At 73.3% G+C, this 57,671-nt stretch carries 31 protein-coding genes and 1 pseudogene (1 of these 32 running past the window's edge); 20 read left to right on the top strand and 12 right to left on the bottom strand.

Annotation, left to right across the window (positions count from 1 at the left end; all coding sequences use genetic code 11):
* The 9 genes and pseudogenes from ACP4J0_RS30760 to ACP4J0_RS30720 form a co-directional block, all read left to right on the top strand.
* On the top strand, positions 1 to 10,650 hold the 3' portion of the coding sequence (locus ACP4J0_RS30760; protein WP_426602000.1) for a lonely Cys domain-containing protein. Its footprint begins 7,380 nt before the window's first position; 10,650 of the gene's 18,030 nt are visible here — the last part of the coding sequence; its start codon lies beyond the left edge, outside the window; its stop codon occupies positions 10,648 to 10,650.
* A 29-nt stretch (positions 10,651 to 10,679) separates the two neighbouring features.
* Positions 10,680 to 11,198, top strand: a pseudogene (locus tag ACP4J0_RS30755) (type VII secretion system-associated protein); the annotation flags it as partial.
* 218 nt (positions 11,199 to 11,416) lie between these two features.
* The gene (locus ACP4J0_RS30750; RefSeq protein WP_426601999.1) at positions 11,417 to 14,224 is read left to right on the top strand and encodes a SpoIIE family protein phosphatase; all 2,808 of its coding nucleotides are present in this window, start codon (positions 11,417 to 11,419) and stop codon (positions 14,222 to 14,224) included.
* A 306-nt stretch (positions 14,225 to 14,530) separates the two neighbouring features.
* Complete coding sequence (locus tag ACP4J0_RS30745) at positions 14,531 to 14,680, top strand: hypothetical protein (protein WP_426601998.1); 150 nt, start codon at positions 14,531 to 14,533, stop codon at positions 14,678 to 14,680.
* Positions 14,681 to 14,691: 11 nt separating this feature from the next.
* On the top strand, positions 14,692 to 15,624 hold the full coding sequence (locus ACP4J0_RS30740; RefSeq protein WP_426601997.1) for a short-chain dehydrogenase/reductase: 933 nt from the start codon (positions 14,692 to 14,694) through the stop codon (positions 15,622 to 15,624).
* Positions 15,625 to 15,776: 152 nt separating this feature from the next.
* Entirely contained in the window at positions 15,777 to 18,137 is a 2,361-nt protein-coding gene (locus ACP4J0_RS30735; RefSeq protein ID WP_426601996.1) for an MMPL family transporter, read from the top strand.
* A gap of 100 nt (positions 18,138 to 18,237) precedes the next feature.
* On the top strand, positions 18,238 to 25,623 hold the full coding sequence (locus ACP4J0_RS30730) for an SDR family NAD(P)-dependent oxidoreductase (RefSeq protein ID WP_426601995.1): 7,386 nt from the start codon (positions 18,238 to 18,240) through the stop codon (positions 25,621 to 25,623).
* The gene (locus ACP4J0_RS30725) at positions 25,620 to 26,993 is read left to right on the top strand and encodes a hypothetical protein (protein ID WP_426601994.1); all 1,374 of its coding nucleotides are present in this window, start codon (positions 25,620 to 25,622) and stop codon (positions 26,991 to 26,993) included. The genes ACP4J0_RS30730 and ACP4J0_RS30725 overlap by 4 nt, the downstream gene beginning before the upstream one ends.
* Positions 26,994 to 27,015: 22 nt before the next feature.
* A complete protein-coding gene (locus tag ACP4J0_RS30720) occupies positions 27,016 to 28,122 on the top strand; it encodes a diiron oxygenase (protein ID WP_426601993.1) in 1,107 nt (368 codons plus the stop codon).
* Positions 28,123 to 28,421: 299 nt separating this feature from the next.
* On the opposite strand, the gene ACP4J0_RS30715 is transcribed toward ACP4J0_RS30720, so the two are convergent.
* From ACP4J0_RS30715 to ACP4J0_RS30695, 5 genes are all read right to left on the bottom strand, one after another.
* Complete coding sequence (locus ACP4J0_RS30715; protein ID WP_426601992.1) at positions 28,422 to 28,640, bottom strand: EF-hand domain-containing protein; 219 nt, start codon at positions 28,638 to 28,640, stop codon at positions 28,422 to 28,424.
* Between the two features lie 169 nt (positions 28,641 to 28,809).
* Complete coding sequence (locus ACP4J0_RS30710) at positions 28,810 to 28,974, bottom strand: hypothetical protein (protein WP_426601991.1); 165 nt, start codon at positions 28,972 to 28,974, stop codon at positions 28,810 to 28,812.
* A 70-nt stretch (positions 28,975 to 29,044) separates the two neighbouring features.
* Entirely contained in the window at positions 29,045 to 29,722 is a 678-nt protein-coding gene (locus ACP4J0_RS30705) for a response regulator (RefSeq protein WP_426601990.1), read from the bottom strand.
* Entirely contained in the window at positions 29,719 to 30,918 is a 1,200-nt protein-coding gene (locus ACP4J0_RS30700) for a sensor histidine kinase (protein ID WP_426601989.1), read from the bottom strand. The genes ACP4J0_RS30705 and ACP4J0_RS30700 overlap by 4 nt, the downstream gene beginning before the upstream one ends.
* Positions 30,919 to 31,016: 98 nt before the next feature.
* Positions 31,017 to 33,242, bottom strand: a complete 2,226-nt coding sequence (locus tag ACP4J0_RS30695) for an MMPL family transporter (RefSeq protein WP_426601988.1) — start codon at positions 33,240 to 33,242, stop codon at positions 31,017 to 31,019.
* Positions 33,243 to 33,678: 436 nt separating this feature from the next.
* Here ACP4J0_RS30695 and ACP4J0_RS30690 point away from each other — a divergent pair, with 436 nt between their 5' ends.
* Both ACP4J0_RS30690 and ACP4J0_RS30685 read left to right on the top strand, forming a co-directional pair.
* Positions 33,679 to 34,041, top strand: a complete 363-nt coding sequence (locus ACP4J0_RS30690; protein WP_426601987.1) for a DUF2809 domain-containing protein — start codon at positions 33,679 to 33,681, stop codon at positions 34,039 to 34,041.
* Positions 34,042 to 34,191: 150 nt separating this feature from the next.
* Complete coding sequence (locus tag ACP4J0_RS30685) at positions 34,192 to 34,407, top strand: hypothetical protein (protein ID WP_426601986.1); 216 nt, start codon at positions 34,192 to 34,194, stop codon at positions 34,405 to 34,407.
* An 84-nt stretch (positions 34,408 to 34,491) separates the two neighbouring features.
* Here the strand turns inward: ACP4J0_RS30685 and ACP4J0_RS30680 are convergent, their stop codons facing one another.
* Positions 34,492 to 35,550: a LacI family DNA-binding transcriptional regulator gene (locus tag ACP4J0_RS30680; RefSeq protein ID WP_426601985.1), complete on the bottom strand. Its 1,059-nt coding sequence runs from the start codon at positions 35,548 to 35,550 to the stop codon at positions 34,492 to 34,494.
* Between the two features lie 138 nt (positions 35,551 to 35,688).
* Here ACP4J0_RS30680 and ACP4J0_RS30675 point away from each other — a divergent pair, with 138 nt between their 5' ends.
* The 5 genes from ACP4J0_RS30675 (at position 35,689) to ACP4J0_RS30655 (ending at position 41,944) form a co-directional block, all read left to right on the top strand.
* Positions 35,689 to 36,993, top strand: coding sequence for an ABC transporter substrate-binding protein (locus ACP4J0_RS30675; RefSeq protein ID WP_426601984.1), 1,305 nt, complete (start codon positions 35,689 to 35,691; stop codon positions 36,991 to 36,993).
* A gap of 10 nt (positions 36,994 to 37,003) precedes the next feature.
* Entirely contained in the window at positions 37,004 to 37,960 is a 957-nt protein-coding gene (locus ACP4J0_RS30670; RefSeq protein ID WP_426601983.1) for a carbohydrate ABC transporter permease, read from the top strand.
* Positions 37,957 to 38,775, top strand: a complete 819-nt coding sequence (locus tag ACP4J0_RS30665) for a carbohydrate ABC transporter permease (RefSeq protein WP_426601982.1) — start codon at positions 37,957 to 37,959, stop codon at positions 38,773 to 38,775. Before ACP4J0_RS30670 ends, ACP4J0_RS30665 begins: the two co-directional genes overlap by 4 nt.
* A complete protein-coding gene (locus ACP4J0_RS30660) occupies positions 38,772 to 41,153 on the top strand; it encodes a beta-glucosidase (protein ID WP_426601981.1) in 2,382 nt (793 codons plus the stop codon). Before ACP4J0_RS30665 ends, ACP4J0_RS30660 begins: the two co-directional genes overlap by 4 nt.
* A 176-nt stretch (positions 41,154 to 41,329) precedes the next feature.
* Positions 41,330 to 41,944 carry a DUF6629 family protein gene (locus ACP4J0_RS30655; RefSeq protein WP_426601980.1) on the top strand — a complete coding sequence of 205 codons (615 nt, stop codon included), beginning with the start codon at positions 41,330 to 41,332 and terminating at the stop codon, positions 41,942 to 41,944.
* A 5-nt stretch (positions 41,945 to 41,949) separates the two neighbouring features.
* Here ACP4J0_RS30655 and ACP4J0_RS30650 read toward each other — a convergent pair whose 3' ends face one another.
* Complete coding sequence (locus ACP4J0_RS30650; protein WP_426602004.1) at positions 41,950 to 43,524, bottom strand: PucR family transcriptional regulator; 1,575 nt, start codon at positions 43,522 to 43,524, stop codon at positions 41,950 to 41,952.
* 362 nt (positions 43,525 to 43,886) lie between these two features.
* Between ACP4J0_RS30650 and ACP4J0_RS30645 the strand changes: the two genes are divergently transcribed.
* From ACP4J0_RS30645 to argG, 3 genes are all read left to right on the top strand, one after another.
* Positions 43,887 to 45,155, top strand: a complete 1,269-nt coding sequence (locus ACP4J0_RS30645) for an aspartate aminotransferase family protein (protein ID WP_426601979.1) — start codon at positions 43,887 to 43,889, stop codon at positions 45,153 to 45,155.
* A 62-nt stretch (positions 45,156 to 45,217) separates the two neighbouring features.
* The gene (locus ACP4J0_RS30640; protein WP_426602003.1) at positions 45,218 to 46,657 is read left to right on the top strand and encodes an NAD-dependent succinate-semialdehyde dehydrogenase; all 1,440 of its coding nucleotides are present in this window, start codon (positions 45,218 to 45,220) and stop codon (positions 46,655 to 46,657) included.
* A 56-nt stretch (positions 46,658 to 46,713) separates the two neighbouring features.
* Positions 46,714 to 48,159, top strand: a complete 1,446-nt coding sequence (gene argG / locus ACP4J0_RS30635) for an argininosuccinate synthase (RefSeq protein WP_426521924.1) — start codon at positions 46,714 to 46,716, stop codon at positions 48,157 to 48,159.
* A 197-nt stretch (positions 48,160 to 48,356) separates the two neighbouring features.
* Here argG and ACP4J0_RS30630 read toward each other — a convergent pair whose 3' ends face one another.
* From ACP4J0_RS30630 to ACP4J0_RS30610, 5 genes are all read right to left on the bottom strand, one after another.
* Entirely contained in the window at positions 48,357 to 50,633 is a 2,277-nt protein-coding gene (locus ACP4J0_RS30630; RefSeq protein WP_426601978.1) for a PI-PLC domain-containing protein, read from the bottom strand.
* Positions 50,634 to 50,733: 100 nt separating this feature from the next.
* Entirely contained in the window at positions 50,734 to 51,756 is a 1,023-nt protein-coding gene (locus tag ACP4J0_RS30625; protein WP_426601977.1) for an oligopeptide/dipeptide ABC transporter ATP-binding protein, read from the bottom strand.
* Complete coding sequence (locus ACP4J0_RS30620) at positions 51,753 to 53,738, bottom strand: dipeptide/oligopeptide/nickel ABC transporter permease/ATP-binding protein (RefSeq protein WP_426601976.1); 1,986 nt, start codon at positions 53,736 to 53,738, stop codon at positions 51,753 to 51,755. The genes ACP4J0_RS30625 and ACP4J0_RS30620 overlap by 4 nt, the downstream gene beginning before the upstream one ends.
* On the bottom strand, positions 53,738 to 54,688 hold the full coding sequence (locus ACP4J0_RS30615; protein ID WP_426601975.1) for an ABC transporter permease: 951 nt from the start codon (positions 54,686 to 54,688) through the stop codon (positions 53,738 to 53,740). The genes ACP4J0_RS30620 and ACP4J0_RS30615 overlap by 1 nt, the downstream gene beginning before the upstream one ends.
* Before the next feature lie 296 nt (positions 54,689 to 54,984).
* Positions 54,985 to 56,538 carry an ABC transporter substrate-binding protein gene (locus ACP4J0_RS30610; RefSeq protein ID WP_426601974.1) on the bottom strand — a complete coding sequence of 518 codons (1,554 nt, stop codon included), beginning with the start codon at positions 56,536 to 56,538 and terminating at the stop codon, positions 54,985 to 54,987.
* A gap of 185 nt (positions 56,539 to 56,723) precedes the next feature.
* On the opposite strand from ACP4J0_RS30610, the gene ACP4J0_RS30605 reads away from it, so the two are divergent.
* On the top strand, positions 56,724 to 57,476 hold the full coding sequence (locus ACP4J0_RS30605) for a FadR/GntR family transcriptional regulator (RefSeq protein ID WP_426601973.1): 753 nt from the start codon (positions 56,724 to 56,726) through the stop codon (positions 57,474 to 57,476).
* Positions 57,477 to 57,671: the final 195 nt, after the last annotated feature.

Genomic DNA, 57,671 nt, shown 5'->3' with positions numbered 1-57,671 from the left:
CGGAACACACTCGGGCTGACCCTGGGCGCCCGCCGGGGATGGCAGTGGGAGGCGGAGACCGCCTTCGGGTCGACGGTCACCAACGAACCGATGTCGGTGAGCAACCAGCCCACCCACCTGTACCGCTACGACCTGTCCCTCACCGCGACCATGGGCGGCTACTGGCGGCCCCGCGGCCTGATCCGCGGCCTCGGCCTCGGACTGCCGGGACTGCTGGTCCTGGACGAGCCGGTCAACGTGCTCTTCGGCCGGACGGAGCCGGGCCGGCCGCGGGGCGTGGGCGGCGGTCCCCTGACCGGACAGGTGCTCATCGGCGTCCCCGTCCAGCACACGCCCGAGGCGGACCCGTACGCGGACGGGGCGCTCAACCCGTACCTGTCCGACGAGCCCGCCCCCACGGCCATGCCCACCGAGCGGGCCCTCGCCCTGGCGAAGGGCGACCTCGTGCTGCCCGCCGGCACCGGCACGGAACAGCCGGCCGGACGGCTCGCCGACCGCGGGACCCCGCAGTTCAAGGAGTTCCAGCAACACCCGTTCGTCATCGTGAACATGGTGCTGTCACCCACGCTGACCACGGAGGTGGACCGGGTCCTGCGGACGGCGTCGGGCAGCGCCTGGCAACTGGTGAAGGAGGGCGCCCCCACCCGGGACGCGATCGTCCGCACCTTCACGCCCCAGTACCTGGCGTCGAGCTTCGACCAGAGTTCGGGGCCGCTGGGCCTGGTGGGCAGCGGCCTGCTGGGCAAGGGCCCGTACGGCGAGCTGTGGGGAACCTTCAGGTACGCGACGACGGTCGGGAACCTGCGCGCCCTCACACCGTCGATGTCCATGGACACCGAGATGACGCTCGGCGGCACCCGTCAGGCGGCCGGCAAGATCAGCAACAGCACCGGCTTCGTCTTCGGCGGCCAACTGGTCTACTCCGTCGCCCAGAATCCGGGACACGGCCTCATGGGCGCGTACGGAATCGTCGCCAACCCCCTCTCGACGTCCCACGCGCACAGCCTCAGCGTCGTCCGCACGGTCGTCGCGGACATGAACCGCAAGGGCTTCACCCACCAGGTGCTGGTCGCCGGCGACGTGCGGCACTGGTTCGCGCTGCTCTCCAGCCGGCTGGGCACCGGCCGCATCGGAACGGCCGCGGCGGCCGGCGCCCTCGTGCCGAGCTCCCTCGCCGGAGCGGCGGGCACGGCACTGACCAGCCCGGGCGGTCTGCTGGGGCACCTGCCGGAGAAGAGCGCCCACCGGATGGGGCTGATCGACGACGGCATGGGCGACGTCCCCCGCTACACCGGTCAGGTCTGGACGCCGCAGCCCTGGATGCGCGGCGCCGCCTTCGGCACGTACGCGGTGAACGCGCTGGACCCCACGGACGTACTGCTCGCCTTCGACAAGCGGATCCGGGAACTGGGGCTCGACGACGAGAGCCGGGAACGGGTCCGGCAGCTGGTCACGGGCCGCGCCACACGGGCGCTCAAGGGGGAGATGACGACCACCGGTCCGTCGACACCGGTCACCGCCGGAGGCTGGGGCTGGGACAGCGTCCGGATCGGCAGCCGGCGGGTGCGGGCACGGGTCGAACTGATCCCCGGGACGCCCGTGTTCGACGGACTCGACCACAGCGCGGAGCTGGAGGAGAACCGGCGGGCCATCGAGACCGCCCAGCGGAACTCGGAGTCCTCGTCCGGCGCTGACCTGGGCCTCCTGACCAGCCAGATGGTGTACACCGGCGACACCCACGTCCCGGCCGCCGGACCCACGTACACCGAGGGCGGCTCGAACCGGAAGAGCGTCGCGTCGAGTCACACGGTCACCACCGTCACGATCTACCGGGCGGCGTCCACCGAACCCCACGCGGAGATCGTCACCCCGTACCGGATGCGCATCACCCTGGAGGCCGACGACACCCCCAACACCGGCGCGCCGGCCGGCCCGGCGCCGACGGAGGCGAAGCCCACGGCCCTCGACCGCTTCCGGGGCCGGCTGCGCATCGTCGAGGAGGACGACGTCGGCGCGCTGCGCGAGCACGTGCCGCTCAGCCTGATGGAGCCGGCGCGGACGGAGACGGAGGGGACCGGCACCTCCGCGGCCGCCGCCCGGCTGCTGCCCGCGCCCGACCCGGCGGCCGACCCCGCCCTGGCCGGCCCGCCCCGGCCGGTGCCGCTTCCCGGAGCGGGTGAGGGACCGACGGTCCGGGACGGGGACGGCGTCACCCGGCCGTTCACCTTCCCCGAGAACGGCATGCACCCGCGCGGCATCATCGGCATCGAGAACATCCGCATGGCCGGCGACCTCCTCCTCGCCAAGGCGTACGACGCCGGCTTCTCCCTCCGGTCCCTGGAGGCCGAGGACGGTCCCGACGCCTCCACCCTCACCGAACTCCTGCGCAGGACCAGGGAGACCGGACTGACCCGCCTCGGCACCGGCTCGGCGCAGGCGCTGGAGGACGGCACCAGCTCCACGGCGCTCACGGCGTTCTTCCCGCGCACCACCGAACCGGACGGCTACCAGGTGGCGGGACTGACCGAGAAGTCCCTCGTGGGCACCGACACCGGACGGCTGACGCTGCGCTCGGCGCCCGACTTCAGCCGCGCGCTGCTGCTGACGGTCGCCGACGGCAAGAAGCTGGAGGTGCTCAGACGGTACGGGGAGAACGCCGGCACGTCGTCGTCCGTCGAGCACAGCCAGTCCGCGAGCCTCGGCGGCGGCTTCCTGTACGACTCTCCCCACAACGCCGGCCTCAACCAGATCGGAGCCTTCGGCCCCGGCCCCAACGACCTCGACGGCGACGGAATGCCCGTCGGGGACGACCACCTGACCTCGCGCAACCTCAAGCCCCGGACCGGCCGGTCCTTCCTGTTCGCCGTCCCGGCCACCTGGACCGGCGTCGGCGCCGTGCACCGCGGCATCGTCGACTCGAAGCTCGCGAACCACCTGCGGGGCACCTTCGGCAGGGCCAGGCCGGGCCCGCAGGCGATGGAGTCCGAGGCGTACGTCGTCACCTGGATCCGGGAGGACGTCGCCCGGGACCTGCGGATCATCACCGACGCGAACTTCCCCGAGAGCGTCTCGAACGCGTGGGACGCGGTCGACAGCGCGAGCAAGGCGTGGGTCGACGCGGACAAGGCCTACTGGAAGAAACGGCGAGCCTCCGCCGGGCTGCGCGCGGACCTCGACGCCGCGCAGGCCGCACTCGACGAGGCCGCCGGGACCGCCCGCGCGGCGGCCCGCCCGGTCGGCCTCGCCCGGACGGGGGCCGAGGACGCGGACAACGCCCTGACCCGGGCCGAGGCCGACGCGCGCCGGGACCACGGCGACGCGGACGCGGCCGTGGCCGCCGCACAGGCCGAGGTCGACGCCTTCGCCGGGGACGAGTACGCCGCACCCGAGCACGACGGCTGGGCGGAACTCCTGCGCACCGAACAGGACGCCGCTCTGGCCCGCCTCGCCGACGCGGAAGAGACCGCCGGGCACCTGCGGAAGGCGGCCGGTCTGCGGCTGGAGACCGCGCGTACCGAGAAGACGGCGGCCGACGGGCGGCTCGACGCGGCCCTGCTGTCCGCGAGAGCGCCCGGCCGGGCCCTCGACGAGGCCACCGCCCGCCGGGACACGGCACGCGACGCCTTCGACACCCGGCGCGCCGAGCTGGCCGCCCTCAGGGACACGGCGGAGAAGGCCGCGGCGGAATACCACCGGGTACGGGCCGGGGCGGACCAGCTCACCCGCTGGCACCGGCTCGCGGCCACCGCGGAGGGCCGCCAGGAGCTGGACGGTCTCGCCGAGCCGCCCGAGGTGACCTACCAGGCCCCGCCCAAGGCGCCCGAGCCCGAGCGCCCGGCCCCGCCCCGCTACACCAGGACCGGTACCGGACCGGACACCGTCCTCACGTCACCCACGAACGAGACGTACACGCTCCACGACGTGCCGAGGGACGGTGACGCCTTCTTCCGCGCGCTCGCCCTCGGCCTCGAACGCGCCGCCCCGGGACTGCCGGCCGCGGAAGGCATCGACCTCGACGACCCACGGGCGATGACCGAGCTGCGCCGGAGGATGGCCTCCTGGCTCACCGACCACGCCGACGACGACCTGCTGGCCGCCGTCACCCCCGACCACACCGACGCCTTCAGCGCGGAGGAGATCGCCGCGGCGAACCTGGACCTCGCGGCGGGCACACCCGCCCGCCGTGAGTTCGACGCCCTCGGCGGCCTCGTCCCGCACGCCGTCGACCTGACTCCCGAGGTACGGGCCGAACTGGCGATCGCCCAGCTCCTCCGCCGGGGCGACGCCGCCTCCGAGGCCGGCTGGAACCACGCCGCGGCGGACCTGCTGCCGCTGCTCGCCGCACGGACCTTCGGCATACGCGTCACGGTGGTCGGGAGTGACGGCGCCTTCCAGGACTTCGCTCCCGAGGACCCGGCGGGCGTCGGCAGCCTCCAGGGACTCGTCGGCACGTCCGCACACTCCGGCGCACACGTGGTGCTGAGCCTCGACGACCGCCACTACCAACTGGCCCTGCCGACCGCCCGGACACCGCGGAAGGGCGCGGAGCCGCTGCCGACGGGCACGCAGTCGTCGCCGACGGGCACGCAGCCGCTGCCACCGGAGGCCCCCCAGCTCCCGGAGCCGGAGGCTCCCGAGCTCCCGGCGCCGGAGGCCGCCCAGCCGCCGGCGCCGAAGGCTCCCGAGCTCCCGGCGCCGAAGGCCCCCCAGCCCCCGGAGCCCAAGGACTCGCAGCCCCCGGAGCCCAAGGCGAAGGCCGGGCAGCCGAAGGCCCAGCCGCCGAACGTTCCGCTTCAAGGGGACGGCAAGGGGGCCTCCGAGCCGGAGAACGACAGCGGCCGGGCGAGGGGCCGCCGGGTGCCGGTGCCCGGCACGGGCGAGTGCCTCCTGTACTCCTTCATGGCCGGCGACCCCGTGCACATCCGCGGTCGCCTGGGCGGCCTCGCCGCCACCGACCGCGCCGCGTACGACCTGCTCGGGGACCCCGACGCCGTACGCGCCGAACTGCGCCGTCAGACCGCGCTCCGCGCCAGGACCGGCGAGCCACCGACCGGCCCCGCGCAGGCCGCGCTCCACGCCATGCGGTCCTACGCGGAGGACTACGTCGGCCGCAGCGCGGGACGGCTGCATCCGCAGATCGTCGGCCAGTTCCGGCAGACGGTCGCCGACGCCTTCGCCGCACGCGTCCAGGGAATGAACCGGGCCGAGATGCTCGCCCTCCTCGCCCACCACGGCGTGCGGCACGTCCCCGTCCCCGAGGCCCTCGACCCCGCCGACCTGCTGAGGCGGTACGTCGACGCCCGCGTGGCCGCGCAGCCCGCCGGCCCGGGCAGCTCCCCGCAGGACGCGCGGGCCGCCGTGGAGGCGGAGGCGGAGGACCTGAGCCCGCGCCGGATGTTCGAGCACCTCGAGCGGCACGGCCTGCTGCCGACGCCCGACGACCTCCACGACAGCGCACTGGGCCGTCTGCTCAGCACCGCCTACACACAGAGCGCCGCGCCGCTGGACGACACGGAACTGCCCACGCTCCTGGACGCCGTCGTCAACTGGGAGCAGCGCTGGGGCACGCCGGCGGGGGAGGTCTTCCTGCCCCTGCTGGCGCACGCGTTCGACCTGCGGGTCGACGTGGTGCGGTCGCTCCCGTCGGGTGTCCGACGGGTCAGCGGCGCCGGGCCCGACAACGCCACGCGGCAGACGGAGGTCTACTACGACGGCAGCGGCCACTACGACGGCAGCGACGCGGGAGCCCGCGACCGGTTCGGCGACCCGGTCCTCCCGAAGCGGATCAAGGACGAGGAACGCGACCGGGACGGCGACGTACGGCTCAATCCCCTGTGGGTGCCGTTGGACGAGGTCGATCCGGACCTGCTGATCACCGGCAACCGGGACGCGGTGTGGCTGTACACGGTCACCGAGGACGGGCGGGTGATCCTCGGCACGGAGGACCTGAGCGGGGTCGTCACACCGGAGCAGTTCGACGCGCTGCTGGCGGGGATGCGGGAGAAGGACCCCGCTCTGACGGCCGAGTCGCTGCGCGGGACGCTGGACGGGCTGGGCCACACCGGCATCGCCGCAGGTTTCGCCGACGCCGGCGGGGGGACGGCCGGCCGGACGCTGCCCGGCCGCAGTCGGGTGTCCGGTGAGTTCCGCTGGAGCGCGAAGCTGCGTTCCTGGGTGGTGAACGACAAGTCGGGCCGTTACATGAGCGAGTCGGTCCGCCCGGACCTGAACGCCGCGGAGGCCGCCGACTGGCTGACCAACGTGGCGGGCCTGTTCAGCGCCAGGCTGGGCGTCGTCGTCCGGACCGACCAGGTGAAGACCGCCGCGACCGTCCCCGCACCCCCGCCTCCGCCCGAGCCCGCCCCCGAGCCGCCGAAGACACGGTCGATGGCACTGGGCCCCGAGGACCACGACCCGGTCCACCCGGTACCCCGGTCGGAGCCCGACGCCGAAGACGACCCGCTCGATGTCGGTGTCGACATCGAGAATCACGCCGACGCCGACGCCGACGCCGACGCCGACGCCGACGCCGACGCCGACGCCGACGCCGACGCCGAGACCGAGGCCGAGACCGAGGCCGAGACCGAGACCGAGACCGAGGACATGGCGGTGTCGGACGACGACGGACCCGCCGAGCCCGCCCCGACGCTGCCCCCGTCCCGGTCCCGGGTCGCCTTCGAACATCGCCACCGGGACGTCACCGATCCGGACCAGCGGCGGCAGCTCGCCGACCTGGCCGAGCAGATCGTCGTGTCCGGCCTGCGCGACCTCAGGGCCGGTCTCCGGCTCCCCGCGATCACGGTCACCGGTTACGGCAACGGCCCGCGCTTCGCCCTGTCCGGTGACGCCGTCGAGCACGCCGAGACGGTCGGCCGGCAGCGTGCGGACGCCGTGCGAGACCTCCTCCTCGACGAGATCCGGCGTCAGCTGCAGCTCAACGAGCGGGCCGTGCGCAACGTCGCGGAAGTACGCGGCGGCACGGTACGGGCCGAGGACTTCCCGATCACCACGGAGAGCGGCGGCCGGGACATCGGCGCCGTCGGCCCGGTCGACGGCGCCACCGGGCGGGCGGCACGGCGACGGGCGGTCATCACGGTCGACCGTTCCCCCTTGTCCGAGGCGGCCGCCCGGCTGGCGGAACTGAGCCCGGAGGACTTCGGCCAGGCGGACTACTTCACCGGACCGGACCGGCTCGCCACGAACCTCCTGCACCTCGACGACAACCCCGAAGACGACCCCGACTCGGACAGCGACTCGGACAGCGACGCCGACAGCGACTCGGACGGTGAGTCCACGGACTCCGCCCCCGCACCGGTGCGCTTCGACGTCGACGACCTGTCGAACCGCGTACGCGCGCTGTACGAGCTGGTGGACGAGGCGATGGCGGCCGGCCGGGCGACCGGCCGGGCGGCGCTGACCGCGTACCACCTGGGCAGACGGGGCCTGCTGTCCGACGCCACCCGCCTGACCGCCCCGGACGGCACCCCGCTGGGCCGGAACTGGACGGGCCGGCCCGCCCGGGACACGGACGTCTCCTCGTACGACGTGGTGGACGGCGACGGCCGGGACCCCCAGCCGTCGCCGTGGGCCCGACGGCCCGACGCTCCCCTCCCGTACGTGATCGGAACGAAGGACGGCGACCACACGAAGGTCAGGCTGGTCCTGCCGGACGGCAGCAGGCGGTGGCGGCTGTCGCCGGAGGAGTTCGCCGAACTGCTGGCGCTGGACGAGGAACTGGCGGGCCGGGACGACACCGCCGAGGTGGTGCTCGTCTCGCCGAACGCCGGAGCCATGGGACTGGACCTGCCGCGCAGGGCCGCGGCCCGCACGCGCAGGACGCTGTGGTCGCACAGCGGCGAGGTCGCCCTGAAGCCGCACCCCGACACCGGCCGGCACCGTATGGAGGTGACCGACGACCGTGCCCTCGACGACGAGTCGACGGGCGAGCCGACGGGCGAGCCGATGGGCGAGCCGATGGGGGAGTGGATCGCCAGCGAGCCCGACGACCTGGGACCGGACGAGGGACGGCCGGAACCCGGGGAGGACATCCTGCGCACGATCGACGGGCGGCCCCTCCGGGACGCGGACGTCAGGTCGGTCACCCTCACCGACGAGGGCCGGCCCGTCGGCCGTGCGGTGGTCAACGGCTCGGACCTGCTCCGGCGCGAACCGTGGCTCCAGGCACTGACCCGGTCGACGGAGTGGTCCGCCTACGACCCGGTCACCGGTGAGCCGGTCGGCAGTCCCCGGCCGGTGCCGTGGAAGGGCCGAAAGCCCTACTTCTTCGTGGTCCACGGCCTGCCGGGGCAGACCCTCATGGTCGAGAACATGTTCCAGAACAACGTTCCGGTGCGGGGTGCGGAAACCGGCGGCTACCTCCGACGGCGCCGCAGCGTGACCCGACTGGACCAGGACACCCCCATCGTGTTCCTGTCCTGCTGGGGCAGCGGACCGGAAGGGCACACCGCCGCCGACCTGAAGCGCAGCCGCCCGTTCGTCCCCGACCCGCTCGCCGTCTCGTCGGCCGCCCAGGACGTCTCCAACGTGACACGGCGCGACGTGTACGCCCCGAACAGGGAGCACTGGAGCCGCTACGCGAACGGGAAGCTGTACGACCACGGCATCGCCACCACCCCGGCCAACGACCCGGTGGACATGGTGAAGCTGCGCCCCGAACCGACCCCGGACGAACTCGACACCCTGGCCGCGCAGGCCGGCCTGGAGACGTCCCCGGACTTCACCCCGGCCATGGCCCGGGACACCGCACTGCGACTGGTCCGCGCCCTCCGGTCGACGTTCGGCACGGACGTGGAGCACGACAAGGACGACCCGGCCGGCACGTACCGCCGGCTGCTGCGCGGCATCGGCGCCCTGGAGGTCATGCGCCGCGGGGACGGCAACCTGCGGAAGTACGGGGAGCTGACGCTCGACCTGCTCGACCGGGTCACCCGAGCGCACCACGGCCTGACGACCGCCCCCGGCACCCGGCCCGCGCCGCCGGACCCCGACGACGTACGGACGACGCTGGAAGCCGCGTCGGCGCGCCTGGCCGCCGACCCGCGGTCCGCGCTGCCCGGCTTCGTCCCCCTGCCCTCCGTGGACCGGGCCCGCGACCTCCTTGGCCGCCACGATCCGGACCGGTGGACCCGCCAGGTGCTGGGACTGCGCACGTCGGCGCCCGTCACCGCGACCGACCGGCAGCACGCGCTGTGGGCCACGGTCCAGGCCGTGGAGAGCGTGGAGAACCACCCCGACCCCGACGCCCTGACGACGAAGGCGCTCCACCTGCCCACCGGCGACAATCCGAGGGACGAGGCCCTGCGGGCGGACCTCCTCCTGCTGGCGGCCACGACGGCGGCCCTCGGCCGCGACGCCCACGACCCCACCGTGCTCGCCGCGTACGACCTCGAACGCCACGGCGCGCTCGACGACCGCACCCTCATCACGTCCGTGAACGGCACGAGCGCCGGCCGCGGCTGGACGGGGAAGCCCGCACCCGGCCGCCTCTGGGCGGACCGCTACGTGATCTCCCCCGACGGCGGCCTGAGCGACAGCCGGGGGTCCCTGGCACCCTGGCACCGGAAGGGCGCCGGGAAGAACACCCATCCCGGGGGATACGTACTGGACATGAGCGGCACCAACCCGGGACAGGTCGACATGCCCTGGCCGGACGGCACCACCCGCCCGGTGCCCTACGAGGAGATCGCCGAACTGCTCTCCCACGATCCCGTCCTGGCACGGCTGGACCGGGACGTCACGGTCGTCCCCGTCGGGGCGCCGCCGGGGGACGCCGACCTGGCCGAGGCGATCGCCGCCCGGACAGGAGCCGCCCGGACGGTGTGGCTGCCGACGAGGCCCCTCCGGCTCCTCGACCGGCGGCCGGCGGTGAACGAGACCCTCCTCGTGATCACCGCGCCCCAGGACGACACGGGAGCCCACTGGTCGCAGACCCGTCCGCCCGCGCCCGCGTCCGCACCCACGGCCCAGCCCTCCGGACCCGCCCCCGAGGTCATCACGGCCGGCGACGGCACCCCGCCCCAGGCGCCGCCGTCCGAGGACGCCCGGCGCCAGTGGATCGCCGGCCAGGTGAGCGCGGAGGACCTGCCCGGCACCCCGCCGGGGTTCACCGGCGCCGAGATCGTCACCCTGGACGAACTGCGGGACGCCGGCATCGAGGTCACCCCCGGAATGGACGTCGAGGCGCAACTCGGTGGCGGGGTGCGGGGCAGCGGACTGGCGCCGCTCGACCAGGTGCGGCTGCTGCTGGCACGCCCCGGCCCGTGGCCGGACGCCCTCGACGCCCTAGCGGCCACCGTGTCGCGCCGGATCTGGCGCTCGGCGTTCACGGCCTTCGGAAGCGCGACCCCGGACCCGAACGCCGCCCGGGCGTGGGACACGGCACTCGGACTGGTACTGCCGGACGGCGAACCGGACTCCGTGCTCGCGGACTGGCGGTACGCCGGGGAGGCGTACCGCGACGCGGTGCGCCGGCTCGCCGTCCTCCTGGCGGCGGACGGAACGGACCCCAGGACGGCCGGGCGCCTCGCCGCCCGGCTGCGGGAGAGTCTCGGCCTGCCGCCCCTCGGGACCGGCGGTCCGGGGGACCGGTGGACGAAGCGGGCGGACGAGTGGAGAACAAGGTGGCAGTGAACGAGGCGAACGAGCGGAGCGCGGCGGCGATGCCCACGCCCCCCGCGGACATCGTCGAGGCCGCACGGCTCGCGCCGGAGCACTGGATCAGCATGATCGACCCCGGCTGGGACGGCGAGGGCCTGCCGCCCGACCGGGTCGTGGTCGGCCGCTGGCGCACGGGAACGACCGGCGAGATCGAGGAGTGGGAGGACAACGAGGCGTACCGCCCCTCCCCGGAATCGCTCGGCTGGCCCGAACCCACCGACGACGTCGACGCGGCGCTCCAGCTCGCCGTCACCGGTTACGGACCGGCCGACGACGTCCTGCGGGCTCTGGCCGCCGCCGAGGTGGCGGTGCTGACCCTGCCGGACGGTGCGCCCGTGACCGCCGCCGTGGCGGACGGCGGACTCGTGGTCCCGGTCTTCACCGCCTCCCCCCACCTCGACCGCGTCGGCGGCTTCGCCTTCGACGTCGTCACCGCCCCGGCCCTCCTGGACCGCCTGCCGCCCGGCCACGCCCTCTACGTCAACCCGGCCGGCCCAGCGGGTGGCGTGCTGGAGCCCGACCAGCTCAGGGCACGTCTCTCCCGGACACCCGATGACGCTCCCCACGAGCCCGCCCCGGGCCCGTCCCCTCGTACATGACCGGCATGCCCGCGCCGGTCTCCTCCGTCATTGCGACGACCTTGTCCAGGGACACCTGGTGCGAGCCGTCGCCGCGGGCCCTCGGCTCCGGTTGTCGCTTCCGGCACGGGCCGCGAGGTAGAAATTGAGCCATGGAAGGAATGCGGTCATTCCGCCCGAACCGACGGTCGAGAGGCCGCTCTGACCAACGCGGGACCGACGGCCCGCGTCGCGATTCGTGGCCGGGGCCGCGCTCACTGCTCAGCCTGCGCACCACGGCGGGGCAGGCGTTCCTGTTGCAGGTCGTCGCCGTGTTGTTGCTGGTCGGAGCCGCGGTGACGGCCTTGGTGATCCAGGCCGACGGCGACAGCGAGAGAGAAGCCGAGCGCATGTCGGTGACAGCGGCCGAGTCCTTCGCGAACGCTCCGGGCACGGCCGAGGCACTGAGCGCGCCGAATCCGTCATCCGTCCTCCAGCCGCGAGCCGAAGCGGCCCGTCAAAGGGCGGGCGTGGACTTCGTGGTGGTCATGGACACCGAGGGGGTCCGCCTCACCTACCCCGACCCGAAGCAGATCGGGAAGAAGTTCGTCGGCACCATCGGCCCCGCACTGGAAGGCCGCACCGTCGTCGAGCGGGCGGGCGGACCGTCGCTGCCCGCCGGCGGAGGAGAGGCCGTGCAGGCCGTGGTCCCGGTGACCGGTGCCGACGGCTCCGTGGTCGGCCTGGTGTCCGCCGGGATCACGGTGGAGAACGTGGGTGACATGGTCGAACGGCAGCTGCCGATCATCCTCGCCACCGGCGTGGCCGCGCTCGTGCTGTCCACCGCGGGGGCGGCACTGGTGTCGAGCCGGCTGTGGAGGCAGACCCACGGCATGGGCCCGGCGGAGATGACCCGGATGTACGAGCACCACGACGCGGTGCTGCACGCCGTGCGGGAGGGCGTACTGATCACCGGGGCGGAAGGGCGAGTGCTGCTGGCCAATGACGAGGCACGACGTCTGCTGGGCCTCCCGGCGGACGCGGAGCGGCGCCGGACGGCGGACCTGGGGCTGGACGACGAGATGACGCGGTTGCTGGCGTCGGACGAGCCGGTCACGGACGCGGTGCGGCTGGTCGGGGACCGGCCGCTGGCGGTGAACAAACGGTCCACGGCCCCGTACGGGGGCCGGGCGGGCAGCGTGGTGACGCTGCGGGACACCACGGAGCTGGCCACCGTGACGGGGCGGGCGGAGGTCGCGCTGGAGCGGCTGAAGCTGCTGTACGACGCGGGGGCACGGATGGGTACCACGCTGGATGTGACGCGTACCGCTCAAGAACTGGCGGAGGTGTCCGTGCCGAAGTTCGCCGACGTCGTCACCGTGGAGCTGTGGGATTCCGTCCGGCGGGGCGAGGAGCCGCCGGACGCGGGCACCCTGCTGCGTCGTATCGTCGTCCACGGCCGGAACGGCGACTACGGCCTCTCACCCGTCGGCGAGCTGATCCGCTTCCCGCCCGACGGCCCCGGCGCCGCCGCGGTGGACAGCTGCCGGGCGGCCCTGGAGGCGGATCTCAGGACGTCCGACGGCTGGCGGGCACAGAACCCCGAGCGGGGGCGGCGGGTACTGGAACGGGGAGTCCACTCCCTCGTCGTGGCGCCGATGCGGGCGCGGGAGGCCTTGCTGGGAGTAGCGCATTTCTGGCGCGCGGACGCCTCCGCGCCGTTCGAGGAGGAGGACAAGTCCTTCGCCGAGGAGCTGACCGCCCGAGCCGCGATCGCCATCGACAACGCCCGCCGCTACACACGCGAGCACGCCATGGCCGTCACCCTGCAGCGCAGCCTCCTGCCCCGCGGCACGCCCGAACAGAACGCTCTGGAGGCGGCCTACCGGTACCTCCCGGCCCGGGCGGGGGTGGGTGGCGACTGGTTCGACGTCATCCCCCTGTCCGGCGCCCGTGTGGCACTGGTGGTCGGCGACGTCGTCGGCCACGGCCTGCACGCCGCGGCCACCATGGGCCGGCTCCGGACCGCCGTGTACAACTTCTCCACCCTGGACATGCCGCCCGAGGAACTGCTGAGCCATCTGGACGAACTGGTGGCCCACATCGACGCCCACGAGGCCGCCGCCGAAGAGCAGGACGGGCAGGAGATCACCGGGGCCACGTGCCTGTACGCCGTCTACGATCCCGTCTCCGGTCAGGTGACCGCCGCCACCGCCGGCCACCCGGGGCCCGCGGTCGTCCGGCCCGACGGGACCGTGACCTTCCCCCATCTGCCGGTCTCCCCACCGCTGGGGCTGGGTGCGACCCTGCCCTTCGAGGCCGCGGAGCTGACACTGCCCGAGGGCTCGAAACTCGTGCTGTACACCGACGGACTGATCCACGACCGCAACCGCTACCGCGACCCGGACACCGGGCTGGAGGCACTGCGTGCCGCCCTGACAGGAGCCGGCCGTACCCCGGAGGCCACCTGCACGGCGGTGATCGAGGCCATGCTGCCCGCTCAGCCGAGCGACGACATCGCGTTGCTCGTGGCCCGCACGCGGCGCCTCGACCCCTCGGACTTCGCCGAGTGGGACGTGGCCCGCGATCCCGCGGCGGTGGCGCCGGTCCGGGCCGCCTGCGCCCGGCAACTGGCCGACTGGGGTCTGCGCGACACCAGCTTCACCACCGAGCTGATCCTCAGCGAGCTCATCACCAACGCCATTCGCTACGGCGGCGACCCGATCACCGTGCGACTGCTGTACGACCGGAGCCTGATCTGCGAGGTGTCCGACGGCAGCAGCACCTCACCCCGCCTGCGCCGGGCGAAGACCACCGACGAGGGCGGCCGTGGCCTGTTCCTCGTCGCCCAGTACGCCGAACGCTGGGGCACCCGCTACGTCCCCGCGGGCAAGGTCATCTGGACCGAACAATCCCTCCACGGCGGTGCGGCGGAACCCGGTGACCCCGGCGCCGTCCCGCTCGACCTGTGGAACGACGAAGCCCTCTGACGGGGACGTGCCCGGGCCGCAGCCCGGAGCCCGTGGGCGGGAAACGCCTGCCCGGTCCGGGTCGACCCGCCGGCCGCCGGGCCGGAGCCCGCGGGGGCGGCCGAATGCGCCGGTCCGCGCCGCCTCCGTGCCACCCGTGCCTCCGATTCATTCCATCGGGGCCGAAGGGGCCGATCCCGGGCGACGGACGGTTCTCCTCTTCGACGATGAGGGCGGCGACCGGCGCGCGAGCGACCACGACCCGGTGCTCCCGCGAGTCGCACGGTCCGCGGTCCGGGTGAAATGAGAAGAGGGCAGGGGGACGGCATGCGTCTGACTCCGCACGAGGGGCAGCGCCCACTGGATCACATGGCGGCGGACGCCGCACGGCGGTGGCGAGAACGCGCGGCGCTGCCGGACCACTCCGAGGCCATGGCGCCGACGGCCCTCGGCGCGGCGCACCGGCCGCGCGGATGAGGGCGTCGACCATGCCTCGCTACTCACTCGCCGGCAAGACCGTGCTCATCACCGGCGCCGCCGGCGGCATCGGCACAGCCTGTGCCCGGGCCCTGCGGGCCCGGGGCGCGAACCTCGTGCTGGCCGGCCGCACCGCTTCCTCGGTCGCGGCGCTGGCGCGCGAACTGGGGGAAGAGGGAACGCTGCCCCTGAGCGTGGACGTGACGGACCGGGCGGCACTGGACGACGTGGTGGCCCGTACCGTGGACCGCTTCGGCCGGCTCGACGTCGTCTTCGCCAACGCGGGCATCGCCCCGGCGCGTCCCGCCACGGTCGCCACCGTCGATCCCGCGACGTTCGAGCGCGTGATCGAGGTGAATCTCCTGGGTGTCTGGCGTACCGCGCGGGCGGCGCTGCCCCAGATCCGCGCGCATCGCGGTCACGTCCTGGTCAACGCGTCCGTCTACGCCTACGTCAACGGCGTCGTGAACTGCGCCTACGCGGCCTCCAAAGCCGCGGTCGAGCAGTTCGCCCGGGCTCTGCGGGTCGAGCTGAGCACGCATGGGGCCACCGCCGGTGTCCTCTACCCGGGATGGGTCGAGACCGAGATGACCCGACCGGCCTTCGGCGGCGACGATCTGGCCACGAGGATGCGCGAAGCCGGCTTCCCCCGTGCCTTCGCCGCGCCGATTCCCGCGGAAGCCGTCGCGCTCCGTGTGGTGCAGGGAATCGAACGGCGTACCGCGAGCATCACGGTGCCCCGTCGCTGGCAGCCCGTCGGGATCCTGCGCGGCGTGGTCAACCCCCTCTGCGATCGCCTCCTGATCCGCAACACCGGCTTCCGGTCGATCCTGCGAGCGCTCGAGAACGGAGCGTCCGCGACCCCTCCGCACCCACCGGCTCCGACGCCGGGACCGCCGCACGCCGGCTCCCCCACCGCGCCGGCGCCCCCCGAACCGGAGTGAGTACCCATGTCCTCCGGAACGGCCGGCACACGCGCGAGGGCATGCGAGGGCACGGCGCCCGCGGTGGCCGGCCGCACAGGGCGCGGGGCAGGCCCCGACCCGGCAGACGACGCGTAGCAAGCATCCGGCCATCCGAAGGGACGGTGCGGCCGATGTCCGACAAGGCGACCGCCGCGAGCGGGTCCGCGAACGGTGCGACGCCGCCGGCACGCCGCTCCACCGCGCGCCTCGGCGCCCGCGCCAGGGCCTCCTTCGGCTCCGCCGAGCGCCCCGCCCCTCCCCGCCCGGTGCCGCCCGCGGACGAGGACGCGGTCAAGAAGGGAGCAGCGCGGCTGGGCGCGGTGGCAAGGTGGTCGTTCCGGCACTGCTGGGTCGTGCTCGGCTCGACGGCCTGCCTGCTCACACTGTGCGCCCTCGTCGGCCTGAGCGAAGGCACCCAGTGGTCCAACGGTGGATACAGTGCTGACGGCACGGCCGCCCGGCGCGCCGAGAAGGCCGCCCGGCAGTTCGCCGCCGGCACGCCGGACCTCATCCTCTACGCCCGGTCCGACCGCTCGGTCGACGCCCCCGAGGTGGCGGAGCAGGGACGGCGGCTGACCGAACGCGCCGCCCGGTCCCCGGGGGTCGCGTCGGCACTGTCGTACTGGAGCACCGGGCTGGACCCCCTCCGCGCGTCCCACGAACGCGGCGCCCTGGTGCGTATCGACCTCGAAGGCGGCGAGTCCGGGGCCGCCCGCACCGCACGCACCCTGGTGCCGGCCCTGCGCTCCGCAGCCCCGGAACTGACCCTGTCGGTGAGCGGTCCCGCCTGGGTCAACGTCACCGCCACCGACCAGGCGGAGCGCGACCTGTTCCACTCGGAACTGTTCAACCTGCCCGTGACGTTCCTGGTCCTGGTGCTGGCCTTCGGCTCCCTGGGCGCCACGCTCGTACCCCTGGCGATCGGTGCGACCGCGATGTCGGGAGCCGTGGCCCTGCTGGCGGTCGCGACCAGACTCACACCGGTCTCGGTCTTCGCCGTCAACCTCAGCTGCGCCCTCGGCTTCGGCCTCGCCGTCGACTACGCCCTGTTCACCCTCTCGCGCTACCGCGAGGAGCGGAACCGCGGCCTGGGTCCGGAGGACGCGGTGGGGCGGGCGATGTCCACCACCGGCCGGGCCGTGATGTTCTGCGCCCTGACCATGGCCTGGTGCATGGCGGCGCTGCTCGTGTTCCCCCTGGGGCTGATCCGTTCGCTGGCGATCGCGTCGCTCGTGGTCGTCGCGTTCTGCGCGGCGGGCACCCTGTTCCTGATTCCCGCCCTGGTGGCCGCCCTGGGCGGCCGGCTCGACCGGTCGCACACGTCCCGCCGTCCGCCGTGGAGCCGTCCCTCCACCGACCCCTCGGTGAGTCCGGCGTGGCGCCGGGTCGCGCTCACGGTGACCCGACGGCCGGTGCTGTGGGCGATGGCCGGGTCCGCCCTGCTGCTCGGGCTGGCCGCGCCCGTCACCGGGCTCCGGCCCGCCCTGATGGACGAGTCCGTCCTGCCGGCCCATGCCGAGGCGCGGACCGCCGCCGGGGAGGTCCGCGCGGACTTCCCCCACCCGCCCGACCGGCAACTGTCCGTGGTGCTGCCTCGAACGGACCCGGTGGCCCGGGCGGCCGAGCTGGACGCCTACGCGCGACGTCTGGCGGCACTGCCCGGTGCCGCCCGGGTGAGCACCGCGGCGGGGGACTACACCCACGGCAGGCTCACCGGGGCACGGCACGGCGGGGCGACCCGGCAGCGCGGGACGCTGGTGGTGGTGTTCGCGGCGGAACCCGTCCAGTCGAGGAGCACCGCGGCACTCGTCGACGCGGTGCGCGGTACTCCGGCGCCGGGGCCCGCGCAGGTCGCGGGGACCGCCGCCCATCTCGCCGACACCCGGAAGGCCGTGACGGCCGCGCTGCCCTGGTGGTCGACGCTGATGCTCAGCGGTGTGTTCGGCATGCTGCTCCTCTTCACCAGAAGCCTGTTCGTCGCGCTCAAGGCCGCGCTCCTGGGCGCTCTGGCCATCGGTGCGGCGCTCGGACTGATGGTCCTGCTCTTCCAGCGGTGGCAGATCCTCGGACCGCCGGCCGGAGGGGGCGAGGGCGTACTGGAGATCACCATGCCGCTGCTCGCCGCCGCCCTGGCGTTCGGCCTCTGCGTGGACTACGAGGTCCTCCTCGTCTCCCGGATGGCGGAGGAATGGCGCCGGACCCGCCACAACACCGCCTCCATCGTGTTCGGCGTCGAACACACCGGGCGGCTGTTCACCGCCGCCGCGCTGGTCGTCGCCGTCAGCATGGGCGCCCTGATGCTGTCCCAGGTCAGCCTCCTGGTGGTCCTCGGCGCCACGATGGCCGCGATCGTCGTCCTCGACGCCACCGTCGTGCGGGGCGTCCTCGTCCCGGCGGTGATGCAGATGGCCGGCGGGGCCAACTGGTGGACGCCGACGCTGCGCCGGCGCACCGCCCCCGCGGGCCGGCCCGCCGAGGCGGAGACAGGGTGACCGCCGCCCGAATCCGGACGGCATCCCTCCTGCCTGCCTGCCGACCTACTGACTGACCTACCTACCTACCTACCTACCGACAATCATCGTGAGGAGCTCCATGACCGAGCTGGCTCAAGCCGTCGCCGTGATCGGCACCGCCTGCCGACTTCCGGGTGGCATCAGTGATCTGGCCGGACTCTGGACCGCCTTGGTCAAGGGAGACGACCTGGTCGGGGAAGTCCCACCGGACCGGTTCGACGCGGCGGACTTCCTGGACGGGGGCCGGCGCCGGCCCGGACGCTCCTACACCGTGGCCGGCGGCTTCCTGCCGGACGTCCAGGGCTTCGACTGCGAGTACTTCCGCGGCATCTCCCCGCGAGAAGCACAGCACATGGACCCACAGCAGCGGATGCTGCTGGAACTGGCGGTCGAGGCGCTGGACGACGCGGGTGTGGACCCGGCGACCTGCGCGGGGACCGACGGCGCGGTCTTCGTCGGCTGCTCCAGCCACGACTTCGGCCGTCTCGCGCAGGCCAGGCCCGGCAGGGGCGACGTCCACTCGATGACGGGCATCGCCCTGGCCAACACCGCCAACCGCATCTCGCACCTGCTGGACTGGCACGGCGAGAGCTTCGCGCTCGACACGGCCTGCTCCTCGGCGCTCACCGCGGTCCACCGGGCGTACGAGCACCTGTGCGCCGGCCGCACCCGGCTGGCCCTCGCGGGCGGCGTCAACATCCTCCTGGACCCCCGCGTGTTCGCCGGGTTCTCCGCCGCGTCGATGCTGTCGCCCACCGGCCGGTGCCGGGCCTTCTCGGCGGACGCGGACGGCTACGTCCGCTCCGAGGGCGGCGGCCTGCTGCTGCTCAAACGGCTGCCCGACGCCCTGGCCGACGGCGACCGCGTCCACGCGGTCATCCTCGGCAGCGGTGCCAACAACGACGGCCGCACCCCGGGCATCGCCCTGCCGAACGGGACGGCGCAGCAGAGCCTGCTGACGACCACCTACGCCGCGGCCTCGGTGCACCCGGACCGTCTCGTCTACGTCGAAGCCCACGGAACCGGCACCGCGATCGGCGACCCCATCGAGTGCGAGGCCATCGGCCGCGCACTCGGGACCCGGCGCACCGTCGGCCCGCTGCCCATCGGCTCGGTGAAGACCAATCTGGGGCACCTGGAACCGGCCTCCGGAGTGCCCGGCCTGCTGAAGGCCATCCTGGTGCTGCGGCACGGCCTGGTGCCGCCCACCCTGCACGCCCAGCCGCTGAACCCGCGCATCGGCTTCCAGGACCTCAACCTGAGCCCCACCGTCCGGCCGCACCGCGTGGAGGTGTCCCCCGACGCGGTGGTCGGCGTCAACTCGTTCGGCTTCGGCGGGGCCAACGCGCATGTGCTGCTGGGCCCCGCCCCGGCCGTTCCCGGCCCTCGGGCGGCGGTCGGGGGCCCACTGCCCGTCATGGTGACCGCCCGGGGCCCAGGCGCCCTCACCGAGGCGTGCGGCCGGCTGGCCGAGCGACTCGAGGAAGCCGACGCGAGCACCTTCTACGGCGTCGCCCACACCACGACGCGGCGGCGGGCCCGGCACGACCACCGCACCGTGGTGCTGGCCGAGAACGGACAGGAGGCGGCGTCCGCCCTGACGGCAGCCGCCCACGGAGAACGTCCGGCGCCGGGCTCGGCCACGGCCAGAGCGGTGGCGCACGGCCGTGTGGCGTTCGCCTTCTCCGGGAACGGGTCGCAGTGGCCCGGCATGGGAGCCGAGCTGCTGCGCACCGAGCCGGCCTTCCGGCGGGCCGTGGAGGACGTCGCCGGCGTACTCGACGGACTGCTGGGATGGTCCGTCGTCGACGCGCTGGCGGCGGGCGACGCGGGGCGGCTGAAGTCCACCGAAGTGGCCCAGCCGTTGCTGTTCGCCTACCAGCTCGGTGTCGTCGAGGCACTGCGCGCACACGGTGTGCGGCCGCGGGCCGTCGTCGGTCACAGCGTCGGCGAGATCGCCGCGGCCTGCGTGGCCGGAGCGCTCGACCTGGAGTCCGCCGCCCGCGTGGTCGCCGCGCGCAGCCGGGCCCAGGAAGCCACGGCCGGCACGGGGCGCATGGCGGCCGTCGGACTGGCCGAGGAAGAACTGGCGGCCGAACTCGCCGCGTACGACGGCCGGCTCGAACTGGCCGGGGTCAACAGCAGGACCGACACCACGGTCGCCGGACCGGGCGCCGACGTGGCACTCCTCGGCCGAACCGTGCAGGAGCGCGGCGTGTTCGCCCGCGAGCTGGACCTCGACTACGCCTTTCACAGCGCCGCCATGGACCCCATCAGGGAGCCCCTGCTCACCGGCCTCGCCGGCCTCCCGTCCACCGAACCCACGATGCCGTACGCCTCCACGGTGACCGGCCGCCTCTGGGACGCCGGCCCGCTGGACGCCGAGTACTGGTGGCGGAACGTCCGCGAGCCCGTGCGGTTCGCCCCCGCCGTCGAGGCGCTGGCCGCCGAGGGCTTCGACGTCTTCGTCGAGATCGGTCCGCACTCCGTGCTCGGCCCCTACCTGCGCCGGCTGACCCAGAGCGGCACCTCGCCCGCCGCGGTGGTGAGAACCGGCTCCCGGCGCGCCGACGGCCCGGCGGCCCTCAGAGGAACCGTCGCCCACCTGCTGGCCGCCGGAGCCGACGTCGACACCGACGTGCACTTCCCCCGGCCGGCACCACCGGTGGAACTGCCCGCCTACCCGTGGCAGCGGGAGCGGTACTGGGAGGCCGAGCCCGGCTGGTGGTCCGGCATCGCCAGCGACGGTGTACCCCTGCACCCGCTGCTCGGGCAGCGTGCCGTCACGGCCGGACCCGCCTGGCACGGCGTGCTGAGCACGGTACGCAGCCCATGGCTGTCCGAGCACCGGATCGGCCGGACCACCGTGCTGCCGGCCACCGGACACCTCGAAGCCGCACTCGCCGCCGGTCGTCACCACCTCGACACGACCGCGCTGGAAGTCACCGACCTCTCGATCACCAGCGCCTGCCTCCTGCCCGGCGAGGACAGCACCGACGACCTGCTCCTCCAGACCGCTCTGGACCCGCGGACCGGTACCGTGACCATCGCCGGCCGCACCGGACCGGACGCGCCCTGGCAGCACCACGCGCAGGGACGGGTGCGCCGCCTCCTGCGACCGGCGCCCGCCCCCCTCGACCTGGCCGCGCTGCGCGCCCGGCTCCACCCCGACCCCGTGCCCGCCGACGCGCACTACCGGGGCCTGGCCGCCAGCGGCATCACGCACGGCCCGGCCTTCCAGGTCCTCACCGAGTTCCGGCTCGGCGAGGGGGAACTGCTGGCCTCCTACCGCACCGACCAGAGCACCGACGGCTACCTCGCCCACCCGGTGATCACCGACGGTGCCCTCCAGGCCGGAGCCCCGCTGCTGGCCGCACTGACGGGCGACGCGCTCTTCCTGCCCGCCGAGCTGACGGCCGTGCGCCTGTGGCACCCGCCGGCGTCCGAGGGCCACCTGCACCTGCGGCTCGTCCGGGCGACCGGCCGGGAAGCCGTCTGGGACGTGTCGCTGACGGACCGGGACGGCCGGGTCCACATGGAACTGGAAGGCTGCCGGCTGCGTCGGTTCGACCTGCACGACGACACCCCCGCCGCGTTGCGGGAACTCGTCCTCCGCGCGGCGCCACGGGGCGGCGCCGCACCGGTGCGGCTGCCCGCTCCCGCCGAGCTGATGACCCGGACCGGCCCCGCCCGCGCGCGCCTGCGCGACAGCATCGACGACCACTACGAGCAGGTGACGGCCCGGACCGGAGAGATCGCGGCACTGTTCGCCCGCCGCGCCGTCGAGACGCTCCTCCCGGGCAGGCCCGACTTCGGCCTCGACGACCTGTGCGAAGCCGGCGCGCTGCCGGAATACCGGCCCTACCTCCGCCGGCTGGCCACGACCATGTGCGCGTTCGGCCTCGCCGAGCGGACCACCCGTGACCACTGGCGGCTGACCGGACAGGACACCGCCACCGGCCCCCTGGACCGGATCCGCCCCCTGCTCGCCGACCTGCCCGACGCGCTGACCCTGACCCTGCCGGGTCTCCGCTGCGGGCTGCGACTCGCCCGCCTGCTGCGCGGAGAGGACGACCCCCGCGAGGTCCTCTTCGGCGAGGCCGACCAGCACTTCCTCACCCAGCTCTACGGCAACGCACCCCACCTGCGCCTGCACAACGCCTACGCCGCGGAGCTGCTCGACGCGATGGTCGAGCACTGGCCCGCCGACCGGCCCCTGCGCATCCTGGAAGTGGGCGCCGGGACCGGCGGCATGACCGGCGCGCTGCTGCCCGTCCTGCCCCCCGAGCGCACCCGCTACGTGTTCACCGACCGCTCGGCCGGCTTCCTGGGGAAGGCGAAGGCCCGGTTCGCCGCCTACGACTTCGTCGAGTACACCACCTTCGACCTCGACCGCGACCCCGCCGAACAGGGCATGCGGCCGCACGAGTTCGACGTGGTGATCGCCGCCAACGCGCTGCACACCGCAAAGGACCTGGCCGCCGCCGTCGGCCGGCTCGCCGCGCTGCTCGCCGACGAAGGCATGCTGCTGGCGCTGGAGAGCCACGACAGCGACTGGGTGTCCACCTTCTTCGGCGTGCTGGACGACTACTGGGACTACACGGACACCGCCCTGCGGCAGGACTCGCCCCTCCTCACCCGTGCGCAGTGGAAGGAACTGCTCGGCGCCCACGGCTTCGACGCCGTGGCCTGCACCGGGGAGGCACCGGACGTGGAGCGCGCGAGTGACTCGGTGATCCTCGCCCGCCGCGCGACCGCCCCCGCCATCACCTGCCCGCCGCCCGCCGAGGCGCCGCCACCGGCCGGCCGGTGGCTGGTGGCGGCGGCCGCCCCCGACGCACTGGCCGGTCCCCTCGCCGACGCGCTCGGCACCCGGCCCCTGCCGCTGGACGTGACGGACTGGGCCGCGACGGTGCCGTCCGGGCCCGATGCCTCCGTGCGCGTGGCCCTGCTGCTGGACCCCGCCTACCCGGCCGGCCCCACCGCCCCGGCGTCCGACCCGGCCGCCGCGATCACCCGCGCCGCCTGCCGCATCCGGGACGTGGTGGCCGCTCTCGGTACCTGCCGGGAAACCTCGCTGTGGCTGATCCTGCCCCCGACCGGTCTCTTCCCGGCCCCGGAACGCCCCCAGGCACCCGAGGCCGCCGCCCTCTGGGCGCTCGGCCGCACCGTCGCCAGCGAGTATCCCGCGACCGAGGTGCGGATGATCTCGCTGGAACGCTCGGGAGACACCGCACGGGACTCGGCGCGGCTGCTCGCCGAACTGCACGACCCCGGGGCCGAACGGGAGATCGTCCTGACCGGGGCCGGCCGCTTCGTCCCCCGGTTCACCACGGCCGCGCCACCGGTCCGCCGGCAGACCGACGGATACCGGCTGAGCCTGCGCGACCCCGGCATGGCCCACCGCCTGGTCTGGGAACCGCAGGAGGTCCCCGCCCCCGCGGCAGGCGAGGTGCTGGTCGCCGTACGGGCCGCCGCCCTGAACTACCGCGACGTGATGCTCGCCACCGGCCTGATCCCCGACGACCGGCCGGTACCCGGTCTCCAGGGACCCGCTCTGGGGCTGGAGGGCGCCGGTGAGGTGGTCGCCGTGGGAGCCGGAGTGACCGGCCTCGCCCCCGGTGACCGCGTCTTCGGCAGCGGAGTGGGCTGGTTCGCCTCGCACGTCGCCGTCCGGGCCGAGCAGCTGGGACGGGTCCCGGAGCGGATGTCCTTCACCGAGGCGGCCACCCTCCCCGCGGTCTTCCTCACCGTCCAGTACGGGCTGGAGCGCCTGGCCCGCCTGCGCGCCGGAGAGCGGGTGCTGGTCCACGGCGCGGCCGGTGGAGTGGGCCTGGCCGCCCTGCAGTACGCGTCGTCCGTCGGCGCCGAGGTCATCGCGACCGCCGGTACGCCGGCCAAGCGCGACCTGCTGCGGATGCTCGGCGTGCGGCACGTCCTCAACTCGCGGGACCTGCGCTTCGCCGAGGACGTCCGCGAACTGACCGACGGACGCGGTGTGGACGTGGTGCTCAACTCCCTCGCGGGCGAGGCCATCGCACGCGGTCTGGAATGCCTGAGCCCCGGCGGCCGGTTCGTCGAACTCGGCAAGCGCGACCTGTACGCCAACACCCCCGTCCTCCTGGGGCCCTTCCGGCGCAACATCGCCTACTTCGGCGTCGACGTGGCGACCCTTCCCGAGCAGCTGCCGAACGTCGCGGCCGAGGAGTTCACCGAACTGTGCCGCCGGGTCACCGACGGCCGGTACCGGCCGCTGCCCCACCAGGTCCACTCCGCCGACGCGGTGCCCGAGGCGTTCCGCTCCCTGCGCCACTCCAGACACCTGGGCAAGATCGTCGTCGAACTGGGCGGGCCGGTCGCGGTGGAGCAGCCGATGCTCCCGGCGGCCCTGGACGCCACCGGCAGCTACCTGGTCACCGGAGGTCTGGGCGGACTCGGGGCGGCGCTGGCGGAGCACCTGGTGCGACGGGGAGCCCGGCACCTGATCCTGGTCGGCCGGCGGGGCGCGGACTCTCCCGAGGCGCCCGCGCTGCTGAAGCGGCTCGCGACGGCCGGGGCACGGGTGACGACGCTCGCCGGCGACGCGGCCGACCGCGAGACGATGCGGCGGGCGATCGCCGACGCCGACGACGCGGGCCGCCCGGTGCGGGGCGTCCTGCACGCGGCGATGGTCCTCGACGACGCCCCGCTCGCCCAGCTGACGGCCGAACGCTTCGACGCCGTCCTGCACCCCAAGGTGCGCGGAGCCGCCGTACTGTCCGAACTCACCCTGGACCGCGAACTGGACTTCTTCCACGTGTGCTCCTCGGTGGCCGCCCTGGCCGGCAACAAGCTCCAGAGCGCCTACGTCGCCGCCAACGCCTATCTGGAGGCCCTGGTCAGGCAACGGCGCGCCCGGGGCCTGCCGGGGTCCGCCCAGGTCCTGGGCGGTGTCGCCGAGACCGGCTTCGTCGTCCGCACCGGTTTCGAACAGACGCTGCACCGCCTGGGTTTCGGCTCGGTCACGCCGGAGGAGATCTGGCAGGCGCTCGAGAGACAACTCGGACACGGTCCCCACGTCGGGGTGTTCGGCCGGATGGACTGGGAGCGGATGGGCCAGTTGCTCGCCGGGCTGAACCCGCCCGCCTTCGCCGCGTGCCGTCAGGCCGCCGGACGCACGGGGGTCGGCCGTGCCGAGGCGCTGCGCTCCAGGCTCGCCGCGCTCGGTGACGACGAGGCGGTGGAAGCGGTCTCCGCCGAGCTGGCCGCGCTGGTGGCCGAGGTCGTGCAGACCACCCCCGAACGCGTCGACCGCACCTGCAAACTGGACCAGCTGGGACTCGACTCGCTCATGGTCGTCGAACTCTCCGTCGGCGTGGACCGCGCGCTGGGATGCAACATCCCCGCGCTGGAGTTCATGGCGGCGAGCTGCCTCGACGATCTGGCACGCCGGATCCTGCCGATGGTCGCCGGAGGCACCCGATGACCGGCCTCCCGGACCGCCCGGCGGTGAAACTCGACGAACTGCCGTGGTGGCGGCCGCTGGTGGTGCAGGTCGCCGGCCGGCCCCACCCGGACGACACCGCGCTGGGCGTCTTCGTCCGCCAGCTCACCGCGGCGTTCGAAGAACAGGGACACGCCGTCGTGGAATCGTCGCACGGCGACGTCGACCTGCTGCTGATCGTCACGCACATCCCCACCGGTCCGCAGCCCCTGCCCGACCGGGTTCCCGAGCAGAGCCCACCGCTGAGCGCCCGGACGTGCGGCGAACTCGGGCTGCGCGTCGGCTCGCGCCGGACGGTGGTGATCGCCCAGGTCCCCGAGCGGCTCGCCGGCCTGCGGCACACCGAAGCGGTCGAGATCGGGCGGACCGTCATGGCCCGGACAGCGGCCCCCCGCGTGGTCCTGGTCGGCCGCGGCGGGCGGGAAGCCACCCTGTTCACCCTGGAAGGCGGCCATCCCACCGAGACCGGGCGGCCGGCCGACCGGATCCGCGACCGGCTGGTCACCGCCGCCTGCGCCCGGGACGTCGGCGACCGCTACGACGTGGTCCGCGACGCCCTGCCCGCCACCGCCTGGGCCGCCTCCCCGGCACCGGCACACCTGGCGGAGGCCGGGCGGCGCATGGGCCGGCTCGGCCTGCTCCCCGAACCGGTCCGGATCGACCGCTACGTCTCGGACGGCCTCGCCTCGCTGTACCGCGAGTACCTCGGCTGGAAGCGCCTCAGCGAGGGCATGCTGTTCCTCTACGACCCCGGCCTCGACGCCGTCGTGGTCACCGCCTCCGGCAGCTGGGACGTCGACAAGCGGGACCTGCGCGAGGACGAGGTCACCGTGCTCCACCCCCGCAGCCACGGCGAGCGCCTGCGGGTCCTCGCCCCGGAGGGAGTCGACCCCAAGGGGCCGTCGGTGGAGGCTTGGGAGGTGTGCGCCCTGCTCTCCTCCGTTCCCACCGTCCGTCTCGGGCGGTCGGCGAGCGGGCACTGGGTCGTGGACCCCGACGGCGAACGCACGGCCCCGCTCATCCGCGGCGGCGTGCACGCCCACGTGGGAGTCGACCGGGCCGACGCGGCGGTCATCGAGTCGGTACCGCCCAACCGGGAGCTGTACCCGTACGGCTTCGGCTGCGGGACCGACCTGATGGCCGACGTGGCGGCCGACACCGCCGCCCGGTCGCAGGCCGTCAACGATGCCGCGGATCCCAGGCTGTACGTCCGCTGGCCGATGCTCTACCACGGCGAGATGGCGGTGGAACTGTGGAAGCCCGGCCTCCCCGAACGCCCGCTCCAGGGACTGCTGGACACGTACGCCCACGCCGTCCGTTACACCCCCGACCACGTCGACCAGCCGCTGTAGCACCGGAAGGAGAACGACGCTCGTGACATCACCCACCCCGCCCCCGTCCGTCGCCGGCCACTGGACCGTGCCCGCCGGCGCGGCGAGCACCTTCTCCTGGGAGTACGACGACGGCCGCGAACGACTGCTCGCGCTCTACCAGCGCGGCAAGGACCGGCAGTGGGACGCCGTACGCAGGATCGACTGGCAGCTCGACGTGGACCCCGCCGACCCCCTGGGCACCCCCGACGAGGCGCTCCCGCTGTACGGCACTCCGTACTGGGAACGTCTGGGACCCGAGCGGCGCGGCGAACTGCGGCGACACGTCGCCGCCTGGCAGTTCAGCCAGTTCCTGCACGGTGAGCAGGGCGCCATGATCTGCTCGGCCCGCATCGTGGAGACCACGCCCGGCCTCGACGCCAAGTTCTTCGCGGCGACCCAGACCATGGACGAGGCCCGCCACGTCGAGATCTTCTCCCGCTTCCTGCGGGAGAAGATCGGCCTGAGCTACCCGGTCAACGACAGTCTGCGCACGCTGCTGGACGACACGCTGCGCGACTCCCGCTGGGACATGCCGTACCTGGGGATGCAGGTCCTCGTCGAAGGGCTGGCGCTGGCGGCGTTCGGGCTGCTGCGCGACACCACCCGCCGGCCCCTTCCCCGGCACCTGCTCGCCTACGTCATGCAGGACGAGGCCCGCCACGTGGCGTTCGGCCGGATGGCCATGAGGGACCACTACCGGGGCCTGACCGCGAACGAACTGGCCGAGCGCGAGGAATTCGTCATCGAGGGCTGCCACCTGATGCGGAACCGGCTGCGCGGCACCGAGGTGCTGGAGAACTTCGGTGTGCCCCGGGCGGCGGCCGTCCGCATCACGGAGGAGAGCGACTACCTCCGCGTCTTCCGCCGGGCGTTGTTCTCCCGGATCGCGCCCTGCGTCAGGGACCTCGGGCTGTGGAGCCCCGAGGTCCGGGAGGCGTTCGCCAACCTGTGTGACGGGGACGTGCGGGGGAGCGACCTGGACCGGCTGATGCGCCAGGACGACGAACTCGCCGAGGCGCTGGACGCGGAGCGGTTCGCCGCCGAGGAGACGGCGCGCACGGCGGAGGTCACCGCGATGATCTCCCTGGGAGAGGACACGGGCCGGTGACGCCGCCACGGCGCCCGCCACGGTCCGACCACGGGAGAACACCCGACGAACCGACCGGCGTCGCCGCCGGGCACTGACCCGCACGCCCCCGCGGCCCGTGGACCGCGGGGGCGTACGGGGGCGGCGTGCGGGGGGCGTCGCGCGTTCCGGCCGTCGGCACACCGGTCCGATCCGGCACGGGACGCCCGCGGCGTCCTCGGCGTTCGCCCGCCGCGACCCGGGACCACCACCGCCTGCCGGTCCGGGGTACGAGGACCGGTCGGGACCGAGCACCGCCCGCTCCGTGCCGGCCGGCGATGTCAGCGGTTGATGCCCGCCCAGAACTCGTCGAAGGACATCCGGCGGTCACCGTCGGTGTCGAGCGACTCGATCAGTCCCCGGGCCTGGGCCTCGGTGATCTCGGTGCCCTCCAGCTCCGCCACGACCCGCCGGTACTCGTCCGCGGTGACCAAGCCGTCACCGTCCACGTCGTAGCGCTCGAAGACGCTCCGCGCCGCCTTCTCCACCATGTCCGCCATCTACCTCGTCCTTTCGTGATCTTCGATGCCGGCGCCAGCGTATCCGCCCGCGCCGGTCTCGGAGCGACCGAGGGATCAGGCTCTCGTGCCCGCCCCGGCAGACGGCCGTCAGGCACCGTCCGCCGGACATCGCCGAGCCGGCCCGCCCGGTGGCGCCGCCCCTCACCGGCTACGAGGCGCCGCGCAGGCCGTCCAGCAGTGCGCGGACCAGCCCTTCCGCCCGCACCGGTGCCTCGGCGCCCCGGCCGGTCAGCAGCAGACAGAGAGTCGAGCCGATCAGGGCGCCCACCACCGCGCCGACATCGGCGTCGGCGCGGAACCCACCGCTCCTCACGCCCGCGCGCAGCAGACCGGCGACGGTCGTGTGCCGCCCGCACCGGCGATCCGAGGGACCCGTGTGCGCGTCAACCGCCGGGGCTCGCACGGACCAGGCCGCTCTGGTAGGCGATCACGACCAGTTGGGCGCGGTCGCGGGCGTTGAGCTTGGTCATCGCGCGGGAGACGTGGCTGCGCACGGTCAGTGGGCTCAGCACCAGCTGGTCGGCGATCTCGTGGTTGGACCTGCCGAGCGCGGCCAGCGCCATGACCTCACGCTCGCGGTCGGTGAGCAGGGTGAGGTGCTCCGGCGACGTGAGGGGCCCGTCGTCGACCGGGGTGGCCAGGAAACGGGTGATCAGCGCCCGGGTGGCCGAGGGGGAGAGCAGGGAGTCACCGGCCGCCACGGTGCGGATGCCGTCCAGCAGGACGTCCGGGCCCACGTCCTTGCCGAGGAAGCCGCTCGCCCCGGCGCGCAGGGCCTTGGCGACGTTCTCGTCGTTCTCGAAGGTGGTGAGGATCAGGACCCGGGTGGCGGCCAGTTCCGGTCGGGAGCAGATGTCTGCGGTGGCGGTCAGACCGTCGGTGCCGGGCATGCGGATGTCCATGAGGACCACGTCGGGCGTGTGGAGGCGGGTGAGGTCGATCGCCTCCCGCCCGTCGGTGGCCTCCGCGACGACGGTCAGACCGGGGTCTGAGTCGATGAGGATGCGGAAGGTGGCCCGCAGCAGGGCCTGGTCGTCGGCGAGCAGGACGCGGATGGTCATGGGGCGGTGCCTTCGTCGTGGCCGTGCAGGGGAAGGGTGCAGACGACCTCGAAGCCGCCCTCCGGCCGGGACCCCGCGCGGAAGGTGCCGCCCGCGGCGAGGGCCCGTTCGCGCATGCCGAGAAGCCCGAAGCCGCGCCCGGAGGCGTGAGCGGACCCGGGCCGGGGCACGGGACCGGCGGTGTCGTTGGTGATCGTCAGGGTGAGGAAGTGAGGGGTGTGGGCGAGCCGCACCCGCGCGGTGCGGGTGCCCGCGTGCTTGGTGACGTTGGTGAGGGCCTCCTGGACGATCCGGTACGCCGTCAGGTCCAGCCCCGGTGCGAGCGGCCGTGGCCGGCCCTCCTCGATGATGGTCACGTCCAGGCCGGCCGTCGCACAGGCGGCCACCAGGCCGGGCAGCTGCGCCAGGCCGGGCGCGGGCGCCAGCTCGTCGTCGGTGTCGGTGTCCTGGCGCAGCAGTCCGACGGTGGCCTTGAGTTCACGCAGGGCCGCCGCGGTGGTCCCGGAGAGTTCACCCAGGATCTCGTACGCCTTCTCGGGATCGGCCCGTGCGAGGTGGGCGGCGGTGCCCGCCTGAGCGTTGGCCAGGGCGAGGTGGTGGGCGACGACGTCGTGGAGTTCGCGGGCGATGCGCATACGTTCCTGGACGACGCGGTGGCGGGCCTCCTCCTCGCGCTCGCGGGCGATGTGCTCGGCCCTGGCGGCGGCGTACTCGCGGCGGACCCGCACATAGCCGCCGAGCGCCGCGGACAGCGGCACCCAGGCCGCCGGATTGACCAGGCCGATGATCCACTGGTCCCGAAGCGAGCCGTGGAACAGACCGGAGACGACCATCAGAGCGGTGACCGCCAGCGCGCTGTACCAGGCCGTCCGGCGCTCGGTGCGCAGGCTGACCGAGTACTGCGCGACCATGAGCGGGCCCATGTTCATGGCCGTCACGAGGTGTCCCATGGCGGCCAGGGCCACCATGCTCAGCGCGGTCACCGCCAGCACCGGGAGGGGATGGCCGTGGCGCCGGGGCAGTGCGGCACAGGCGAGCGCGGACACGGCGACGGCGGGCCACAGCGGGGGCGGTCCCGGCATCACGGACAAAGACAGGAGACAGCCGGAGACGGCGATCGCGAACAGCGACACGAGGAGGACGGCCTCGGCCGTCCGGGGACGGCTCGCCGCCCGTTGTCGCCAAGGTGTGCTCATGGTGCGTTCTCCGGGTCGGGCCTGTGAGGACATCGTGACAGACACGGGCCGCGCGGCCGTGGGAGACGGCAGCGCGGCCCGTCGGCGAGGGATGCGGATCAGATGCGGACCGGTTCCCGGGGGCGCTGGTCGCCGCCCGCGGGAGTGGACCGCTCGGTGAGTCCGGTGCCCTCGACGTCGACACGGGGCAGTACCCTGTCGAGCCATCGAGGGAGCCACCAGGCCTTGTCCCCCAGGAGGGCGAGGACGGCGGGCACCAGGGCCATGCGGACGACGAAGGCGTCGAAGAGGACGGCGACGGCGAGGCCGAAGCCGATCGTCTTGATCATGGACTCGCCGGACCCGATGAATCCGGAGAAGACCGCGATCATGATCACCGCGGCGGCGACGACCACGCGGGCGCTGTGCCGGAAGCCCGTGACGACCGCCTGGGCGGGGCGTTCGCCGTGGACGTAGGCCTCGCGCATGCGGGCGACGAGGAAGACCTCGTAGTCCATGGCCAGGCCGAAGACGATGCCCACCAGGAAGATCGGCATGAGGCTCATGATCGGGCCGGTCTGCTCGACGCCCAGCAGTTCGGCGCCCCAGCCCCACTGGAAGACCGCGACGACCGTGCCGAGCGAGGCGAGGACGGAGAGCAGGAAGCCGAGGGCCGCCTTGACGGGCACGAGTACGGAGCGGAAGACGACCAGGAGCAGCAGCAGGGAGAGCAGCACGATGACGGTCAGGTAGGGCACCAGGGCGTCCTGCAGGGCCTGGGCGACGTCGATGTTCATCGCGGTGCTGCCGGTGACCTCGAAGGTCGCGCCGGTGTCCGCCTCCAGGCCGGGGCGCTCGGCGCGGATGGTCTGGACGATGTCCTTGGTGGCCTCGTCGTTCGGGCCGGTGGCCGGGACCGCGGAGAAGAGGGCGGTGTCCCCGGCTTCGTTGAGCTGCGGGGGCGTGACGGACACGACGCCCTCGGTGTCCTTGATCTGCTCGGCGATCGTCGTCGCGGCCGCCTTGGGGTCCGCGGCTCCCTTGACGTCGGCGACGATGGTCAGCGGGCCGTTGAAGCCGGCCCCGAAGCCGTCGGCCAGGGCGTCGTAGGCGCGTCGTTCCGTCGTCGACGTGGGCTTGGCCTCGGCGCCGGGCATGCCCATCTCCAGCTGGGTGGCGGGCAGGGCCAGGGCTCCCAGACCGGCGACGCCCAGGAGCAGCACGGCCACGGGGCGGCGCATCACGAAGCGGGCCCAGCGGGTGCCGCCGTTGTCGGCGGACTCGGAGTGGTGCCCGACGTTGCCGCCCCGCTTGCCGGCCTTGCGGACCTTGCGGGACAGAACGGCGTTCGGCCACATGCCGAGCAGCGCGGGGACCAGGGTCAGGGCGACCAGGACGCCGATGGCGACCGCTCCGGCGGCGCACAGGCCCATCTTGGTCAGCATCGGCACGCCGACCACGGACAGCCCGGCGAGCGCGATGATCACGGTCAGGCCGGCGAAGACCACGGCGGAACCGGCCGTGCCGACCGCGAGACCCGCCGCTTCCCGCGGGTCGTGCCCGTTCGCGCGTTCTTCGCGGTAGCGGGAGACCACGAAGAGGGCGTAGTCGATGCCGACCGCGAGCCCGAGCATGGAGGCGAGGGTGCCGGTGGTCATGGACAGTCCGAGGGCGCTGCCGAGGGCGAGGATCGCGCACATGCTGACGCCCACGCCGATGACGGCCGTGAGCAGCGGAAGCCCCGCCGCCGCCAGGGAACCGAAGGTGATCAGCAGGACGACGGCGGCGAGAGCGATGCCGATGGCCTCGGCCGAACCTCCGGCGGCCGGCTGCGAGGCGAGCGCGGTACCGCCCACTTCCACGGTGAGGCCCGAGGCACGGGCTTCGTCGATGGCCTTCTCCAGGCCGTCCTTGCCGGCGTCGGTCAGGTCGCCTGCCTTGACCTTGTACGTCACCGTGGCGTACGCGGTGGAGCCGTCCTCGCTGACCGCGCCGGCCTTGAAGGGGCTGACGGCGTTGTCGACCTGGGGGCCCTCGGCGGCCGTGGACACCAGCTCGTCGATGGCGGCGCGGTGGTCGTCGGCGGTCACCTTCTCCCCGTCGGGGGCGATGAACACGATGCGCGCGTCGGCGCCGTTGGCGTCCGAGCCGGGGAACCGCTCCCCGATGAGGTCGAACGCCTTCTGGGCCTCGATGCCCGGCATGAACGAGGTGCCGTCGTCACCGGCGGCGGGGGCCTTGACGGCGCCGAGGCCGACGCCGCCGAGGACCACGGCCCACAGCAGGGTCACGAGCCAGCGCCGCCGGAAGGCGGTACGGCCCAGTCGGTACAGGAAGGTAGCCACGAGAAGGGTTTCTCCAAGGTCAGGTCTCAGGTAGGTACCAAGGCTGCATTTCCGAGGCCTGTCGGGGCATCGTGCGAGTGCTGTCCTTGCGGGCTCGTGACCGGGTACCAGCCGGGACACCGGCCTGGTGCGGGACGACGAGGCCGTACTCCTACCTGAGGATGACGGCGGGGGCGGACGCGGGAGCCGTAGCCGCCTCGACGCGTGGTCCCGGAGTCCACGGAGAGGTGACCGAGTGGCGGAGGGCGTGCGCGGCTCGGCCGTGGCTTCCCGTGCTCACCCTGCCCTTCCGCGCGGCAGGGACGCCGCACCCCGCGGCGCGTCCGGGACGCGGGTGCGTCGAGGGTGCTGCCGAGGGGCGGAGCCGGTCCAGCAGAATGACGGTATGGCCGCGCCTTCCAGAACCAGTGCAGGTTTCGACAGCGGGACGAACCGAATGCGCCTGTCGGCTGCCGCGGCCGCGTCGGTGACCGTGGGCGCGGGGCTGGGGCTCAGGGCCGCCGCGGCGGGAGACGTGGCCAAGTACGGCGGGGACGCCCTGTACACCCTGCTGATCGTCGCCCTCGTCGTCCTGGTCGTCCCGCGGGTGACAGCGTGGAAAGCCGGGGCGGTCGCGCTGGCCGTCAGCTGGGGGGTGGAGCTCCTGCAGCTCAGCGAGCTGCCGGCGGAACTCTCCCGGCGCAGTACAGCTGCCCGCTTGGTCCTCGGTTCCACGTTCAACCCACCGGACCTGTTCTGGTACGCGGTCGGCGCGTTCGCCGGATGGCTCGTCCTGGCGTCTCGCAGGACGGGGCGGTGACGCAGGTCGTCGACCCGGCCGGCCCGCCGGCCGGATCCGCCGCCTCCGTCCGTCGTGCCGGGCCCCATCACCGCGAGGTCCGGCCGCGGGGCCGGCGAAGGGCGGACGGACGTCGCACCGTCTTCGTGGCGGTCGAGGGGAGGAAGTCCCGTGGCCCGCTCCAGAATCTGCCTGCCGGACCCGCGCACCGGCGGCACCGGGTACCGGCATACCGGCATGGTCACGCCCTGGACGACGGCACCCCCGGCCAGGGGTCGGCGCCCGCCGACGCTCGACGATGTGCGCGCCCTCGGCGGCGAGGCCGAGGGCGACGGCCCGTGCTTCGGCTGCACGACCGTACGACCGCACGACCGCGTGGCGGTGTGACGGCGTACGTCGCGCCGCCAGGTGACCCGCCGCCGCGTGACCCGCGGGCGGAGTCGTCCGCCGCAGGTGACCGGCAGGGCTTCGTCACGGGCCTTCGGGCACACGTCCCGGTGGCGCCGTGCCCTGCCGTACGGCGAGGGCCGTGCTCTGCCGTACGACGAGGTGGGTGGCCAGTTCGATGCGCTGGGCGGCCCGGCCGGGGGCGTCCGGGCGGAAGAGCATGCGGGTCGCTTCCTCGGCCATCTGGCGCAGCGGCTGGTGGACCGTGGTCAGCGGCGGGCTCGACCACTGGGCCAGGGGCACGTCGTCGTAGCCGACCACCGAGAGGTCCTCGGGCACGCGCAGGCCCCTGACCCGAGCCGCCTCCAGCACACCGAGGGCCTGAAGGTCACTGCCCGCGAAGACGGCCGTCGGCCGGTCGGGGCCGTCCAGCAGGTCCATCCCGTGCTCGAAACCGCCCTGCACCTGGAAGTCGCCGAAACGGACGAGGCGCCGGTCGACCGTCAGGCCCGCCATGGTCATGGCCGAGCGGTACCCGTCGAGACGGGCCAGTGAGCACAGCATGTCCTCGGGACCGGTGATGATCGCGACGCGTTCGTGCCCGTGCTCCGTGAGATGACGCGTCGCGGCGAGGCCCCCGGCCCAGTTGGCGGAGCCCACGGACGGCACGTCGGGGTCCGGGTCACCGGCCGGATCGACGATGACGAAGGGAACGTTCCGTGACCGCAGCCGGTGCTTCATCTCCGCGGGGACGGACGAGAAGACCAGGACGACACCCAGTGGCCTGCGCCGGAGCACACCCTCGATCCAGTCGGGCGCGGGTGCGTGCCGTGTGCCGCTCCTGGTGAGCACCACGGTCGCCCGGTTCGCCTGGGCGACGGTCTCCACACCCCGGACGAGCTCCATCGCCCAGACGCTGTCCAGCTCGTGGAAGACGAGTTCGATGAGCGGGGAGCGCGGCGGGTTCGAGCTCCGGCGGCGGTAGCCGTGGACCTCCAGCAGTTGCTCGACCTTGACCCGGGTGGTGCTGGAGACATCCGAACGACCGTTGAGGACCTTCGAAACTGTCGGGGGTGAGACCCCCGCTTCTTTCGCCACCTCGGCCAGGGTCACCCGGGCGCCCACCTCAACTTCATCGTGCATACGGGCAGGATAGGTCATGCGATCGATAACGTTTTGAGTCGGCATCTGCACGGCCATTGACCAGAAATCCTGTCTCACTCTACTGTCCGACCAGCATGGACTTTCGGTGATGGTGCCGAAACTTTCGAAAGGCGAACGATGAAGACACGCGCGCGCTTGCCCAGACTGGTCGCGACCGGTGCGACGCTCGCCCTGGCGCTGAGCCTGTCGGCCTGTGGTGACGGGAACGGCGGGGCGTCGTCGGACGACGGCAAGATCCATGTCCTGGTCTACGGGGACGCCAGCAACAAGGTCGAACAGCAGATCGTCGACACCTTCAACAAGACGTCCGACGTCAAGGCCGTCCTCGACACCATCCCCGGGGCCGACTACCAGAAGAAGCTTCAGACGATCATCAACACCTCCGAGGCTCCCGACATCTTCTTCAACTGGGGCGGCGGCAGCATCAAGCCGTTCGTCAAGGCGGACCTGCTGCTGCCGCTCGACGACTTCGTCAAGAAGAACCCGGACCTGGAGAAGAAGTTCCTGCCGACGGTCTTCGAGAACGCCGTCGTCGACGGCAAGCCGTACGGCATCCCGATGCGCGGCACCCAGCCGGTCCTGCTCTTCCACAACAAGGCCGTCCTCGACAAGGCGGGCGTCGAGCCGCCGAAGACCTGGGACGAACTGCTCGACGCGGTCGGGAAGCTCAAGGACGCGGGTGTCACGCCGATCGCGCTCGGTGGCGGCGACGTCTGGCCGACGCAGATGTGGTTCCAGTACCTCTACGACCGCATAGCCGGCCCGGAGCTGTTCGCGAAGGCCATCGGGGGCGACAAGAGCGCCTGGGAGAGCGCGGACAGCAAGAAGGCCCTGGACATGATCAGCGAGCTCGTCGACTCCGGCGCCTTCGGCAAGAACTACGACTCCGTCAAGTACACCAACGGCGGCTCGGTCCAGCTGGTGGCCTCGGGCAAGGCCGGCTTCGAGCTGATGGGCTCCTGGTACTACTCCCAGCAGCTGACGGACCACAAGGAGTTCGCCGAGAAGGACCTCGGCTACAGCGCCTTCCCGGCCGTCGAGGGCGGCAAGGGCGACCCGGGCAACGTCGCCGGCAACACCAACAACTACTACTCGGTGATGAAGAAGACCAAGCACCCCGAGGCCGTCGCCGAGTTCCTGAAGCTCATGTACTCCGACGACTTCGTCAAGGCGCAGCTGGACATCGGCAACCTGCCGACCACCACCGACACCGACAAGTTCATCGACAGCTCGGGCACCCCCGAGTACTCGCGCTTCCAGTACGACCTCGTCGCCGACGCCCCGTCGTTCCAGCTGTCATGGGACCAGGCGTACCCGCAGAAGGCGAGCTCGGACATGCACAAGGCCGTCCAGCAGTTCTTCAACGGACAGCTCGACACGGACGGCTTCATCAAGGCCATGCAGGCCCTCCCGACCGAGTGACGAACGGCTCATGACCACAGACCTCACGAGCGCTCGGCCCGCCGCCGGACCCCGCAAGGAGTCCCGGCGGCGGCCGCCCGCCTCGTCCGCAACGGAGGTGGGCCGCCCCGGCTTCGCCTGGGCGCTGCCCGCCGCAGTGTTCTTCGCCCTCTTCGCGATCGTCCCGCTGATCATGGTGGCGGTGCTGTCCTTCATGACCTGGGACGGCCTCAGCTCGCCCGAGTTCGTCGGCATGGACAACTGGTCGCGCCTCGTCGACGACCCGGTCATGCTCGAGAGCATCTGGCTGACCCTGCTGCTGACCGCGCTCGGCGTGGTCCTCCAGACCCCGCTGAGCATCCTGCTCGGTGTCTGGGCCGCCGGTCACCAGCGCAACCGAGCCGTCCTGTCGGTCATCTACTTCATCCCGCTGCTGCTGTCCGCGACGGCCGTCTCCGTGCTGTGGCGGGCGCTGCTCGACCCGAACTTCGGCATCCCGGCCGATGCCGCCTGGCTCTTCGGCGACGGCAACCTGTTCGGTGAGCAGTCCACCGCCATCGGGGTGCTCGCCTTCGTCAGCACCTGGCAGTTCACCCCGTTCCACACGCTGATCTACCAGGGCGCCGCCCGCGCGATCCCGCCGGTGCTGTACCAGGCGGCGGAGATCGACGGGGCGGGCCGCTACCGGCAGTTCTTCCACATCACCCTGCCGCAGCTGCGCACCTCCATGATCACCTCGATGATCCTGATGATCGTCGGCGGCCTGACCACCTTCGAGACGGTCCTCATCCTGACCCAGGGCGGCCCCGGCACCGACACCACCATCAGCGCCTACTACATGTACGACAAGGCGTTCAAGAGCTTCGACTACGGCACCGGCTCCGCGATCGCCCTGGCCCTGGTCGTGGCGGCCACGATCATCTCGCTGATCGTCGTCCGGGTCTCCGGCTACGACAAGATGCGCAGCTCCATGGAGGGTGTGTCATGAGGCGCCGACCGAACTACGTGGCCGGCGTCGGCTCGCTCGTCTGGCTCTTCCTGGTCGGCCTGCCGCTGTACGTGATGCTCGCCGCGACCCTGCGCACCCGCCAGGACTACGCCGACAACGGCCCGGTCTCGATCCCGGACAGCTTCACGCTGGACAACTTCACCGGCGCCTTCGACTCGGGCTTCGGCCAGTACTTCTTCAACACGCTCGTCGTCACCGCCAGCGTGATCGGCATCGTGCTGCTGCTGGTACCGCCGCTCGCCTACGCGATCGTCCGCAGTCGCGGCAGGGCCACGACGGCGATCTTCCGGCTGTTCCTGCTCGGCCTCGCCATCCCGGCCCAGGCCGTCATCGTGCCGATGTTCTACCTGATCAGCGAGGCCGGGCTGTACGACAACCTGCTCGGCGTCATCCTGCCCACGGCCGCGTTCTGCCTGCCGATGTCCGCGCTGATCCTCAGCGGCGCGATGCGTGACATCTCCCCGGAGCTGTACGAGGCCATGGCGATGGACGGCGCGAGCCCGCGGCGCATGTTCTTCCAGCTCGTCGTGCCGCTCTCCCGCGGCGGCCTCTCCACGATCGTGGTGTTCTCCGCGCTCCAGGCGTGGAACGGCTTCCTGTTCCCGCTCGTCCTGACCCAGTCCGAGTCCACCAAGGTGGTCACCCTGGGGCTGTACAACTTCCAGACCGCGCACGGCATCGACATCCCCGGTCTGCTGGGAGCCGTGGTGCTGTCCATGACGCCCATCCTGCTCGTCTACCTGTTCGCCCGTCGCGCCCTGGTCCAGGGCCTGATGGGCGTCGGAGGAAAGTGATCGCCGACGTGGCCGTAGAGACCACCCCCGAAGTCCCCCTCTGGAACGACCCCGCCCGGACCCTCACCGACCGGGTGTCCGCGCTGATCGAAGCGATGACCCCCGAGGAGAAGATCGCCCAGCTGTACGGCGTGTGGGTCGGCGCGTCCAACGAGGGCGGAGACGTCGCCCCCCATCAGCACGACATGGAGGAGGCCGTCGACCTCGACGCGCTCCTGCCCACCGGACTGGGCCAGCTCACGCGCCCCTTCGGCACCGCCCCCGTCGACCCGGCGCTCGGCGCGCTCTCGCTCATGCGCACGCAGGCCCGCATCGCCTCCGAGAACCGCTTCGGCATTCCCGCCCTCGCGCACGAGGAATGCCTGGCCGGGTTCGCCGCCTGGGGCGCGACCGCCTACCCCGTCCCCCTGTCCTGGGGCGCCACCTTCGACCCGGACCTGGTCCGGCGCATGGCCGCCGCCATCGGCCGCGACATGCGGGCCGTCGGGATCCACCAGGGACTCGCACCCGTCCTGGACGTGGTGCGCGACGCCCGCTGGGGCCGGGTCGAGGAGACCATCGGCGAGGACCCGTACCTCGTCGGCACCATCGGCACCGCCTACGTGCGCGGCCTGGAGGAGGCCGGCGTCGTCGCCACCCTCAAGCACTTCGTCGGCTACTCGGCCTCCCGCGCCGGACGCAACCTCGCCCCCTCCTCCGTGGGCCCGCGTGAACGCGCCGACGTCCTGCTGCCCCCCTTCGAGATGGCGGTCCGCGAGGGCGGCGCCCGCTCGGTGATGCACGCCTACACCGACATCGACGGGGTGCCCGCCGCGGCCGACGAGGACCTGCTGACCGGACTGCTCCGGGACACGTGGGGCTTCGACGGCACCGTCGTCGCCGACTACTTCGGCATCGCCTTCCTCAAGACGCTGCACGGCATCGCCGGCGACTGGGCGGGCGCCGCCGGGGCCGCGCTGCGGGCGGGCGTCGACGTCGAGCTGCCCACCGTCAAGACGTTCGGCGCGCCCCTGGCGGAGGCCGTCGCCGACGGCCGCGTACCGGAGGCGCTGATCGACCGCGCCCTGCGCCGGGTGCTCACCCAGAAGGCCGCGCTCGGGCTGCTCGACGCGGACTGGAACCCGGTGCCGTCCGCGCTCGACGGCGCCGACCTGGACGATCCGGACGCCCTGCGCGGCCGGATCGACCTGGACGGTCCCGGCAACCGCGAACTGGCCCGCACGGTCGCCGAGGAGGCGGTCGTGCTGCTCAGCAACGACGGCACCCTGCCGCTCGACCGGCCGCGCCGCATCGCCCTGGTCGGACCCAACGCCGACGAGCCCACCGCCGTACTGGGCTGCTACTCCTTCCCCCAGCACATCGGCGTCCACCACCCCGACACCCCGGTCGGCATCGCGCTGCCCACCCTGCGCGACACCCTGGCCGCCGAGTTCCCCGACACCGAGTTCACGGTCGTGCACGGCACGGGCGTCGACGACGGCGACGTCTTCGGCATCCCCGAGGCCGTCCGCGCGGCCCTGGACGCCGACGTCGTCGTCGCCGTGCTCGGCGACCGCGCCGGGCTGTTCGGCCGCGGCACCAGCGGGGAGGGCTGCGACGCCGAGTCACTGGCCCTGCCCGGCGCCCAGCAGCAGCTCCTCGACGCGCTGCTGGACACCCGCAAGCCGGTCGTGACGGTGCTGCTCGCCGGCCGGCCGTACGCGCTGGGCCGGGCCGTGGCGGAGTCCGCCGCGATCGTGCAGTCCTTCTTCCCCGGCGAGGAGGGCACCGCCGCCATCGCCGGAGTGCTCGGCGGGCGCACCAGCCCCACCGGCAGGCTGCCCGTCAGCGTGCCGCGCGGAGCCGGTACCCAGCCGACCACCTACCTCGGGGCGCGGCTCGCCCACGCCAGCGAGGTGTCGAACATCGACCCGACGCCCGCCTTCGGCTTCGGGCACGGCCTGACGTACACCACGTTCGACTGGAGCGACCTCGTGGTGCACGAGAAGGAGGCCCCCACCGACGGCGCGTTCTCGCTCGGACTCACGGTCCGCAACACCGGCGAACGGCACGGCACCGAGGTCGTCCAGCTGTACCTGCACGACCCGGTCGCCTCCGTCGTCCAGCCGGTGCAGCGCCTCATCGGCTACACGCGGGTGCCGCTGGCCCCCGGCGAGGCCCGCAGGGTGCGGGTCGAGGTCCCGGCCGACCTCGCCTCCTTCACCGGACGCGACGGCCACCGCGTGGTGGAGCCGGGTGACCTGGAACTGCGGCTCGCCGCGTCCAGCACCGCCCCGCTCCTGACGGCGACGGTGACCCTCACCGGACCGGAACGCCGTGTCGACCACACGCGGCGACTGCACGCCGTCTTCGGCCAGGAGGCCGCTGCCGACGCCTGATCCGCCGGCCGGACCACGAGCGGTGCCACCCGGCGACTCCCGGGGGGCACCGCTCGTTCGAGTGCGGAGCCGCGAAGAACACAACGGGGGCTCGGCGGTGCGGCCGTGTCGACGCGGCCGCGCCCCACCGGATCGGTGACGATGGAGGGCCCGTCGGCCGACCCGAGGACGCAAGGATGTGCTGGAGCGCGGAGGCCGACCTCGTCGCGGGAATCGGGGTCGCCGCCGTCGGCGTGGGCTGTGTGGTCCGGGCACGGCGGGGCCGTGACCTTCCGCTGGCCGCGCTGCCCTTGCTGCTCGGAGCCCATCAGATGGTCGAGGCGGCCGTCTGGGCCTCCGACGGCGGGACCGGTCCGGCCACCCTGGCCTGGACGGTCATGGCCCTCCCGCTGCTCGCCCTCTGGGTGCCGGCGGGCGTGCTGTGCGCCGCGCCGCGGTCCGCGCGGCGCCGGCTGACCGTGCCGCTCGCCGCCGGGGCCGCGACGGCGACGGTGCTCTCGTACGTACTCGCCACACGCCCCGTGCGCGCGGAGATCCGCGGCCGCACCGTCGGCTACGTGGTGGACCTGCCCCTCGCCGGGCTGCTGGTCGCGGGCTATCTGGTGGCCACGGTCGGCTCCCTGCTGCTGTCCGGGGACCGCGGCCTGCGCGTGCTGGGGTACCTGGCCGGCGCGGGCGCGCTGATCTGCTGGGCCCTGTGGCGGCTGGAGTTCGTCTCGACCTGGTGCGCGTTCGCGGCGGTGTGCTCGGTGGTCCTCTTCGGCTGGGTGACCGGACGCGGAGCGCGGTGAGCGGGTCAGCGGCCCCGCAGGGCGTCGAGTGCCTGCAACGCCACGTGGAGTTCGGTGCGCTGCTCGCCGGACCCGAGGTCGCGGCCGAGCAGCCGTTCGATCGTCCGCAGCCGTTGGTAGAAGGTCTCCCGGGACAGACCGCCGGCCCGAGCGGCGGCGGTCTTGTTGCCGGCGGCGTCCAGGTAGCCGCGCAGGGTCGCCAGGAGGTCGGTGCCGTGGCGGGCGTCGTGGTCGAGGAGCCGGCCCAGCTGCCGTTCCGCGTACTCCTGGATCCGGGTGTCGCCGCGGAGCGCGAAGAGCAGGCGGCGCAGGCCGATGTCGGACCGTTCGTGGAAGGAGCGGCCCGCCGGGAGGGGCTCACCGGGCGCGGTGGCCTCGGCCACCCGGGCCGCCTCACGGAACGAGCGGGCGACGTCGGCGAGGTCCGAGACCGGGGAGCCGACGCTCACGGTGGTGCCCGGGGCCGGGTCCCGTGCGGCGCGGCTCAGCCGCTCGACGCTCTGCCGCCAGGGCCGGGACGGGTGCAGCGCCGGCAGGATGCCGAGGCGGGTGGGGGAGAGGAGACCGACGAGTGCCGGGACCCCCGTCGTCGTCAGCTCCTCGGCGAGGCGGGTCTCGGTCCTCGCGGTGTCCTCTTCCGCCGGGACGTCCACGAGTACGCCGACGAAGCGGGTGCGCTCCGTCGGCAGCCCCAGCGCCGCGACCCGGGCGCGCGCGTCGGCGGGGGAGCGGTGGCGCTGCTCGACGAGGTCGCGCAGCGCGTTGCGGTGTGCGGTGCGTTCCCAGGACGCGGGGTGGGTGAGGCGGGCGATGGTGAGGGCCATCGCGGTTCTCTCCAGCACGGTGACGTCCTCCGGGCCGAAGGCCGCGGGCGCGGGCGTGCCGGGCGGGCCGGGGAGCATGACCACCCGCCCCCAGCCCTCGCCCTGGTACTCCACCGGGGCCACGAGCCAGCCCTCGGGGCCGCGGACACCTGTGCGGTCGGCGGGTGGGGTGGCCCGGGAGCGCTGTTCCCAGCCGGTGAGCGCGGCGTGTGCCGTGCCGCCGGAGGGTTCGCAGAGCAGCGCCCGGTGGACCAGGCTCTCCAGCACGACCGTGCGGCCGCTCATCTCCGCCGCGGCGCGCAGGACGTCCTCGGGGCCGGCGCCGCGCAGGGTGAGGGCGGTGAACGCCTCGTGGACGCGCTGCGTCCTGCGGATCGCTTCCGCCTGGTCGCCGAGGATCAGTGTGTGGACGACCTGGGTGACCTCCAGGAAGTTGACGTCCTCGGCCAGCGTGACCAGGGGCAGGCCGCGGGCCCGGCACGCGTCGACCAGGGCGTCGGGCGGCCGGTGGTAACGGCGTACGAGTTCGATGACCAGGGCCGCGGCGCGGACGGTGGCGAGTTCGTCGACGTAGCGGCGCACCCCGGTGGGGTCGTCGGGCAGCGGCATACCGGTGGTGAGGACGAGCTCGCCGCCCTTCAGGAAGGAGGCCGGGTCCGTCAGTTCGGTGATGTGGACCCAGCGGACCGGCCGGTCGATGTGGTCCCGGCCGGTGACCACCCGCGGGTCTCCCGCGGCCAGGACCGGCAGCGCCAGTACGTCGGCGACGGTGGGCGAACGGCCTGCCGGGCCCGGGCACCACCCGGCCGACGAGGCGTCCCGGCCGCCGCGACCGGCGGTGGTGCCGGGGCCGTCGCGGCCGTGCTCCGGAGCCGGGTGCCGCTTCTCGCCCACGGTGCCTCCCTGCGCGCCCCTGTCACTCTGACAAGCCTCAATGACCTGCGCAAGAGCGCTCGGGCGGCGCATCCGGCGCGGACGGGCGGCGCGGCGGGAGCGGAGCGGTTGACACAACGTCCGGATACGGCGGCCCGGCCGGACGGATCAGGCGTTGCCGGGTTCCGGACCGAGGGAAGGCTCGGGAGACCGCAGCAGACCGACGATCACGCCGGGAGACGAGCATGACCGCACTGTCGCCGCACCTCCGCCAGGCCACGCCCGTGGTGGCGGTCCGGGGCGAGGGCGTCCACATCCATGGTGAGGACGGCCGCCGCTATCTGGACTTCACCGCCGGAATCGGCGTCACCAGCACCGGACACTGCCACCCCCGGGTGGTGGCCGCCGCACAGGAGCAGGTGGGCACCCTGATCCACGGGCAGTACACGACCGTCCTGCACGAGCCGTTGCGGCGCCTGGTCGACAGGCTCGGCGAGGTGCTGCCGGCCGGTCTGGACAGCCTGTTCTTCACCAACTCCGGCAGTGAGGCGGTGGAGGCGGCGCTGCGCCTGGCCCGCCAGGCCACCGGACGGCCCAACGTCGTCGTCTGCCACGGCGGTTTCCACGGCCGGACCGTGGCCGCCGCATCCATGACCACCTCCGGCACCCGCTTCCGGTCCGGCTTCTCGCCGCTCATGAGCGGTGTGGTCGTCACTCCGTTCCCGACCGCCTTCCGCTACGGCTGGGACGAGGAGACCGCCACCCGCTTCGCCCTCCGGGAACTCGACTACACCCTCCAGACGATCTCCTCTCCCGCCGACACCGCCGCCGTCATCGTCGAGCCGGTACTCGGCGAGGGCGGGTACGTACCCGCGACCCGCGCCTTCATGGAGGGGCTGCGGGAACGCGCGGACCGGCACGGCTTCCTGCTGATCCTCGACGAGGTGCAGACCGGTGTCGGCCGCACCGGCCGGTTCTGGGGCCACGAGCACTTCGGCATCACCCCCGACGTCCTCGTCACCGCCAAGGGACTGGCCAGCGGGTTCCCGCTGTCCGGGATCGCCGCCTCCGAGGACCTGATGCGCAGGGCGTGGCCGGGCTCGCAGGGCGGCACGTACGGCGCCAACGCGGTGGCGTGCGCGGCCGCCTGCGCCACGCTCGACGTCGTACGCGACGAGAAGCTGGTGGAGAACGCCGAGGCCATGGGGGCGCGGCTGCGCCACGGACTGGAGGCGGTGGCGGCCCGGACGCCGGCCGTCGGGGACGTACGCGGCATGGGGCTGATGCTGGCCTCCGAGTTCGTCACCGAGGACGGCGAGCCCGACCCCGGGACCGCGGCGCGGGTCCAGCGGGCCGCCGTCGACGAGGGCCTGCTGTTGCTGCTCTGCGGAGCCTGGAACCAGGTCGTCCGGATGATCCCGGCGCTGGTGATCGACGAGCCGGGGATCGACGAGGGGCTGCGGGCCTGGGCGGCCGCCGTGGAGGCCGGCACCTCGGAAGCGGCGAACCGGTGAGCACCGCCCGGAGGGACCCCATGGCCGACACCCAGCCCGCCATGGCCGACGCAGCGACCCTCATGGCCGGCACCCCGACCCGGCTCTTCATCGGCGGTGCCTGGGCGGACGCCGCGGACGGCGCCACCATGCCCGTGGACGACCCGGCGACCGGCGAGACCCTCTGCCACGTCGCCGACGCGGGCCCCGAGGACGCCCGGCTCGCCGAGCAGGCGGCGGTCCGGGCGCAGGAGGAGTGGGCCCGTACGGCGCCGCGGGCGCGCAGCGAGATCCTGCGCCGCGCGTACGAGATCGTCCTCGACCGCGGCGACGAACTCGCCCGCCTGATGACGTCCGAGATGGGCAAGCCGCTGGCGGAGGCCAGGGGAGAGGTCGCGTACGCCGCCGAGTTCTTCCGCTGGTTCTCCGAGGAGGCCGTCCGTATCGACGGCGGCCACGGCGTCCTTCCCGACGGACGCCACCGCATGCTGCTCTCCCGGCGCCCGGTGGGTCCCTGCCTGCTGATCACCCCGTGGAACTTCCCGCTGGCCATGGGCGCCCGCAAGATCGGGCCGGCGCTCGCGGCCGGCTGTACGACGATCCTCAAGCCGGCCCCGCAGACACCGCTGTCCGGCCTGGCCCTCGCCGCGATCCTGGACGAGGCCGGGTTGCCGGGCGGCGTGCTGAACGTCGTCACCACCTCCCGGGCGGGCGAGGTGTGCGAACCGCTCCTGCGCGGCGGGCACATCCGCAAGCTGTCCTTCACCGGCTCCACGGCCGTCGGGCGCCTGCTGCTGGCCCAGTGCGCGGACACGGTGGTGCGCACGTCGCTGGAGCTGGGCGGCAACGCGCCGTTCATCGTCTTCGACGACGCCGACCTGGACGCGGCCGTGGACGGCGCGATGACCGCGAAGATGCGCAACATGGGTGAGGCGTGCACGGCCGCGAACCGCTTCTTCGTCCACCGGTCGGTGGCCGACGCGTTCGCGCGGCGCCTCGCCCGGCGAATGGCGGCGCTCGTCGTGGGCCCCGGCATCCGGGACGGCGTCGACGTCGGCCCGCTCATCGACGCCGCCGGGCGGGCCAAGGTCGAGGCCCTGGTGTCGGACGCGGTGGAGCGCGGCGCCCGCGTCCTGGCCGGCGGCCGTACGCCCGAAGGCCCCGGCTGCTTCTACCCGCCCACGGTGCTGACCGACGTCTCCGCGGACAGCCGCCTGATGAGCACGGAGATCTTCGGCCCCGTGGCGGCGATCCTCACCTTCGACGATGAGGACGAGGTCGTACGCCGCGCCAACGACACCCCGTGGGGGCTCGTCGGCTACGTCTTCACCGAGGGCCTCGACCGCGCCCTCCGCGTCAGCGAACGCCTGGAGACCGGAATGGTCGGCCTCAACACCGGCCTCGTCTCCAACCCCGCCGCGCCCTTCGGCGGGGTCAAGCAGTCCGGGCTCGGCCGCGAGGGCGGAACGGTGGGCATCGAGGAGTTCCTGGAGTACCAGTACATCGCGATGCCGGCCCGGTGACGGAGTGGACCACCACCGGCTTTGCATGGTCATGCGTAATCATGCATACTCTTCCTATGTCCAAGGTCCTCACCTCCCTTCCCACCGGCGAGCGCGTCGGTATCGCCTTCTCGGGCGGCCTCGACACCTCGGTCGCGGTCGCGTGGATGCGTGACAAGGGCGCCGTCCCCTGCACGTACACCGCCGACATCGGTCAGTACGACGAACCCGACATCGCCTCGGTGCCCGACCGTGCGAAGACCTACGGCGCCGAGATCGCGCGCCTGGTCGACTGCCGTGCGGCGCTGGTCGAGGAGGGCCTGGCCGCGCTCACCTGCGGGGCGTTCCACATCCGCTCGGGCGGGCGCGCCTACTTCAACACCACGCCGCTCGGCCGTGCCGTCACGGGCACGCTCCTCGTCCGGGCGATGCTCGAGGACGACGTCCAGATCTGGGGCGACGGCTCCACCTTCAAGGGCAACGACATCGAGCGGTTCTACCGGTACGGCCTGCTCGCCAACCCGCAGCTGCGGATCTACAAGCCGTGGCTGGACGCCGACTTCGTGACCGAGCTCGGCGGCCGCAAGGAGATGTCGGAGTGGCTGCTCGCCCACGACCTCCCCTACCGGGACTCGACGGAGAAGGCGTACTCCACCGACGCCAACATCTGGGGCGCGACCCACGAGGCCAAGACGCTGGAGCACCTCGACACCGGCGTGGAGACCGTGCAGCCCATCATGGGCGTGCGGTTCTGGGACCCGTCCGTCGAGATCGCCGCCGAGGACGTCACCATCGGCTTCGACCAGGGCCGCCCGGTGACGGTCAACGGCAAGGAGTTCGCCTCCCCGGTCGACCTGGTGATGGAGGCCAACGCCATCGGCGGCCGGCACGGCATGGGCATGTCGGACCAGATCGAGAACCGGATCATCGAGGCCAAGAGCCGCGGCATCTACGAGGCGCCCGGCATGGCCCTGCTGCACGCGGCCTACGAGCGCCTCGTCAACGCGATCCACAACGAGGACACCCTCGCCCAGTACCACACCGAGGGGCGGCGCCTGGGCCGGCTGATGTACGAGGGCCGCTGGCTGGACCCGCAGTCGCTGATGATCCGGGAGTCGCTGCAGCGCTGGGTCGGCTCGGCGGTCACCGGCGAGGTCACGCTGCGGCTGCGGCGCGGTGAGGACTACTCGATCCTCGACACCACGGGCCCGGCGTTCAGCTACCACCCGGACAAGCTGTCGATGGAGCGCACCGAGGACTCCGCGTTCGGCCCGGTGGACCGGATCGGCCAGCTCACCATGCGCAACCTCGACATCGCGGACTCCCGCGCCAAGCTGGAGCAGTACGCCGGGCTCGGTCTGATCGGCACCGCCAACCCCGCCATCGGTGCCGCCCAGGCCGCCGCGACCGGGCTGATCGGTGCCATGCCGGAGGGCGGCGCGCAGGCCATCGCCTCCCGCGGCGAGGTCTCCGGCGACGACGAGCTGCTGGACCGCGCCGCGATGGAGTCCGGCACGGACTGACCGGTCCCCGAGAGGACCCCTCACCCCGGCGATGGGCCGGCTCGGCGCCCGCGGGCGCCGAGCCGGCCCATCCGTTTCTCGTCGACCGGTGGGGCCGGCCCACGGCCCGGCCCGGGACCGCCGGCAGCAGCCGTCCGGCGACGCGGAACGCCACGGCGTCGCCGGGCCCCTGCCCGCGGGGCCCGCGGAACCCTCCGTCAGCTCTCCTGCCCCGCGTCCGAGGGGCGCGTTCCCCGCGCGCCGGGGAGCCTGTCGGGTGACCGTCCGGCCGGGAAGCGGGAATCGTCCTGCCGGCGTTCGGCGTTGAGCTCGTCGACCGCGCCGAGCGCGTCGCCGATCGTCGCGTAGTCCACCGCGATGAAGTTGACCGGCCTGCCGCGCTGCCGCTCACAGGTGTGCGCCCGCTCCAGCACGCGCTGCCGGGAGTTGACGATCCCGGCGTCCAGCCGGCGCCCGCCGCCCGCCGTGACGAAGTGGTTGAGCAGGAACAGCCGCTTGTCCGCGCCGCCCCGGTTCGGCAGGCAGGACATGTCGTCCGGACTGCGGAACGCGAAGGGCGTCTCCATGCCGTACCGGTAGAAGTTCCGGTACCACGGCGCGGGACCGTCGGCCTTCTCCGCGAAGACGACCAGGCGCCGGCCGCTGTCGATCATGTCCCCCAGCTTCGGCCACGGGCGGTCAGGGGCGGCGTCCGACTCGTACAGCAGGTCGGAGAGTCCGGCCCGCAGGAAGGCGCTCCGGCTCGCCGCGGAGTCGACGCCGTCCTGCAGGACGAGGGTGACGACCTCCGTGGGGTTCGCGCGCAGCCACGCACCGATCTGCCGCAGCGTGGGCACCAGTTCGAGGGCCCCGGCACCGCACACCGAATGGCACAGCCACAGGCCCGGGTGGGGAGGGTTGACCCGCTCCAGGATCCCGGTGAGCCGCCGGCGCAGCGAGGGGGAGAAGTCCGAGGTGCTCAGTCGGTCCGCGACCTCCTCGGGCCGCTCCCACCGGTGCGTGTCGAGGAGCAGGACGCGCACCCCGGCGTTGAGCTGGCCGACGATGTCGGGGTCCTGGAGGGGGCCGATGAACCGGTCCGCCGTCGTGGCCATCGCATTGTGCGACGCCAGCTGGGCGATCTCGTCGTAGCGGGCGTCGCACAGCTCGGCGCTGCCCTGGCAGATGCGCGGTGAGGAGCCGGTGATGGCCACCGGCGCCAGCATCGTGCCGACGAGCGCGCACGCCGTGACGGCGAAGGTCAGAGCCGGGCCGTGCCGTGGATCGGTGAGGACCGGCATCCCGGGCCCGGTCTGCCAGACCCACCCGACGGTGATCAGCAGGGCGCCCGCGGCCAGCAGGATCACCGCGACCACGGTGGCGGTGGTCAGGAGCCCGTCGAGAGCGGTCGCCTGGATGTCGCCGATGAGGTCCGACGCCGCCGGGGGCCACGAGGAGGGGGTGCCGAACAGCGTGTCGCCCAGTGTGAGACGCAGAAGGAGGACCGTCAGCGCCAGCAGTGAGGCGGCGGCGGCCGGCACCCAGCCGAGCGGTATCAGCCGGCGCTTGGCGGGGGAGGGCGTGGCGAACCACAGCAGCGTGAGCGCGGCGGCACAGAGCACGGCCGCCGCAGGTTCCACCACCTCCTGGAAGAGGCGGGTGACGGCACGCGCGCGGTCCACCGGGGCGAGCGCCTCGTGCGCGGGATCGACATCGACGGTGATGACCCACGTACCCGCGTTCGCCTCCCGCAACAACTCCGCGGCGGCTGCCCGGACCTGGTCGGTCAGGGCGACCGGCGCGACCGCGGCCAGTGCCGAGGCCACGTCTCCCCGGTCCATCGCCGCCTGCACGCCGGGTCTGGTGCCGGCCCGCGCGGCCGCCGGCACCAGACGCATCAGCGCGTCCGTGGCCGCGACCGCCTGGCTGGGGGAGAGCGGCAGCGACGGCAGGCCCTCCAGCGGCGCCTCACCGGCCACCACCTGCGCCGTGAGTTCGGACAGACGCTGCACGAAGGCCTGGAAGTCGGGTTCCGACTGCTGCTGCAGGGCGGCGACGGCGTCACCGAAGTAGGCCTGGCTGAGCCGTTCGACGTTCGCGACGACGGGCTCCAGGTCGACCGTGACCCGCAGCCGGTCGCGGTTCCCTTCCAGGTAGTGGATCACCTCGGCGATCTGCCGGTCGCCCATGGCCCGCAGCGTCTCCGGCGGGATCACCACCTTGAGGTTCGAGGTGATGGTGGACTGCGGAACGGGCAGCCGGTCCAGCAGTTCCTGGGCCAGGGGCGTACTGGCCGGGTCGACCAGCACCTCGTCGTAGAACCGCTGGTAGGCCTGCTCGTCCTCCAGCGCCTGGCCGTAGAACCTCGGATCGAGCACGGTGCCGCGCACGACGGCGGCCGCGGCCAGGACGGTCAGGCTCAGCACCGCGACGCACCAGAGCAGCACCGCGACCCAGGGCGAGCGCCGGGGCGGGCGCCGAACCAGTCCGTCCATGGCCCCATTCTCGTTCCGGCCGACCGTCGTGCGACACGGCGTCCGAGCCGAGAACGCCACCACACGCATGCCCCGGCCCGGCCGGCCGATGCCGGTCGGATCAGCCTCCGCTCGGGGCTTCCTCCTCGGCCGTGCTCCGCTGAGGGTGTACACAGTGCCAGCGATGTCCGCCCCCGGGACCGTCCGTGGCCGCCGGGAAGGCGGTGGCGCACGCGTCGTCCGCCTTCCAGCAGCGGGTGCGGAACGGGCAACCCGAGGGTGGATGGGTGGCCGACGGCACCGGGCCGTGCAGGACGATCCGCTCGGGGCGCTCCAGCAGGCTCGGCGTGGCGGAGAGCAGCGCCTCGGTGTACGGGTGGCGCGAGGCGCCGGAGACCTGGGCGGCACCGCCCTCCTCCACGACCCGGCCCAGGTACAGCACCGCTATACGGTCCGCCAGATAGCGCACCGTCTGCACGTCGTGGGAGATGAACACCATGCCCAGACCGAGGCGGGCGCGCAGATCCACCAGGAGGTTGAGGATCTGGGCGCGCACCGACACGTCCAGCGCGCTGGTGGGTTCGTCGGCGACGATCAGCTCCGGTTCCAGGGCGAGGGCGCGGGCGATGGCCACGCGCTGGCGCTGGCCGCCGGAGAGCTGCCCGGGCAGCGCGTCCAGCGTGTGGCCGGGCAGGCCGACCAGGTCGAGGAGTTCCTCGACGCGCCGCTCGCGCTCGGCCCGGGTGCCGCGACGGTGCACGTCCAGCGGGTCGCGCAGGATCTGCCGGACGGACAGCCGCGGGTTCAGCGCGGTGGAGGCGTCCTGGAACACCACGCCGACGGCGGCACCGAACCCGGTACGGCGCTCGGCGGCGCTCATCTTCCACAGGTCCTGGCCCCGGAAGTACACCTGTCCCTCGGTGGGGCGCTGCAGTCCGGTGACCACGCGGGCCAGCGTGGACTTTCCGCAGCCCGACTCGCCGACCAGGCCGAGGATCTCGCCGCGCCGGACCTCCAGGGAGGTGTCGGTGAGGGCGTGCACGGCGTCCCGGCGCAGGATGCCCCCGCTGCGGGCCTTGTGACGTACGTGGATGTGGTCGAGTCGGACGAGAGGGTCCATGGCGGTGTCCTTCCGCGCGGTCATCGGGCGCTCTCCAGCGACTCGGCCGACCGCTTCTCGGGCGCCGGGTGGTGGCAGGCGAAGAGGTGGTCCCGCGCGGCGTCGCGGTCGGCGGCGGGCGGCGGGGTGGTGGCGCACAGCTCGGTGGCGGCGGCGCAGCGGGACGCGAACCGGCAGCCGGGGCCGAACGCCTTCGGCGCCGGCACGACGCCGCGGATCTGGTGCAGTCGCTCCGCGCCCGACTCCAGCGAGACGACCGAGCCGAGCAGACCGCGGCTGTAGTGGTGCGCCGGGTCGGTCAGCAGCGAGCGGGTGTCGCCGGCCTCGGCGACCTGGCCGGCGTACATCACCGCGACCCGGTGGGCGAGGTCGCCGACCAGGGCCAGGTCGTGGGAGACCAGGACCATCGCGAAGCCGAGTTCGTCGCGCAGCCTCACCAGCAGCTCGACGACCTGGGCCTGCACGGTGACGTCGAGCGCGGTCGTCGGCTCGTCGGCGATGAGCAGCCGCGGGCCGCGGGAGAGCGCCATGGCGATCAGCACGCGCTGGCGCTGGCCGCCGGAGAGCTCGTGCGGGTAGCTGCGCAGGGTGCGCTCGGGGGACAGGCCGACCAGTTCGAGCAGTTCGGCGGGGGTACGGGTGCCGCCGCGCGAGGTGAGCCACTTCAGCTGGGTGCCGATCAGCACGGACGGGTTGAGGGACGACATGGCGTCCTGGTAGACCATGGCGATCTCCGGGCCCATCAGCGCCCGGCGCTCCTTCGGCGACATCCTCAGCAGGTCGCGGCCCCGGTAGAGGATCTCGCCCTCGGCCTCGGCGTTGCGGGCCAGCAGGCCCATGATCGCGAGGCTGGTGATCGACTTGCCGCAGCCCGACTCGCCGACCAGTCCGAGGGTCTCGCCCTCGCGGACGGTGAAGGAGATGCCGTCGACGACGCGGGTGTCGCCGTAGCGGTCGGGGAACCGGATGGACAGGTCGCGCACGACGAGCAGTTCGGGCGCGTCCTCGCGCACCGGCGGCACGGCGGGCTCCGTGGCCGCGAGTCGTGCGGCGAGCTCGGCGAGCGCGGCGTCCACGTCGGCGGTCTCCGCCCCGGGCACGGCGGCGGCCTGCTCGTCGGAGTCGGAGTCCGAGTCGGTGCCACCGGTGCGGGACCTGTCCGGAGCGGCGGCGGCGTCCGTCATGCCCTCGGACAGGACGTTCAGCGCGAGCACCGTGATCAGCACGCACAGGCCGGGGAAGAGCGTCGCCCACCAGCCGCCCGAGAGCAGGATCTGCCGGCCGTAGGCCAGGACGCTGCCCCAGCTGGGGTCGGGGTCCTGCACACCGGCGCCGATGAAGGACAGGCTCGCCTCGAAGATGATGGAGTCGGCCACCATGACGGTCGCGAACACCAGGACCGGTGCCGCGCAGTTGACGGCGACGTGCCGGGCCACGATGTGACCGCGGCGGGCGCCGATGACCCGCTCCGCGGCGACGTAGTCCTCGCCGTACTGCTCCAGCACGTTGGCCCGTACGACCCGGGCGAGCGAGGGCGAGTAGACGAAGGCGATGGTGAAGATGATGACCGGGACGCTGGGCCCGAAGACGGCGACGAGCACGGCGGCCAGCGCGATCGGCGGGAACGACATCACGATGTCGAGCGTGCGCATCACCGACTCGTCGGCGAGCCTGCGCGAGGTGGCGGCGAGCGCGCCCAGGGCCGAGCCGAGGACCAGGGCGAGGAGGGTCGCGCCGAGACCGATGACCAGGGAGTAGCGGGCGCCGTGCACGACCCGGGCGAACACGTCGCGGCCGGCCCGGTCGGTGCCGAACCAGTGGTCGGCGCCCGGCGCCTGGGCGGGGATGCCGGTGGCCAGGGGGTCCTGGGTGAGCAGCGGGGCGAACACCGCGCCCAGCACGACGACCAGCAGGATCCCCAGGGCGATCCGGGAGGTCACGGGCAGGCGGCGCAGGCGGGCGCCGGGCTGCGACAGCCGCGCGGCGAGGGAGCTTGGGGCGAACATCACACCGTCCTGATGCGCGGGTTGACAAGCAGGTAGAGCAGGTCGACGACGACGTTGACCACGAGGAAGGCGACCGCGATGGTGAGCACGGTGCCCTGGACGAGCCCGACGTCACCGCCGTTGACGCCTTCGAGGATCAGCTTGCCCATGCCGGGCAGGTCGAAGATCGCCTCGATGACGACGGCGCCGCTGAGCATGTACCCGACCTTGACGCCGAGCACGGTCAGCGGGGTGACCAGGGCGTTGCGCAGCACCGACCGGATGATCAGGAAGGGCGGCAGGCCGCTGCCCCGGGCGGTGCGCACGTAGTCGCGGTCGAGTTCGGTGACCATCGAGGTGCGGACCAGGCGGGCCAGTGAGGAGGCGACGGGCAGCGCGAGGGACAACGCGGGCAGGGTCATGCTCTCGAGCCAGCCGGAGAAGGAGTCGGCCGGGTTGACGTAGCCACCGGTCGGGAAGAGCGGCATGTTCAGCGCGAACTGCTGGATGAGCAGCACACCGACCCAGAACGAGGGCAGGGCGATCCCGGCCATCGACAGCACCCGGAAGACCTGGTCCGGCCAGCGGTCCCGGTAGACGGCGCTGAGGACGCCGAAGAGCAGCGCCAGCACGATGGCCAGCGCGAGGCCGAGCAGGGTCAGCTGCAGCGTGAGCGGGAACGCGGTGGCGATCCGGTCGGTGACGGGCTGGCTCGGCGACATCGTGACACCGAGGTCCCCTCGCACCAGATCGCCCAGGAAGGCGAAATAGCGTACCGGCAGGGGGTCGTTGAGCCCGTTGGCCTCGGCGAACGCGGCCCGTGCCTCGGGACTCGCCGAGTCGCCGAGCGCGTTGTACGCGGGATCGGTCGGCGAGAACTGCAGGACGACGAAGACCAGCAGCGCGATGCCGAGGACCATCACCGGCATCATCGCGACGCGGCGCAGCGCGAGCCGGAGAAATGCAACCATCGTGAGGTTCCTAGAGATTGGAGCGGGGGCCGCCGCGGCCCGTGGTGGCGCGGCGGCGGCCCGACGGCCTGGGCGTGCGGATCAGGGGGTGTCGTGCGGATCAGGCCGGCTCCGGGGAACGGCGCCTTGCCGTCGGGGCCGGGCGGGGCCTGGTACGTGCAGCCGCGGGCGGAGGAGGGCGACAGCGCGAGCCCTGGCAACCGACGACGACGACGCTGCTGGGGCACCGCCCACGCCCTTCAGGCAGTGGGGAGTGCGTGCCGGCCCCCGCGACCCGGCAGGATCCGAACGAACCCCTATGCCCGGCCGACGTCGATGAAGGACAGCCCGGTGGTGGGCAGCGGCTTGAACCCCGTCAGTGTCCCGTCGCGCCAGGCGGTGGGCAGCTTGCGGTGCAGCACCGGGTACAGGGCGGCCTCGTCGGCGACCAGGTCGGTGACCTGGCCCCACAGCGCCTTGCGCTTCGCCGCGTCGGCCTCCGCCGCGGCCTTGTCCAGCAGCGACCTGGTCTGCTTGTAGGCGGCGGAGCCCTTCCACCCGTAGCGGTTCTCCGGCCAGAAGCCGTAGTAGAACCAGCGCAGCAGCAGGTCGGCGTCGTTGCCGAAGACGGACGGGTCGCCCGGCGCGGCCAGGGCGTCGAAGCGGCCCTTGTCGATCTTGGCGTACTGGGCGGGGGACTGGGCGATGTCGAGCTTGGCGTCGACCCCGATCGCCGCCCAGCTCTCCTTGATCAGGGGCGCGATGTCCTTGATCCAGCCGTTGTCGGTGAGCAGCAGCGTGAAGGAGAGCTTGCCCACGCCCGCGTCGGCGAGCAGTTTCTTGGCCTTGTCCGGGTCGTGCCGGTAGACGGTGGAGGCCTTGTGGTGGTCGGGGTGCGTGGCCGGCACGTATCCGGTGGCGGCCTCGGCGTTGCCCAGCAGCGCCGTGGAGATGATCTTCTCGGTGTCGAGCCCGTAGTGCAGGGCCTGCCGCACCCGCTTGTCCGCGAAGCGCTGGTCGGCGCAGTTGAACATGAGGAACAGCAGTCCGAAGGACTGGACGGACTCGACCTTGTCCTTGCCGGTGAAGCCCTCGACGTCGATGTAGGGCACGTCCTCGATGGCCTGGACCCGCCCGGACTTGAGGGCGCTGACCCGCGCCGACGGGTCGGACATGAGCCGCCAGACCATCTTCTTGGCCTTGGCCGGGTGCGGGCCGTTGTACTTGTCGTACGCCTCCATGACGATCTTGTCCTCGCGGACCGCCGACACGAAGCGGTACGGGCCCGAGCCGACGGGCCTCGCGTCGAAGGCCTTGGCGTCGGCGCCGGCGATCTTCTCCGGCACGATCCGCACCACGGATATACGGGACGGGAAGAGCGCGAAGGCGTACTTTAGCTTGAACTCGACCGTCGAGGCGTCGACCGCGGTGACCTTGTCGACGAACGGGACGAACTGCGCCATGAGCGAGGCGTTCTTCTCGTCCAGCACGCGCTCGAAACTGAACACCACGTCGTCCGCGGTGACCGCCGAACCGTCGTGGAACGTCGCTCCCTGGCGCAGGGTGGCCCGGTAGGTCGTCGCGTTGATCTTCTTCGGCATCCCGGTGGCCAGGGCCGGCCGCGCCACCAGCGTGGCGGGATCGAGGTCCACCAGGCCCTCGAAGATGTGCATGTTCGCGGCGTACGGGGTCGCGCCCGAGGTGATCATCGGGTCGAAGCCCGTGGAGAGCGGGTAGGAGATGCCGGCCTCGATGGTGTCGCCGCCGCTGCCCGGGTCACCGGCACCGTCCCCGCTGGAAGCCGGCCCTCCGCAGGCCGACAGGCCCGCGGTGACCGCGGTCGCCACACCGATGGCGCTGGTGTATCTCATGAAGGTGCGGCGATCGACGCCGGCTGCACTGCGCGCGGACAAGGAGTCCTCCATGCGGGAGATGAGATGGTCGAGCGGTGGAGGAGGCGAGTGTGGTCGGCGCCTCACCGACAGCGCATCAGACGTCTGATGTCTGATGCTTGGTAATGTGGGAACGTAGCTGGGCAAATGAGAGGGGTCAAGAGGTGGCGGTGGGGCAAAAGGCGATTCGGCATACGGTGCCGGAGCCCAAAGCGGCACGACAACCGTTGCGTCAGGAGGTCGTCGACGGAATCAAGGCCTACATCCTGCGCAACGAACTGCGCCCGGGGGACCCCTTGCCGACCGAGCCCGCCCTGTGCGAGGCGCTCGGCGCGAGCCGCTCCAGCGTGCGGGAGGCGATCAGGATCCTCACCGCGCTCGACATCGTCGAGGTGCGGCACGGACACGGCACCTATGTCGGGCGACTGAGCCTGTCGGCCCTGGTGGAGAGCCTGACCTTCCGCGGCCTGCTCAGTCCCGACGACGACTTCCAGGTGATGAGCGACCTCATCGAGGTGCGCGAACTGTTCGAACGCGGCATGGCCGAGCGGCTCGTGTCGTCCCTCGACGAGGAGCAGATCACCCGCCTCGGCGCGCACGTCGAGGAGATGCGCAGGGCCGGCGCCGGCGAGGGGCACGGTTTCGTCGAGGCGGACCGCGCCTTCCACACCCTGCTCCTCGCGCCGCTCGGCAACGACCTCATCGGCCAGCTGTCCACGGCGTTCTGGGACGTCTACGTCATCGTCGCACCGCACCTCGACGTCTTCACGCACGAGCACGAGGCGGCCACCATCGCCAACCACCAGCGCATCGTGGACGCCGTGCGGGACCGGGATCCCGTGGAGTTCGCGGCGGCGCTGACCGACCACTACGCGCCGGTGCGGCAGCGGATCGCGGAGGCCCGCGCCCGCCGCTGACCGGCTCCGGCGGTGGGGGGGGGGGGGGGGGGGGGGGGGGGGCGGGGCCCCCCCCCCCCCCCCCCCCCCCCCCCGCCCGGGGGGGGGGGGGGGGGGGGGGGGCCCCGGGGGGGGGGTGGGGTGAGGAGTTGGAGGTTGCCGGTGGTCCAGTCGATGAGTTCGGTGGGTTTGTCGGCGTTGAGGGTGGCGGGTAGT

The sequence above is a fragment of the Streptomyces sp. WG7 genome, assembly GCF_049975785.1.
GTDB lineage: Bacteria > Actinomycetota > Actinomycetes > Streptomycetales > Streptomycetaceae > Streptomyces.
Note: the sequence above shows the minus strand (reverse complement) of the source record. Positions and strands in the feature narration are given on the sequence as shown.

Bases quoted from the DNA above. Each gene is read 5' to 3' on its own strand.
- ACP4J0_RS30625 (WP_426601977.1), bottom strand. From the start codon at position 51,756: ATGACCGCGCGGAAGGACACCGCCATGGACCCTCTCGTCCGACTCGAC.
- ACP4J0_RS30750 (WP_426601999.1), top strand. From the start codon at position 11,417: ATGCGGTCATTCCGCCCGAACCGACGGTCGAGAGGCCGCTCTGACCAA.
- ACP4J0_RS30705 (WP_426601990.1), bottom strand. From the start codon at position 29,722: ATGACCATCCGCGTCCTGCTCGCCGACGACCAGGCCCTGCTGCGGGCC.
- ACP4J0_RS30745 (WP_426601998.1), top strand. From the start codon at position 14,531: ATGCGTCTGACTCCGCACGAGGGGCAGCGCCCACTGGATCACATGGCG.
- ACP4J0_RS30680 (WP_426601985.1), bottom strand. From the start codon at position 35,550: ATGCACGATGAAGTTGAGGTGGGCGCCCGGGTGACCCTGGCCGAGGTG.
- ACP4J0_RS30640 (WP_426602003.1), top strand. From the start codon at position 45,218: ATGGCCGGCACCCCGACCCGGCTCTTCATCGGCGGTGCCTGGGCGGAC.
- argG (WP_426521924.1), top strand. From the start codon at position 46,714: ATGTCCAAGGTCCTCACCTCCCTTCCCACCGGCGAGCGCGTCGGTATC.
- ACP4J0_RS30740 (WP_426601997.1), top strand. From the start codon at position 14,692: ATGCCTCGCTACTCACTCGCCGGCAAGACCGTGCTCATCACCGGCGCC.
- ACP4J0_RS30620 (WP_426601976.1), bottom strand. From the start codon at position 53,738: ATGTTCGCCCCAAGCTCCCTCGCCGCGCGGCTGTCGCAGCCCGGCGCC.
- ACP4J0_RS30630 (WP_426601978.1), bottom strand. From the start codon at position 50,633: ATGGACGGACTGGTTCGGCGCCCGCCCCGGCGCTCGCCCTGGGTCGCG.
- ACP4J0_RS30655 (WP_426601980.1), top strand. From the start codon at position 41,330: ATGTGCTGGAGCGCGGAGGCCGACCTCGTCGCGGGAATCGGGGTCGCC.
- ACP4J0_RS30725 (WP_426601994.1), top strand. From the start codon at position 25,620: ATGACCGGCCTCCCGGACCGCCCGGCGGTGAAACTCGACGAACTGCCG.
- ACP4J0_RS30700 (WP_426601989.1), bottom strand. From the start codon at position 30,918: ATGAGCACACCTTGGCGACAACGGGCGGCGAGCCGTCCCCGGACGGCC.
- ACP4J0_RS30610 (WP_426601974.1), bottom strand. From the start codon at position 56,538: ATGAGATACACCAGCGCCATCGGTGTGGCGACCGCGGTCACCGCGGGC.
- ACP4J0_RS30690 (WP_426601987.1), top strand. From the start codon at position 33,679: ATGCGCCTGTCGGCTGCCGCGGCCGCGTCGGTGACCGTGGGCGCGGGG.
- ACP4J0_RS30675 (WP_426601984.1), top strand. From the start codon at position 35,689: ATGAAGACACGCGCGCGCTTGCCCAGACTGGTCGCGACCGGTGCGACG.
- ACP4J0_RS30665 (WP_426601982.1), top strand. From the start codon at position 37,957: ATGAGGCGCCGACCGAACTACGTGGCCGGCGTCGGCTCGCTCGTCTGG.
- ACP4J0_RS30645 (WP_426601979.1), top strand. From the start codon at position 43,887: ATGACCGCACTGTCGCCGCACCTCCGCCAGGCCACGCCCGTGGTGGCG.
- ACP4J0_RS30735 (WP_426601996.1), top strand. From the start codon at position 15,777: ATGTCCGACAAGGCGACCGCCGCGAGCGGGTCCGCGAACGGTGCGACG.
- ACP4J0_RS30715 (WP_426601992.1), bottom strand. From the start codon at position 28,640: ATGGCGGACATGGTGGAGAAGGCGGCGCGGAGCGTCTTCGAGCGCTAC.
- ACP4J0_RS30730 (WP_426601995.1), top strand. From the start codon at position 18,238: ATGACCGAGCTGGCTCAAGCCGTCGCCGTGATCGGCACCGCCTGCCGA.
- ACP4J0_RS30670 (WP_426601983.1), top strand. From the start codon at position 37,004: ATGACCACAGACCTCACGAGCGCTCGGCCCGCCGCCGGACCCCGCAAG.
- ACP4J0_RS30615 (WP_426601975.1), bottom strand. From the start codon at position 54,688: ATGGTTGCATTTCTCCGGCTCGCGCTGCGCCGCGTCGCGATGATGCCG.